The sequence below is a fragment of the Pseudomonas crudilactis genome (assembly GCF_013433315.1).
Lineage (GTDB): Bacteria > Pseudomonadota > Gammaproteobacteria > Pseudomonadales > Pseudomonadaceae > Aquipseudomonas > Aquipseudomonas crudilactis.
Map to the genome: position 1 here is coordinate 1 of NZ_WXVV01000037.1, position 50,032 is coordinate 50,032.

A 50,032-nucleotide genomic window follows, 5' to 3' on the forward strand; every position below is an offset into this window, starting at 1 on the left:
AAAGGAGGAGGGTGAAATCTCCCACGGTCTGTACTGCGCTAACAGTCAGAATCGAGCCTTGTCCCTCCTCCTCCCTTCAAGTCCTACCATACAAGCGAGCCTGCTCGCGAAAGCGGTGTATCTGATACGCAAATCTCGCCTGACCCACCGCCTTCGCGAGCAGGCTCGCTCCCACAGGGGGTATGCGCATATCACTCGAGATGTGTGTCATCTCCGGGTTGATTTACATATGGATATCCGTATATTCGAATTTCCGTATGTATCGAGCCCGTCCCATGATCACCCCCACCGAAGTCTTCAAAAGCCTCGCTGACGAAACCCGCGTCCGCGCCATGCTGCTCATCGCCGATCAAGGTGAACTCTGCGTCTGCGAGTTGATGTGCGCACTCGGCGACAGCCAGCCGAAGATCAGCCGCCACCTCGCGCAACTGCGCAGCAATGGCTTGCTGCTCGATCGCCGTCAGGGCCAGTGGGTCTATTACCGGCTCAATCCGGAGCTGCCGGCGTGGGTGCGCGAAATCCTGCAAGTCACCTCCAAAGCCAATGCCGATTGGCTCAAGGACAACGCCGCCCGTTTGCAGAATATGGACGGTCGTCCTGTCCGTGAAACCGCGTGCTGCTGAGGAAGGAGAACCATGCGAATCCTGTTTATGTGCACGGCCAACAGCTGCCGCAGCATCCTCTCTGAAGCCATGTTCAATCATCTGGCGCCGCCAGGTTTCGAAGCGGTGAGTGCCGGCAGCTTTCCCAAAGGCCAGGTCTTGCCGCGCAGCCTGTTGACCCTGCAAAAGCATGGCATCGCCATTGATGGTTTGCACAGCAAGGGCAACCACGCCTTCGAAAGCAACCCGCCAGACATCGTCATCACCGTATGTGACAAAGCCGCTGGCGAGACCTGCCCGGTGTACTTCGGCCCGGCGCTGAAATCCCACTGGGGGCTGGAAGATCCGTCCGAAGTGAAGGGCGACGAAGCCACTGTCGACGCGGCTTTTCACGCCACCCTTATGCGCATCGGCCAACGCTGTCAGGCCTTCCTCGATCTGCCTTTCCACTCGCTCAGCCGCGATCAACTCAAGGCTGAGCTCGACCGCATCGGCACGCTTTAAGGAGGATTTATGTCAGAACTGCCCAACCTCGATCTCAATCTGTTCGATAACGCCAAACCGTCGCAAGCGGACGCGCACAAACCGCGCATCCTGCTGCTCTACGGCTCGACCCGCGAACGCTCGTTCAGCCGTTTGCTGGTAGAGGAGGCCGCGCGCCTGCTCGAACACTTCGGCGCCGAAACGCGCATCTTCAACCCGTCCGGTCTGCCACTGCCCGACGACGTCCCTGTCGACCATCCCAAGGTGCAGGAACTGCGCGATCTGGTGCTGTGGTCGGAAGGCCAGGTCTGGTGCTCACCCGAACGTCATGGCGCGATGTCTGCGGTGTTCAAGGCGCAGATCGACTGGGTCCCGCTGGAACTCGGCGCGGTGCGCCCGACCCAGGGCAAAACCCTGGCCGTGATGCAAGTCTGCGGCGGTTCGCAGTCGTTCAACGTGGTCAACCAGTTGCGCGTGTTGGGGCGCTGGATGCGCATGTTCACCATCCCTAATCAATCCTCGGTGCCGAAGGCCTACATGGAGTTCGACGACACCGGGCGGATGAAACCGTCGCCGTTCTATGATCGTGTGGTGGATGTGATGGAAGAACTGGTGAAGTTCACCGTGCTGCTGCGCGATCAACAGGCGCATCTGGTCGACCGCTACTCCGAGCGCAAGGAAAGTGCCGAGCAATTGATGGCGCGGGTGAATCAGCGTTCGATTTAAGGCTGTCCCTCGACAAGGGAGGGCGGACTCAACTCTGCGGCGGCTCGCGGGTGCTGCGTTGCGATGCTGGGCGCGGTTGCCCGTCGGTAATCGACAAGGTCGCACGCGGGCCGCCCTCAGCGCGGTTGACCAAAGTGATCCGCCCGCCCAACTGCGTGGCGATGGTGTTGATGATCTTGGCTGACACGACGTCTTCGCGAGCAAGCCTGCTCCAACGGGCTTTTCTGAAGTTGTCGAGTAACCGACGCCCTCAGGTTTAGCGCCTGCCTGCCGATGAAATCTGCACGATTTCAACGGATGCCGTTCATGAACAAGGTTGTTGCTGTACTGACGCTTACTGCCCTCGTTGCTGGCTGCAAAAGCAGCAGTTCTTCTACCCAGACCGCAGATCTCTCCAATCTGCGCTGCTTCGCTTACTGGGACGATAAATCCATTAGCTCGCTGGAAGTCAGCTACATCCGCGATCTGAGTCAGAGCGGCAACCTGCCGTGCACGATCATGCTGGGCGACCTATACGAGAAGGGGCGCGGTGTGCCCCAGGACATTTCCAAAGCCAAAGCCCTCTATCAATCCGTAGCCGATAAAGACCCCGACGCCTACGGCCAACTTGGGCGCATGGCCGAAGAGGGCATCGGCGGGCCGGTCAATGACATCGATGCACGGCAGTATTACCAGCGAGCTGTGAGCAAGCCCGAACAGCGGCGCAGTGAAGCCAAACTGGCCAAATACATGGAGGAAGGGCGAGGCGGCCCGCAGGATCTGCAAGGCGCATTGACGCATTACTTCAACGCCACGCAATACCTCGGCGATGCCTCTTGGCAAGGCATTGAACGCCTGCGCGGCAAAGGCTTGGCTCTGACGATCGAGCAGCAACAGCGCTACAACAAAATTTTTGTCAGCAGTGTGCAGAGCGGCCTCAGAAAACGCGTTGAAGTCATAGAGAAATCTCTGGAGAACAACGTCAACTCGACATCTGCGAGCAAATCGGTGCAAGTGCAACTGGAGTACACCCCCGGCGCCTTGGCACCGGTGGTTTCGATACGACAAAGCTCGGGCGATATCGCCCTTGATCAGAGAGTCATGCAAGCCTTTAGCGACTATCGCTTTCCCGGCGACCCGATCCTGCCACCAGGCCAGAAGAGCTATCAGGCGATCCCGGTTGTCAGGACGGACGGTAAGAGCCCGCTGCAGAGGTTCAACGAGAGCAGAAACAAGTAAGCCTCCACCCTGCCAAAATCATTTCCAAGCGTGCCATTCAAGGACGAATTCCGGATGAATCACATGAATAAGGCGGTTGCTTTTCTGGCCATCGCGATCCTCGTTGCAGGCTGCAAGTCCACTCCACCCAATCCTCAGGAAGAAAGCCTCACCGGCACCCGCTGCATGGTGTTCTCGAGTGTGAAAGACCTTTCCACTGAACACCTCGACTATGTTCGCGAAGCCAGCAGCAACGGCAACCTCAAGTGCAAGATTGCGCTTGGCGTGTTGTATGAGTTTGGTCGTGGCGGCTTATCACCAGATGTGCGCAAGGCCCGGGCCCTGTATGAGTCTGTCGCTGTCGTGGATGGCGCCGGGTATGAGCAGCTGGCGCGCATGGCCGATGAGGGCAGCGGTCAGGCGCCCGATGCTGTCGAAGCGCGACGGCTTTATCAATTGGCGCTCACGCATCGTCAGAGCATCTACAGCGAGTTCGCGCTGGCAAGGTTGATGGAAGAGGGTCGAGGCGGCCCACAGGATCTGTCCGGGGCGCTGACGCATTACCTCAATGCCACTCAGCACATCGATGACAAGGCATGGGCCGGTGTGCAGCGGGTCCGCGCCCAGGTGTTGACGCTGACCACCGAGCAGACACAGCGCTACAACGAAAAATGGTACGACGGCGTCGGCAACAGCCTCGCAGCAGCGATACACGATACCGAGTTGCTGTTGAACAGACAGATCAAACCCGGCTCCGCGAGCAAGCCCGTCACGCTGGAGGCGAAAGGCAAACCCGGTTCGCTGGTGCCGCACATCACCTTGGTCGAAAGCTCCGGCAACAACGACGTGGACCAAGCGGTGGTCAAGGCCCTCAGCGAATACCGCTACCCGGCGCAGCCGATTTTGAAGGCCGGGCAGGAGTCCTGGTCGTCAGAGTTTCCGGTCAAGGTCGGAGTAAACTGAACTGGCCGGGCCACTTGCCGGAACAGTCTCTCGCGTCCACTCTATGACCTGCCGACAAGGAGTGTCCGCCGACCCTCCGTCGTGACCACAGGGAGCTTGCAGCATGAGCGAAGACAACAAGGTAAAAGGCCCGGCGTCGTACTTCCCCTCCATCGAGAAAAAATACGGCCAGACCATCGATCACTGGCTGATCCTGCTCGCCGGCAACACCGACAAGAAACACATGGAACTGGTGGCGTGGCTCAAGGAAGAACACGGCATGGGCCACGGCCATGCCAACGCCTTGGTTGCGCATCATCTGGCGGGTAAAAAGTGAGGGCAGGGCAGCGATGAATTTCTCCCACCGGCCAGTGACGGCCGACGACGTCAACACCCTGTGCAGCTTTCCCCAGGGCGAACAAGAGCTGTTCTTCATGTTCCCGAAAGCCAACTTCCCGCTGACGGAAGAGCAGATGCACAGCGCGATCAGCCAGCGCTTCGACTCCACGGCTTTTCTGGCTAACGGCGAGTTCGTCGGCTTCGCCAACTTCTACCGCGCTGAGCACGATGGCATCTGCTGCATCGGCAATGTCATCGTCGCGCCCTACGCCCGAGGCCAGGGGGTTGCGCGATACATCGTCGAGACCATGACCGCAGTAGGTTTCGAAAAATACCAGGCCAAGGAAGTGCAACTGTCCTGCTTCAACGAAAACACCGCAGGCCTGCTGCTCTACCCAAAACTCGGCTTCGTCCCGTTCTCCATTGAAGAGCGCCCGGCGCCAAATGGTGGACGCACAGCGCTGATCAACATGACACGCCGCCGACCCTAATCATCCCCCAATCCTTGTGGGAGCCGGGCTTGCCCGCGATGACGCCAGCCCGGCCGCCGCGAACCTCAAGCCCAACACAAAACCTGTGGGAGCGAGCCTGCTCGCGAAGACACCAGCCCAGCCACAGCAAGTCTCGCGCCGACCACAAATCCCCTGTGGGAGCGAGCTTGCTCGCGAAGACGCCCACCCAATCACCCCATCAACCACTGACCGAAATAAACAGTAAAAACCACCACTGTTTAAACGAAGCCTCAAGTAACCACCAAAACCCTACAACGCCTTGCGCCGTTACCTACGACTAAGCCAGAATCCGCCGGCTTGTGCGTCTAGGTCGCGGGTTCTATCGTCTGTCGGTCGCTGAAAAACAGTGATCGGGTTTGGTAGCCCTGAGTTTTCGTAGATTGCATAAGCATCATGATTCGCAGTGTCTGTTCGACACGGCTTTTATGGTGGTCATGCACAGGGCGTCTTCGGGCGCGCCGGTTTTCTACGTCCCGGTCTACCAACCTGCGCATGGCCGCCACCCTCGTTTGGTAGCGAGAGTGATGGCTCCTTTTTTTGACGTAGGAGCTTCATCAATGATCAAACCAACACCCAACCCACCAGAAACCGACCCCACATCCCCCTACGAATCCCCCGATTCCAAGCGATTCCACGAAGCCGCCGAACGCGCCCTCGACCACTACCTCAAACCCGCCAGCCAAATCATGGCCAGCACCCAGCAACCCGAACGCATGTACCTCGCCAACCCGAAGTACAACAGCGAATCCCTGCTCGCCAACGCCAGCGAAACCCTCGGCTCCGCCAGCGAAATGCTCCTCAACTTCGCCGCCATGCTCGACACCCCGCACCGCAAAACCGCACTGGGCATCGCCCAAGTCGTGATGCTCGGTGAAATCGCCGTCAACCAAGCGCTGGATAACGTCGAAATCGCCAGCTAACCCCCGCCCCGACGAGGGGAAACCCTCGTCGAACCCCGCTGTCACACCCTGGCTGGCACACGGCCACGGCTTGCGCCCCCCAGCCTCGGCTGTCAACCTTCGGGCCGTTCTCAAGGATCAGAACCAGGAATCACGGATGAGTGGCTACGTACCCAACCCCCCGAAAAACCACCGCTACGAAGAAGCCAAACCCGTCGATATTCACGCCCAGCGTTGGGCGGAATATGAGAAACACGGGAAAGAACCTGCGCGCGAACCTGAGAAAATCGGGATCGCGTTGAGGATTGGGGTTTTCTTTGATGGCACTGGGAATAATGCGAATAACACGGCGGCTGGATTGCTGTGTGGGGCGCAGCATCCGATTGCGCCGGAAGATATTCCTGCTAGTTGTCAGCCCTATATGAGGGATCCGGACAGCAGCTACGCCAATAGCACCACTAATGTTCAGAAATTGAGCGAACTGTACTTCGCACCTCAAAGGGCCGAAGGGGATAGTTCGCAGAAGCAAGCGTTCCGGATGATTTACATCGAGGGAATAGGAACTGAGTCAGGCAAAAAGGACAGTACGTTAGGTGGTGGTACTGGCCGAGGCGAAACAGGCGTGGCGGGCCGTGTTCAGTTGTCGTTCGCAGAGATCAAAACGCGTATCAAGGACGTGTTGGACAACAATCCCAATAGTGAAATTACGTCCCTGACCTTTGATGCGTTCGGCTTCAGTCGTGGTGCTGCTGCAGCAAGACACTTTGCCAACGAGGTCGTACGTGGAAAGCAGGGGCCACTCGGGGAAGTGTTGCGCAGCAACGCCAATGCCCTCAGCCGGACCTTCATCGAAGAGTACAAAAGCAGCATCAACATGGGTTTTATTGGCCTTTTTGATACGGTGCCATCCATTGCTGGCTGGTCGAATCTGGGGGATATCAAAAGTCCCATCGCAACAGGAATCAAACTTTACCTCGACCGCCGCTTCTTCACTGATGTCGTGCAGTTATCCGCGCGTGACGAATATCGGGCCAACTTCGCTCTGAGCCGCGTTAAAGCGGATCACTTGGAAATAACTCTGCCCGGGGTTCATTCCGACATCGGCGGTGGCTACCGCGATGAGGTCGAAGAGTGCGTGCTCGTCAGTCCGATGCAAACGCTTGAAGTGTCGCAATTTACCGATGTCTCCACTACGTCGATCTACCGTGATGCCGTGACGGTGAAGGGGCAGTGGCTCGCAAAAGGATGGCCAGCAGAGATGCTGGAGATCGTTACGCCTGAAGCGCTTCTACTGCCAGTTGATCTGCAGGATCGGCTTAGCCCACGCATGAAGCGCGTATATGCCGCAGTGCAACTGAAACGTCCTGTGAGTGGCTTGCTCTCCAGGGTATATCTACGAGTGATGCACCGATTGGCAAAAGAGAAGGGCGTTCGGTTTCAAGACATTCCCGATACGCCTGAGTTGGCAGTGCCCGCAGAGCTTCAAGCGCTGTGTGATCGATTTCTGGCGGGTAGTTACGACACCTCAATCCAAGAAGACCAATTGCTGAAGCTGAAGTACATGCACATGTCTGCAAATTGGAACCATCCTCTCGGGCGCAGAGATGGCAGTGGCGTCCGTGCCGTTTACATCAATGCCCCGACGCCGGACTCGATACGCGTACAACACCCTCATGTAGCTGACTGGAAACTTTGGTGATGAAAGTATTTTTTACCCTGCTATGCGCGCTGTTCATTACTGGGTGCCAGTCCGCGGATCCACTTTCAGCAAAAAATGACCCGAAATCCGAGTGGTGGGAGTTGGCGTTTACCGAGCCGGACTACATGAAGGTCTGGGTAGAGAACAGTTCTGTTCAAGACATTAACGGCAGGATTTTCTACAAAACCGGCGGCGGCACCGCTGCGGGGGGAGAGCCTGAAGATGGAACGGAGTCCGCCCGAGGTTGGACAGGTGGGGTAGGCGGCAGCGGAAGGAGAGTGGTGGGCGCAGATTTGCCTGTCCGCATCTGGGTCCGTTGGCAATCGATTGTCGAACAGAAAACGTGGCAGGCATGGGTAGAAATCCCAGAGGAAGCTAGGCAGTTGATGGTGGCGTCCGTCAATCAACGTTGCCCGCAGACGCCTGGTCAGGAAGCGAGATTTATGGCGTCGGTTTATTTAGGGTTGGCCCCCGGTGGTGTTGTGCAGGTTTGGGTAAGAGACTCTTGCCACCACCCGGTCAAAGTCGCTCGAGCGCAGGCAGAAATTGAGCCGCTAGGGCCGAGCCAAGGTAAGAACGAAGGGCGTTACGCTTATCCTGTGAGTGAAAAGGCAAAGCAGTACATTGAGAAGTACGGTATCCCTTACGGTAGTTGGTGAGCAGCGTGCTTCTGACCTCCAATCTCACCCTGGATGAAGCGCCTCACGAGGCTGTTCTCGTACGTCACCTGAACGTCGCAACACATTTGGTTGGCGCTAGTCGGATCATGGAAATTCATTTTGAGAATTGTAAACACTACACGCTTCGATGATGTCGACCACGACGCGGGATATGAGTACCGTGGTTTCAACTACGTGATTCGGAATGAAATGGATGAGTTTCACGTCAGAATTTACGATAGTGATCTTGGCAAGGTAACGGTAGTACGTCCGACCTCTATGTATGAAAACTGCAACCTCAGAATTCTTGTAGGCTTTTTACAATCCAAACTTGGTGCATCCTCGATATCCGTCTATAAGATGGAGGTAGGGGCTTATGAACAGATAGATCTCAATGGGTGATATTCAAAAAATAAATCTGTCCCGGTTTTCTGCCTGGCCAATCATTCCTGCGGAACGTGTGCACGAATGGCAGTGAATCACGCGCACGTTGTGCTAAATTCGGTCGATCTAACTCTTTGGAACCAGAAACGCGCACAGGCGCAGTACCGGAGCGATGTGAGCAAAGTTGTATCAATGGAGAGGCAGATTGCACGAGGTCTTTATCAGCAATGATGCTGAAGTTGAAATTGAAGAGCTGCTCGCACTGCTCAAGGCCCACTGTATTGTGGTTCTGAATGCCGTCATGCGGACTCAAGCAAGGGATATCAGAAAGGTAGCCAATGCAGCAATCAAGGATTATCGAGGTGAAGGCCCACATGTCCATCTGTTCGAATTCGATGTTCCTATCGACACCGAACGATGGAGCATGCCGACCTTCACCCACTCCACACGCAATCAGCTAGACATCACGCAGACACACCGCATCGTCGACAGAGCTACCCGAGCGTGGGTAGATCGAGGTATGGCGAATCACTTCCTCTATACCAATTGCGCAGAAGTTCAAAGCAAAAAGAGCAAAAAGGGAACTGAGCAAAAAGGGGGCTGATTTATTTCTCAGAAAATAAATCAGTCCCCTTTTTTATATAATATCTGGTAAGGATTCAACCGATTAAGGAGAAAAAGGAGACCCAGTTTAATAGCGCTCTATCCTTGGTTTAAGTCTATTGTTTATCGCGATTTGTGCGTTAGGTATGTTCTGATGTAAAGATCGATCAGTTTGCTTAGTTGTTTATTTGCTTCGTCGTGCTTTTGTAAGCTTCTCATTTTTGAAAGATGGCGCTCTAGAAATTTATGTGAAATTTTTATTATTATTTTGTTGTGATTGTCATAGATTTCTTTCGCCCATTGTAGCTCTCTGTGTTTTTCGAGGTTGTCGTTGAAATCTCGATTGATGATGAATGCTAATCGCCCGTAGTCTTTGTAAAGATAGCCGTTAACTTGGCGATAGTCCGATGATGTCAAATCTCGATAGTTTTTGACTTCGAAGATGACCTGCCGTGTTTGATAATCTGTAAGGATTCGAGACCAAACTCCTGAGTCAGCGAGATTGGTGGCGATAATATCCCTTTGCTGAAGTCCATTTTTATTGGCGTGCAATTCGATATTTGCAAGGTTTGTTGCGAAAAGTATTTTAATTGCCTTTAAAGACCATGCCTCAAAGTCGACAGCTCCGGCTTTTCCTTCAGGTATCTCGCTCAAATCTTTGAGTAGTGATCCAATTCGTTGTTTGCGCTGTTCTTCCGAAACAGAGCTAACTTCTATGTCGTACTCGTCATGAATGTCTTCGGCTGCATTGCTGTCAATATCAAATTCTTGGATGCTTAGTGCTAGCCAGTAGCAAGGGTGAATTAATATCTTAGAACTTTCTGAAAAATCTTTTTCAGGTTCTTTTCCGTCATGGCAAAATACGTACGAAGACGACTGTGTGTTGTAAAGTCCTAAAAACCCAATGCTGTAGAGACGCTGGATAACTTGAATGGGCCCTTCAAGGAGAAGGATATCCTGTTGCTTTATTTTGCTTTCAAGTACTGGGGATGCCATTGCAGTTGTGATTAATTTTGCGGTCTCTAAGACTTGGTAGTCTGGTTTCTTGTTTGAGAATAGCGATGTGAACACGTCCAGGGCTGGAAATACTGTCTCGTACTCCTTGAGCAAGTCATTTAGTCTGTTTTGTGAGATTGTATTTGCTGTTGCATTTATATCGTCGATTATAATTTTATCTCGATCTTGAACAAAAGCACGCAGGAAGGCGTCATTGAGCAAAACAAGTATGTCTCTAGGCCGATATAGAGTGAGTTTTAGTGCTTCACGGAAGCCAGTGCTGGACTGGAGGCTGTTTGCTGTATAGGCATTCCATAGTCGGGTGTTATTCTCTATCTTTGAATCAAAAGCTGATCGAATTCGATTGCAGACCAAGTTGAATAGATTGTACTCGTCCCAGTGTAGTCTGAGTACTTGTCCTTCAATATTTCTTGTAAAGTCTGGGTCCATTTTAGATATGGCGCGGTGTATGTTGTCTCGGACGAATGCGAAGGCTATTACTCGTTCTTTGAAGGTCTGTTTTATATCGATAACTGATTGAATGAAACCGTCTACAATAGCGACGCCTACATCATCTGGCGTGTAACCTTCATCTAATCTATCGGCAAAAATAACAAACTGAAATTTATTTCTTTCTAGCGCTTCGAGAATTGCGTCTTCCAATTCATCAAGTTCGAAGCCATCTGAGAGCTCTGATATTCGACGAGCCGGAGACTGGTCCTTTGTGTTTTCCAGTATGCTGAGTAGTTTTTTTCTTATTTTTCCACTGATGTTTTGCCGCTTTGCACCCCAGATGCTGAGGTGCTTTAATGCAGTAGGGTCCGTCAAGTTACCTTGCAGTTTATAGTGATCGCTTATCTCGGAAATGATCTCCATGTAGATTGCATAACGCCAGGCAAGTTTGCTTCCTGCCTTAATGTGTAGGTAGTTCTCGCCAAACAGTGAGACAATATCTCTTAATCCAATTATTTGCTCTTCTACTGGCGTTATGGTGATTGTGTGTGTTTTTGGTTTGCTGTGCCAGTGTTTAGAAAGCATGTAAACTAATGCGCTCTTTCCTGTCCCGCGGCGCCCAACTATAACGCATCTGTCGTTAGACTCTAATAAAGATTTGTAGTCCGTAGTCGGCCAGAAGGAGGTTTCGAGCATCTTTGCATCATGCTCTGCTCGGATGTCACCAAGTATATTTCCTTTCATTCTCTATTCCTTGCTGTTTTTTTTCTTAAGTGAGAGAGCTTATGCTGCCTTGGTGAATGCGATTTTTATAAGTGTCTAGTTTTCATGTTGTAGGTAAGGTTCGGAGTTGAGTTGTTTTTCAATCGAATTGATTTTTTCTATCAAGAATTCCCCAAACTCCTTTGTGATTTTGACCTTGTCACTTCCCATGTTAATGGTTCCTAAGCTAAAGCCGCCGGCATTGGTGATGGCTGTGTTTGGATGGATTTGTCTAAATTCGTCAAGTAGATCCTGCCGTTTTAAATCGTGTATCCACCACGACCCTCCAAATTTCGGTGAGTGATTACGCCCTTCCAGATACCAAGGCCATCTTTGGACCCAAGGTTCTATTTTTACTTGTGCATCAGCGACATATTGTAGGCCGCCGGTTATTCGGAAGTATGATAATATTGATCCCGCGCCTACAGCAGTAGTGATTATTATGTCGCCTTTTCTCAAGCCTTTTGGTTTTTTCTTAGAAAAGTGTAAGTTCTGGTGCAATCCTGAAAAGTCTTGTTGGTCATTAAGTGTTACAGGTCTTTCACTGTGACCGATCGGTTTAAGAAAATATTGGGTGGTTGTGTTGTTCGCGCTTGTATCGCTATAAATGCTTTTGAGAATATCGCACGATATATCTGGAAGGGTGACCCATTCAGGGTTGAGTTTTTTGTATTGCTCTGAAAACATGCACGCCTTCAGTAATTGGTGTAAGGTAAGCTCTTTGTATTCAATGTGGTGGAATAGTTCTGTGGCAGTCTTGTTGATGATGGTTTCATCTTTCGTAAGGAACCCCCACTCGTGATTGCTTACTAGTCCATTGTTGGTGAAGTTTGCTGATGTTAAAATCATTGTTTTTTGGCTTTTTGATAAATAAATCTTGCCGTGTAATTTGTTGCTGATGTGGATGTTTAATTTTATTTTAGGATGGTTTTGTGAAAAAAAATTATAGAAGGCTATGATTTGATATGGTTTCGTTAGCTGTTCTTCGCTATAAGGTCTTAGCGTTGTAATAAGTTCGATGGTGTTAAGGTTTGAGAAATTAAAATTTTTCAGGAACTCCGACATGTTGGAGGCTAAAAAAGGAGAAGCAATAATAAAGTGATCTTTACACTCTTCTAATAGCTTTTTGGTGTGGCTCATGTGATTGTTATTGCTATCAAAGTTGGAGATCAGCATTTCGTTGGGCCTGAGTTTTTCTCAAGGCTTCGCTTTTTGGGGTGATTGTCAAATTGTTTTTTTGTCAAGGTAAGTGCTCCTTCTCAGTCTTACCGTTTGCTTAAGGCACAAGTAAAAGGACTGCTTTTTAGGCTTGTTCAGCGCTAACTGCGAAAGATGAGTTCGCCAATTTAGCTCCATTTACCAGTACATGTACTAGGTGCTGCCCAAAATAGTGTTTTCGCGTCGTAAAATCCCTAATCACCTGGCGCCTCCCCACAACCTCACTCCCATACCCCGCCAACACCACCATCTTCAACTTAAAAACCTTAGCCGAAATCCCACCATTCGCCTTCACATAGTCAATCGCATAATCAATCACCAACCGCTGCTCATGCGCCACGGTCGACTTCACCACAAACGACAACGTAATCGCTTCCCCCAACCTAACCACCGCCGGTTCAACCCGCACATCCAACAACTCAACCTCAGCCTTCGCCCCTGCACCAATCACCGTCAGCGCCCTTAAATCCCCCTGCTTGATCAAACTCCTCAAAGCATGCGTAGCAATCCAGCCCGTATGCTTGTTCTCCAACGACCAACCTTCAATCGTGTCCAACACCCACTCCGGATGCACCTTCGTCACATCATTCAAATGATTCGCCACGGACTTGCGCACGTACAAACTCTCATCCGCCTTCAACCGATCCAGTATCCCGGCGGCCAACTGCGGATCGGCCTGAACCGCGTCCAACCGAAACGACCAAGGCAGGCGAGGGCGGCTGCCTTCGCTGGCGAGGCGTCGGACGTGGTGGTTTTCGTCTCGGGTCCAGTCGTGCATCAATTCCAGCGAGCGCTCGAGGTCGCTGCGCAGAAAGTGGCGGATGGCGAATTCGGAGGAGCCGAAGGTGGTGAAGTACTTCAGGGCGTCCATCGAGGTGTCGAACGCATGTCCGCCGTAGATGGCGACGTAGTGCGGCAAACACATGCTGACGAAGCCGCTGTTCAGCCTTGGTGCGAGTTCGAAAAGCACTTCGAGGGAATCTTCGTAGTCCAGCGGCAGCACGGCGTGCAGGCTTTCGCTGACACGGGCCATGCGTTGCATCACTGATAATTCAGCGAGTCCGTCCTGGGCGTGTTTGAGAAACGCCTTGGCCTTGAACGCCGGGTACACGGCGCTCATTTCGCTGGCGATGTGTTGCAAGCGCTCGGCGTTGAAGATTTCCTTTAACGCCGGGGCGGCGGTGTCGGTGGTGCTCATGGTCAGGTCATCGGGGTGCTGACGAACGCTTCGAGGGTTTCGGCGTAGGCGGTGTATTGGGCGATGTGAGGGTAGCGGCGGGTGTCGATCTGGTCGGGGACGACGAGGTCGGTGAAGCTCCAGGCGACGGCGAGGCTGATGCCGGCCTGGGTGAGGGTGCCGTCGGTGGGCAGGCCGGTTTTTTCCAGTTCTTGCTCGAGGGCGGTGAACGCGGCGGCGAGTTGGCCTTCGACGCGTTCGACCCACGGTTGGTATTGAATGTCGGCCGGGCGCAGGTTGCGTTCGTAGTAGAGCTGCACGGCTTTTTCGCAGGCGGCGAGGCTGAGGCCGATCAGGCGCAGGGCGTGGGCGCGTTGTTTCAGGTCGGTCGGCAGCAGGCTTTTGCCGGAGCTGGCTTCGAGGTAGTCGAGGATGAGGGTCGAGTCCATCAGGACCACGCCGTCGTCGAGGATCAGCGTGGGCGCTTTGACCACCGGGTTGATCTGCTGGAATTGCTCGAAGTGGCGGAACACCGAGACCGACTCGTGTTCGAGGTCGATGCCTAGGCGTTTGGCGGAGATCGCCACGCGGCGCACGTAAGGGGAGTCCAGCATGCCGATCAGTTTCATGACGCGTTCCTTCAAGTCAAACCGGTGGGAAGGCATAACCTAGCTGACGTTGAGGCAATTGTCAGTCGTCGAAGCCGGGTTGTTCGTGAATCTCATCAACATTCAGTTCCAGCCGATACGCCACCGCCACAAACAACGCCTGACACAAACACAACGTTGCACTCAGCGAACGAAAGGCGAGGGCGCTGCCTTCGTTTATCAGCAATACGCTGTCGGCGAGTTTTGCCAGTGGCGAGAGGTGGCTGTCGGTGAGGATCAAGGTGTTGGCCTGCTGCTGTCGGGCGAAGCGCAGGCAGTGCTGGGTTTCCTTGGCGTAGGGCACGAAGCTGATGGCGATGACCAGATCGTTCGCGCGCACGCTGCGCATTTGTTCTCGATAGCTACCGCCTAGCCCGGACACCAGGTGAATTTTTTTCTGAGTGTGTTGCAAGTTGTAAACGAGGTAGTCGGCGACGGCGAAGGAGCGGCGCACGCCGACGACATAAATGTTGTCGGCATTGACGATCAGGTCCACGGCTTTTTCAAACGCGGCGTCGTCGAGTTCACGGCCCAGGCGTTCGATACCGGAGCGCGTAGCGTCGATGCATTCGCGGGCGAGGTCGCCGGCGCTGGCTTGCTGCGACTGGTTGGCGATCATGCTGCGGATGCGTTGCTGGTAGTTTTGCACCGGCGAGGCTTTGTGCGTGTAGGCACTGCGGAACAGCGCCTGCATTTCGCTGAAGCCGCTGAAACCGAAGCGTTGCGAGAAGCGCACGATGGCGGACGGGTGCACTTCGCACTCGCGGGAGATGTCGCTGATGCGGTCGACCATGATCCGGTCGCTCTGTTGGCTGATGTAGCTGGCGATGCGTTTGAGCTGGCGCGGCAGGGCGTCGTATTCGTCGGTGATCTGTTGCAGCAGGCGCTCGGCATTGATCGGGGGGCTGGCGAGTGAAACCTCGTCGGTGGCCGGCAGATCGGGGCGGGGCATAAGTCATCCTTCAGGCTGTTTGATCACACGGTGGGCCTGATAGTAGGGGGGCTTTTGCGGTTCTGCTTTGCTGAAACGATGCAGTGCGTGGTAAAAAATTGCGTCTGGACGCTGGGTGGTTAGCCGTTTGTCTTCTATATACAGCCGCTCGACTGAATTTCTTGCTATAAACGCACTCCGATGGCCGTGTGAACGCTGTGTCAGAGCAGTTTCCGGACGTTGTCGGACAAATTCCCTGTATTTACAGTTGCTGAGGCCTCATTCGGGCCTTAGACTGCCGCCCCTCGTAAATTGAGTGCCGGGTGGCATTTGCAATAAACGATGCCTTTTCGCCGACCGCACGCGGTTCGCCGAAACGCTCCCTAATTCGCCTTAATGCACGTTTTTTTATAGAGATATCAATGACAAAGGACAAGTTGCTGGCCATGCCGGCAGATGACTACATGAATGCAGAGCAGCACGCTTTCTTCACTGAGCTGTTGCAGAACATGAAAGTCGAAACCCACGAGCGCATTGAGCAAAATCGTATCGCCATCGAAAGCCTGGACACCCCGGCTGACCCGGCGGACGCGGCTTCGGTTGAAGAAGAGCGCACTTGGCTGGTGAACGCGATCGATCGCGATCAGCGCATGCTGCCGCAACTGGAACAAGCCCTCGAGCGCATCAAGGAAGACAGCTTTGGCTGGTGCGACGACAGCGGCGAGGCCATTGGCCTGAAGCGTCTGCTGATCAGCCCGACCACCAAGTACTGCATCGAAGCTCAAGAGCGTCACGAGCAGATCGACAAGCACCAGCGTCAGGCCTGATTTTTTCGGCGCTGTGATCGCGGGCAAGTCCGCCCCACCAGGTTCAACACCGAACCAGTGGGAGCCGGGCTTGCCCGCGAAGCTTTTTATCGTCCGCAATATTTCCGCGCGATTTCATTGACCTGCCACAGACCCCGCGACTAACGGACCATGGATAATGGCGTTGTAGTGGCGTTTAATGCAGTCACAACAATGAGAACAAGCGTGGGGTGTTGATATGACGAGAGATGGATCTCTGGTTGGGTCTCTGCCTGCACCAGTGCTTTTGCCGAAAAACCGCTGGATCGCTCCGACCCTGCAAAGCATCGCCCTGATGCTGTTGCTGGCCGGCATGACGCTGGGTGGATGGTCGCTGTACATCGGCATGCCACTGGCGGTGCTGATTGTCTGGCTGCCGCGCCTGCGCTCCCGCGCCATCCCCGATACTCAGCCTGCCGACGCTGGCAGCGCCATGTCAGAACTGACCCGCGACCTTTCCTACACCACCAGCCATAACGCTTTGTCGGCGGCGGGCGTGGCGTTTTCGGTCAAGGAACTGGCGAGCAAACTCGAATCGCAACTCGATGCGGCGGCGCGGATCGTCAGCAACGCTGAGGTAATGATCGCAACCGAACACGCCACTTCACAACTCAGCCGTGCCGCGCTTGAAGCTGCGAGTCAGGCACATCACAGCAGCGCAGCGGGGCGCACGGAACTGGTGGATTCGATCGCGCGCATGCATCAGCTCAGTCAGCGCGCCAATGCCAGCCGTGAATTGATCGAAGCCTTGAGTGTGCGCAGCGATGATATTCAGCGTGTGACGCTGGTGATTCAGTCGATTGCCAGCCAGACCAATCTGCTCGCATTGAACGCGGCGATCGAAGCGGCGCGGGCCGGTGAGCATGGCCGCGGTTTTGCCGTGGTGGCGGACGAGGTTCGCGGGTTGGCGGCGCGCACGGCGTCGGCAACCGGTGAGGTCGGTGAGATGGTCGCGGACATTCAGCAGCGCACGGCGCAGGTGGTAGAGCAGATTCGCGAGTTGTCGAGTGATTTGCAGACCGGTGTCGAGCAGGTCGAACACACCGGTCAGCATCTGGAGAACATCGCGCGACTGGCCGCCGGAGTGGAAACTCAGGTCGGTGAAATCGCCCAGGGCGCGGAAACCAATCGCGAACAACTCGATAGCCTGTTCAAGGCCATCGAACAGATGCGCAGCGACCTGGCGATCAGCGATCAACAGACCCGCCGCCTCGCTGAAGCGGCGGTGCAGATGGAAGGGCAGGCGGAAACCATCAGCGAGCGTCTGGCCGAGGTCGGTCTGGATGACTATCACCAGCGCATCTACGATCTGGCCCGCGAAGGGGCGAGCCAGATTGCCGCGCGGTTCGAGGCGGATGTCGAGCAGGGGCGGATCAGCCTTGAGGACTTGTTCGACCGTCAGTATCAGCCGATCCCGAATACCCATCCGGCGAAGTTTCAAACCCGTTTTGACCGCTACACCGATCAGGTGCTGCCGGCGATTCAGGAGCCATTGTTACCGCGTCACGAAGGGTTGGTGTTCGCCATCGCCTGCACGCAGCAGGGTTATGTGCCGACGCACAATCAATTGTTCAGTCAGCCGTTGACCGGCGATGCGCAGGTCGACGCGGTGAACAATCGCACCAAACGCAAGTTCGCGGATCGCACCGGTATTCGCTGCGGCAGCCATCAGCAACCGGTGTTGTTGCAGACCTACACCCGCGACACCGGTGAGCTGATGCATGATCTGTCGGTGCCGATCATGATCAAGGGCCGGCACTGGGGGGGATTGCGTCTGGGCTATAAGCCGGAAAATCCGCGTTGAGGGATTGTTACTTCTGATGCAATGAATCTGTGCACGGAGCTTGCTGTTTCCGCCTGCAAGAAACCATTAATCTGACCGCTTAGTTAGGTTGCTAATGATTTTTGGAGGGCTGCATGCAGTGCAGAGTTGATGTCGCCGTGATGATCGGCAGTGGCGTGCCTGCCGGTTTGCGCGCAATGGGTCGAAGCGTCTGCTGGGTAGTATTGCTCAATGGCGAGCGTCGCGGCACCGCGTTTGCCAGCCGCGATGAGGCCGAGGAGTGCAAGGCTGCCTGGCTCGCACAGTTGCACGCCGAGCCGGGTGACAGCCTGCACTGATCAGGATTACTTGCCGCGATGCAGGCGCACATTCAGTTCATCGACCATCACCGCTTCTTCACCGTCGGCCCTCAACCATTCCTTGAGCAATTGCGCCTGTTGCGGCGACCAGAAGTCGGCGTCGATCAGTTTGGTCTCGGGGGCCAGTGGATGCGCTTCGATGAAATCGTCAATTGCGTTACCTTCTGAAGGCAGTCCCAGTTGATCGAACAGGGTTTTCAGATCGTATGCTGGCAGTTCCATCGTCTACTCCTTCGGTGGGCGCCGGTATGGCGCGGTCGATCTCTCTCTTTATCTGAGGCAGCCATTCGCCAGGAGTTCGATCTTCGACTCAAGTGAGCGGGCAAGGGCGCAGGCCTCGTTGTGATCTTCGCGGAAACCTCTTACGCGTCCGGTCGATGTTTCCTTTATGTGAAAGAACGCGTTGCCGGCGGGCACGACCTGAAAACGTGGGCAATGGCCGTTGAAGTCAGTGGCACTCAGTATCAGTGGTGATTTGATCCGGTCGTCAGCAGTCATGGCAAAGTGAGTCAGAGTGCACATATGAAGTCCTTTTCATCAGTCGGCCGGGATTTAAAGGCCGTTGCGGGTAGTCGTAATGAGCATCGCTGCTCTAGAATCGCCAGTACCTGTTGACGACAGGGCTTATCTAAAGCAATTTTTCGCTTGCGATATGTCGGAAAAGTGCTTTTTTTCGTGAGAATTTTCCCTAAAGTTCGTAGTCAGACTGCTCTCGCCGCTAACGAAGATTTTTCCTTCAAGCTTTGGCGACATCGGGATGAGTTTCGCGAGTGACAATCCAGTAGTCTTGGCAACCTCGCGTTGAATGAGCACTCTGCTCGATTCGGGCTTTATTGATTTATTTGCAGTGACATCGGCCTGGCCGTTTATTTGCCGTGCGCGTTTTCCGCGTGCGGTTTTTTCAGATGTGGGGATGTTTCTTTGGCAGTCAGTAATCTCGATATGCATGCTTTGTTCGTGTTGGGTGATTTGCGTGCAAAGCTGGTCAAGCTGTTTCAGTCGCGTTTTGTTTACATCACCGAGCAAAACGCCGAAGGCATTTACGTGGCCGAGATCGACACCGAAAGCGCATTGGTGGTCGATGACAAACCAGGGCTCAAGCTCAAGGTCGGCGACCATTTCAGTGCATCGGTCTTGCCCAGCCGTGAAGGTGGCAAGATGGATATCCGTTTTCGCGAAATCAAACTGACGGTCTATGGACTGGGCGATTACGCCTTTGTCGACACCGCCGACGGGCACGCGATCCTGTTCAAGGAAGGCCACAGCGTGGTGACCGTGTTCGCCGCCCATCAGCAATTGCAGGAAGGCCTGACCAAAACGCTGAAAGCCGTCACCGCCAAAGCCGCCAAGTGGCGCAAGGGTGAACTGGTGACCTTCAAGGCCAGCGAGTGAGCCGCGCGGATTTCCATGCGCAGAACCTCGACACTGCACGCGAGGAGGCTCGGCGTTTATTCGCCGCCAAGGCTGGACTGCAAGGCGCCTGGCTGAATTGGCTGGCTGCGCAGATCTATCAGTTGCGTCCCGCAGAATACGCCAGCATGGTCAGACGCGAGCTGCAAAGCCTGCAGGAAAAGTCTGATTCATAACCTCGTCCGCAGCATGACCCGGAAAAAGCAGGAACCTCGGCTACAGTCAGTTGACTGAGTATTCAGAGGCTTGCGGTCTTATGTCAGGCCATCCTGCCATTGCTGTGAACAGCACGAGGTGCAATGCATGAACGGATTTCGACGGTTATTGGCCGCCAGCGTGGCCACGTTTGGTTTGCTGGCTTCAGCGCCATCGGTGATGGCCGCCCAGGCGCCGATCCATTTTGCCGACCTGAACTGGGAAAGCGGCAGCCTGATTACTGATGTGTTGCGGATCATCGTCGAGAAGGGCTACGACTTGCCAACCGACACCTTGCCTGGCACCACCATCACGCTGGAAACCGCATTGGCCAACAATGATATTCAGGTCATTGGCGAAGAGTGGGCCGGGCGCAGTCCGGTATGGGTCAAGGCTGAGGCCGAAGGAAAGGTCGTCAGCCTCGGTGACACGGTCAAGGGCGCTACCGAAGGCTGGTGGGTGCCGGAGTACGTGATCAAGGGCGACCCGGCCAAAGGCATCAAGCCGCTGGCGCCGGACCTGCGCAGTGTCAGTGATCTCAAGAAGTACAAGGACGTGTTCAAGGATGCAGAAAATCCGAGCAAGGGGCGGTTTCTCAACAGCCCGATCGGCTGGACGTCGGAAGTGGTCAATAAGCAGAAGTTGACGGCTTATGGTCTGCAGGACGATTACACCAACTTCCGCAGTGGTTCGGGAGCGGCACTGGATGCCGAGATCAGCTCTTCGATTCGTCGTGGCAAACCTGTGCTGTTTTACTACTGGTCGCCGACGCCGCTGCTGGGCAAATTCAAATTGGTGCAACTGGAAGAGCCGCCGTTTGACGCCGAAGCGTGGAAGACGCTGACCGATGCCGATAATCCCAATCCGAAACCGACCCGGTCGCTGGCGTCGAAGCTGTCGATTGGTGTGTCGACGCCGTTTCAGAAGCAGTATCCGCAGATCGCCGATTTCTTCAGCAAGGTGGATTTCCCGATTGAGCCATTGAACAAGGCATTGGCGGAAATGAGTGAGAAGCACACGGCGCCACGGGAGGCGGCGGTGGCCTTCATGAAGGCGCACCCGGACGTGTGGCAGGCCTGGTTGCCGAAGGATGTGGCGGAGAAGGTTTCGGCTGATCTGAAATAGGGGTTGATGCGGTTGGCCTCATCGCGAGCAGGCTCACTCCCACAATGGATATGTGTCGTTCACAACACTGTGGGAGCGAGCTTGCTCGCGAAGCTCTTAAAATTTCGTCATCACCGCCAATTCGAAGGTACGTGGTGTTCCGAGGTAATACGCCGGCGAAACATGCGCAAACTCGGCATACACCTCATTGGTCAGGTTACGCACGCGCCCGGTGACGGTGGTGTGCGAATCGACCTTGTAGCTGAGGAAGCTGCCAAACAAGGTGTACGACGGCACGGTCATGGTGTTGGCCGTGTCCGCATACACCGACGCCACATATCGCGCATCTACTCCACCTTGCCACTGCGGCGAAAAATCATAAGTCAGCCACAGATTGCCAACGCGATCCGGCACGTTGGTCGGCGTGTTGCCTTTGCGTGACACCACCACGCCGGCAGCATTCTTTTCGGTGAAGTCATCGTACTGCGCATCGACCCAGGCGAAGTTGCCCTCGGCCAACAACTTGTCGGTGATCCGCAGCGAGCTGGCGATTTCTACGCCTTTCGATGTCTGCTGGCCGACCGGAATGCTGCTGGTCGGGTCCAGCGGATCGGTCACGGCGAAGTCCTTTCGCTCAATGGTATAGGCCGCAATCGTCGCCGAGCCGCGCCCGTTCAGATAATCAAATTTGCTGCCGATTTCCCATTGCTTGCCGGTAGAGACGTCGAAGTCCTGCGTACCATTCGGTTGCTCGGCGGCGGTGCTGTATTGCACGTAGACGTTGGCCGATGGAATGAACTGGTAGGTCAAACCAGCGCGGCCGGTGACTGGCTCCCAACTACGCTTGAGGTGCTTGGGATTGGCGGCGGTCACGGTGCGATGGTTGGTCGCGTCGAGGTCAATGTCGTCATAGCGCAGGCCGGTGAGCAGCGACAGTTTGTCGGTCAACGCCAGACGGTTCTCCACGAACAACGCCTTGGTGGTGACCTCGTTGGTTTTGTCGCTGACCAGTTTGGGGTTGGTGCCGGGAATGTCGTAGAAATGCCCCGGAGGGTAGTTGTTCGGGTCTACCGTGCTCGCACCTTTGATGTTCAGCGGCGAGTTGGTGGTCTGGTTGACCTTGTATTCGAAGCCCCCCGACAACGTCGTGTCGAGACCGAAAAGCGCGTTGTCGTGACGCAGTTCGAACTGGTTGCCGTTCTGCTCGCCCTGATGGCGTACCTGATAGGCGGTCGAACGGTTCACCGCCGTGTTGTCGGCGTTGTACTGGTAGGTTTCGAGGTTGCGGTAATCGCGCTGGCTGTCGAGGTGATACAGCGTGTTGCGCAGGGTGGTGCTGTTGTTGATCCGATAGTCGATGATCGAACGGACCCAGATCGTCCGCTGCTCGTACCGGCCGTCCTCGACGTTGTAGTTGTTGAAGCGGTTGTGTTTATCGATCTTCAACTCGCCACCCTTGGGATTGAGCACGGGCGTGCCCCAGTACGGACTGTCTTCATGTTCATCCTGATATTCCAGGGCCAACGTGTGCGACAGGTCGGGCGTCAGGTCGCTGAGCAGCGAGAACGCCACGCTCCAGGCATCGCGCTCCTGGCGGTCGATGTAGCCGTTGCTGGTGTTGTGGCTGACGTCGAGTCGCGCGTAGTGCTGCACGTCGGCGCTCGGCTCGGTCAGTGCATGATTGAGGCCGAAAGCGGTTTCGGTGGTGTCGTAGGAGCCGTAGCTGACCCGACCTTCAACGGCTTGTTCATCACGGGTGGCGAGTTTGGTCACGTAGTTCAGCGAGCCGCCGACGGAGCCTGCACCATTGATCAGCGATGACGGGCCGCCGACCAGTTCAACGCGGTCATAGATCCACGAATCGACGGGGCGGGCGAGGCCGCCGGATACGTTGATGCCGTTGAACATCTGGGTAATCTGACTGCTGGTAAAGCCACGATAGGAAACGAACCCGCCGAAACCCGGCGGCGCGCTGGCGTTGACACCGGGCAAGGTGTTGGCGGCGTCCTGGAAGTTCTGCGCGCCGTGGCGTTCGATATCGTTGCGATTGGCGATGGCCACCGAAGCCGGTGTGTCACGCACGCTCAAACCCAGACGCGAAGCCATGCCGCTGGATTGGTCGAGGCTCAGGCCCGGTTCCGCGCCGGACTCGCCGTCGATGGTGATCGGCGCCAGATCCACGGTGGATTGCGCCCAGACGTTGACGGACAGGCAGCCGCACAGGCTCGCCAGTAGAGTGAGTTGTTTCATCATTGAATCCTGAATGCTTGTCTAGGAGTCAGCGCACAGGCGAACGCCGCGCGTTGGCGCAGTGGGCTGACAAATCAAAAAGGCAGGGACATTCAGGCGAGCGGCGGGGCGCGAGGGTTGGCCGAAGGCCAGGTGAAGCGGGCAGGGAGGTCGGCGCTGACGATGGGCGCCAGCGGCGGGCTGTGTTGTTCCGGCAGGATCGCCAGCGTCAGGCTGGAGTTGAACGCCGGGCCCATGCCGCCGCCGACCGAGCACAGCGGGCAGCCGAAGGCCTTGGACAGGGTCGGCAGTTGTTCTTCGGTGGGGTTGCTGGCGAGCGGCGCTTGAGTGGCCGGGTCGACTGTACAGAACTGGCCGCCGATACCGTTCAGCTGCATACCGACCATTTGTCCGTGACCGATGCTGCAGGCGAACACGTTGAACAGGACGCAGCAATAGAGCATCCAGGCCAGCAGTGAGCGATCGGAACGGGAGAATTTCATGGGGCGGCACTTTACCGTACCGCTGATCGGTCGTGCACTTGAAAAAAATCCGACTAGGATGATTTGTTCAAATCCCTTTCCAAGGATTTCAACCATGACCTTTGTGTTGGCTCAATGGCTGGTGACTACTTTCGCGGTGATCGCCTTGATGCACGTGTATTGGGCGCTGGGTGGGCAGTGGGCGGCAGCGGTGGTGGTGCCGCAGGTGCCGGTGCGCGGTTTTGTCGCAACGGTGCGGCCGGCGTTCAAGCCGTCAGGCTGGCTTACGTTGATTGTGGCGGCGGCATTGTTGGTGATTGCGGCGTTGGTGTGTATGCGGGTGGGCTGGGGCATGCCGGCGGTGACGCACAAGGCGTTGCAATGGGTGATCAGCGCGATTGCGCTGTTGATGTTTGCCCGGGCGATTGGTGATTCGAATCTGGTCGGTTTTTTCAAGGAAGTGAAGGATTCGCGGTTTGCGCGGCTGGACACCTGGGTGTATTCGCCGTTGTGTGCGGTGTTGGGGGCGGGGTTGTTGGCGGTGGCTTGGGTTTGAAACTGATCTAAAATTTGTGATGACTTGGCTGGCCCCTTCGCGAGCAAGCTCGCTCCCACAGAGGAACGCATTCCAAATGTGGGAGCGAGCTTGCTCGCGAAAGGGCCAGTCCAGACACCGAAAACTCTGGACTAGCTACCGCTTTCAGTCCGCCGGCTACTGACTTCTGCCGGCACATCATCCCCAGCCATGCGCTTACGGAACAACGCCGCCCGCGCCAGCAGCAACGTGGTCACCGGCACAGTGATCGCCAGCAAAATCGGAATCAGCCAGGCATGTATGACCGGACCGGACTTCAACGCCGAAAAGCAGATGATCGACGCCAATGCCACGCACCATGCCCCCAGTGTCGAAGCCAGTGCCGGCGGGTGCATGCGCTGGAAGTAATCCTTCATGCGCAGTAACCCGATCGCACCGATCAACGCAAACAGACCGCTGAGCACCAGCAGGATCGCCACTGGAATCTCGACCCACAGCGACAATTCAGCATTCATTCGATCACCTCGCCACGCAGCAGGAATTTCGCCAGGGCAAACGAGCCGACGAAGCCGAACAGCGCAATCAGCAGCGCCGCTTCGAAGTAAGTGTCACTGGAATAACGAATGCCCAGGGTCAGCATCATCAGCATGGCGACGATGTACAGATAGTCCAGCGCCAATACCCGATCCTGCGCCGACGGGCCTTTGAACAGACGTACCAGCGTCAGCACCATCGCCAGCGAGAACAGGAACAGCGTCAGCAGGATTGCGTTCGACAGTAATGGGCTCATTCGAAAATCTCCATCAACGGCCGCTCGTAGGTGCTCTTGAAGTGCTCGATGAATTGCGTTTCATCATCCAGATCCCAGACGTGCAACAACAGAATGCTGCGATCCAGCGACAGCTCCGACCAAACCGTGCCGGGCACCACCGTGCAGATCATCGCCAGAGTCGCCAGGCCGTGGGCATCGCGCAAGTTCAGCGGGACTTTGACAAAGCCCGAGCGCGGCGGGCGGCGACCGGCGTTGAGCACGCCCCACGCGACGATCAGGTTGGACATCACCACGTCACGGCCCACGAGCAGGAACAGGCGCAGGATCGTTCCGGGGCGGCGAATGCGCACTTGTTTCGGACGCAGTTTGCGCATCATCAATGGCGCAGCAAAACCCAATATTGCGCCGAGCAGCAGATTGCCCGGGCTGACCGACAGGTTAAGGGTCAGCCACAAGGCGCACAGCGCCAGCGACAACAACGGTGCAGGAAACACACGCTTCATGGCTGCACCTCCAGCATCGCCGATTTGGCTTCCGGGCTCGGTACGGCACGGGTGCCGAGCACCGCCATCACGTATTGCTGCGGATTGTTCAGCGCCTCGGCGGTGGCCTGGGTATAACGCAACAGGGGTTCAGCCTTGAAAGTCAGGACGACGCTCAGCCCCAGCAACAGGAAGATCGGCGCGCATTCGAGTTTGCGCAGTAGCGGTGAAGGGCGCTCCTCTGGCGTCCAGAAGCGCTGGATGCCGAGACGCGAGAACGCCATCAGCGATGCCAGCCCGGTGAGAATCAGCAATGCCAGCAACGCCCATGCAGCGTTGGATATCGGCGCGTCGGTACCCAGGCCCAGCGGATTGAGCAAAGCACCGATCAGGCTGAATTTGCCGATGAACCCGGACAGCGGCGGCATGCCGATGATCAGCAGCGCGCAAGCAATGAAGCTCAGGCCGAGAAACGCCATGGTCCACGGGATGACCTGACCGACCACGGCTTTCTGCTCGTCATCGAGGTTGATGCCTTTGGGTGGCTGCAGGGACTCCTGCGGACGTGGCAGCAGTTCGCTTTCGTCTTCCAGCGGGATCTCGTTGGCCGAACGCGAGCGTTCGATCAACTCGGCCAGCAGGAACAGCGCGCTCAACGCCAGGGTCGAACTGACCAGATAGAACAGTGCCGCGCCGATCAGGTTCGGCTGGGCAAAGCCAACGGCGGACAGCAGAATCCCCGCCGAGACCAGAATGCTCAGACTGGCCATGCGCTCCAGGCGTTGCGCGGCGAGAATCGCCAGCGCCGCGCAGGCCATGGTCGCCATGCCGCCATAGATCAGCCAGTCGCCGCCGAAGAATGCCGACGCTCCGGCCTGCCCTGAGAACAACAGTGTCCACAGACGCAGCAGCGTGTAGACGCCAACCTTGGTCATGATCGCGAACATCGCGGCCACCGGTGCACTGGCCGATGAATAGGCCGGCACCAGCCAGAAGTTCAGCGGCCACATGCCGGCCTTGGCCAGAAACGCGACGGCAAGAATCCCGGCGCCGGCATGCAGCAAGCCACGGTCGGCTTCCGGCACCAGCGGAATCTTCAGCGCCAGATCGGCCATGTTCAGCGTGCCGGTGACGCCGTAGATCAGTGCCGCGCCAATCAGAAACAGCGACGAGGCCAGCAGGTTGATCGAGATGTAATGCAGCCCCGACGACACCCGCGCCCGACCCGAGCCGTGCAGCAACAGGCCGTAAGACGCGGCCAGCAGGACTTCGAAGAACACGAACAGGTTGAATAGATCCGCCGTCAGGAACGCGCCGTACAGGCCCATCAACTGAATCTGGAACAGCGCGTGGAAGCTTGAACCCGCACCGTCCCAACGGGCCATGGCAAACAGCAGGGCGCTGACGCCGATGATCCCGGTCAGCACTAGCATAAGCGCCGATAGACGATCGACTACCAGCACAATGCCGAACGGCGCCTGCCAGTTGCCCGGCAGGTACACACCGATGGAGCCGGGCACGCCGGTGGTTTGCGTCCATTGCAGCAGCATCACCGAAATGAACAGGCCGACGAGGCTGGAGAACAGGTTGATTTTTGCCTTCAGCGGCCGGTGCCGTTCACCGAGCATCAGCATGATGGCGGCGGTCAGCAGCGGCAGCAGAATCGGTGCGGCGATCAGGTGAGTCATCGCCATCATTCCTTAGGCTCCCGGCCGTCGACGTGGTCAGTACCGGTCAGGCCGCGTGAAGCGAGCAGAACGACGAGGAACAACGCGGTCATGGCGAAGCTGATGACGATCGCGGTGAGCACCAGTGCCTGTGGCAGCGGGTCGGTGTAGTGCAGCAAATCCTGGGTCACGCCATCCTTGATCACCGGCTCCTTGCCGATGAACAGGCTGCCCATGCTGAAGATGAACAGGTTGACGCCGTACGACAGCAGGCACAGGCCCATGACCACCTGGAACGTCCGTGGTCGCAGGATCAGCCAGACGCCGGACGCGGCGAGCACGCCGATGGCGATTGCGATGACTTCTTCCATCAGACGGCTCCTTTACTGGCGACGGACTTGGGCAGCGATGCGGTCTTGTGGCCCCGCACCGATTGGTGGGCGAGGGCGGTGAGGATCAACAGCGTCGAACCGACCACCACACCGTATACGCCAATGTCGAAGAACAACGCGCTGGCGATATGGATGTCACCCAACACCGGCAAGCTGAAATGCCAGGTGTGGGTGGTCAGGAACGGATAACCGACGACCATCGCCCCCAGGCCGGTGGCGGTGGCGAAGAGTAATCCGGTGCCCATCCAGCGCAGCGGCCGCAGACTCATTTGCGCCTCGACCCACTGTGTGCCGGCGACCATGTATTGCAGGATGAACGCCACCGACATCACCAGACCGGCGACGAAACCGCCGCCCGGTTGGTTGTGTCCGCGCATGAACAGGTAGAACGACACCACCAGCGCAATCGGCAGCAGCAGACGTACCAGCACCGCCGGCACCATCATGAAGCCGAGCGCGGTGTCGCTGGCCGAACGCGGGTTGACCAGGTCGGTGACCACGTCCGGTGCCAGCAAACGTTGCTGGGCGGGCAGTTGCAGGCTTTCTTTCGGCGGGCGGAAGCGCCGCAGCAATGCGAACACGGTCAGCGCCACGGCGACCAGCACGGTGATTTCGCCGAGGGTGTCGAAGCCACGGAAATCCACCAGCATCACGTTGACGACGTTGCTGCCACCGCCCTCGGGCATGGCGCGGCTGAGGTAGAACGAGGAGATGTCGTTCGGCGTCTGCCGCGTCAGCATCGCGTAGGACAGCAGCGCCATGCCACCGCCGACGGCAATCGACAGCAGCAAGTCGCGCAGACGCCGAATCCGAGCCTTGCGCAGGCTGCTTGGCAGTGGCGAGACTTCTTCGATACGACGTGGCAACCAGCGCAGGCCGAGCAGGATCAGCACGGTGGTGACCACTTCGACCGCTAGTTGTGTCAGGGCCAGATCGGGCGCGGAGAACCAGACGAAAGTTACGCAGGTCATCAGGCCGCAGACGCTGACCATGGTCAAAGCGGCGAGACGGTGATACTTGGCCTGCCACGCGGCGCCGAGGGCACAGGCAATCGCCAGCAGCCACAGGGTCACGAACACGATCGAGCCGGGAATCTTCGGCCGGTCGCCCCAACTCAAACTGCTGTGCAGCATCGGAATCAGGCCGGCGAGCACCGCCGCCAGTACCATCAGGAACAGCTGCATCTGCAGACGCTTGGTGCCGAGTCGCCGTTCCAGACGTCGGGCCAGGCGCATCATCACCACGAGGCTGCGTTCGAACAGGCGCTTGCCGTTGAAGCGCCCCACCAGCGGTGGGTACTTGAAGCGACCGCGTTTGAGCTGATTACGCAGCAACAGATAGACGACGATACCGCCGGACATGGCGATCAGGCTCATGATCATCGGCGCATTCAGGCCGTGCCAGATTGCCAGGCTGTATTCCGGCAGCGTGCCGCCAACCACGGGCAACGCGGCGGCGGTGAGCAACGGGCCGACAATCTGCGCAGGGAAAATCCCCACCAGCAAGCAAGTGAACACCAGCAACTCGACCGGCGCACGCATCCAGCGCGGTGGCTCGTGCGGGGTGTGCGGCAGGTCGGTGGCCGGTGGACCGAAGAACACATCGACGGTGAAACGCAGCGAGTAGGCAACGCTGAATGTACCGGCGATGGTCGCGACTATCGGCAGCGCCGCTTCGACCCACGCCGTGGCGTTGATGAACACGGTTTCGGCGAAGAACATTTCTTTCGACAGGAAACCGTTAAGCAATGGCACACCGGCCATCGAGGCGCTGGCAACCATGGCCAGCGTCGCGGTGAACGGAATCAGTTTGATCAGGCCGCTGAGTTTGCGGATATCGCGGGTGCCGCTTTCGTGGTCGATGATGCCGGCGGCCATGAACAGCGAAGCCTTGAACGTCGCGTGGTTGAGGATGTGGAATACCGCCGCCACAGCGGCCAACGGACTATTGAGACCCAACAACAGCGTGATCAGGCCGAGGTGGCTGATGGTCGAGTAGGCCAGCAGACCTTTGAGGTCGTTCTGGAACATCGCGCAATACGCGCCAAGCAACAACGTACACGCGCCGGCGCCACTGACGATGTAGAACCATTCTTCGCTGCCGGACAGCGACGGCCACAGCCGCGCAAGCAGGAACACTCCTGCCTTTACCATCGTGGCCGAGTGCAGATATGCGGAGACGGGGGTCGGCGCCGCCATTGCGTGGGGCAGCCAGAAGTGGAAAGGGAACTGTGCACTTTTGCTGAGTGCACCGATAAGAATCAGGGGTAAAAGAATAGGGTAGAGGGCGTGTGCACGAATCATGTCGCCGGCGGCCAGGACCTTGTCGAGGTCATAGCTGCCGACGACATGGCCGAGAATCATGACCCCCGCCAGCAGGCATAATCCGCCGGCGCCGGTGACCATCAGCGCCATGTAGGCGCCGCGGCGGGCGTCGGCGCGGTGGTGCCAATAGCCGATCAACAGGAACGAGAAGAGGCTGGTCAGTTCCCAGAAAAACACGATCTGAATCAGATTGCCGGAGATCACCAGGCCAAGCATGGCGCCCATGAACGCCAGGAAAAACGCGAAGAAACGCGGCACCGGATCGTCCGGCGACATGTAATAACGGGCATAAAGAGAAACGAGCGTGCCGATGCCCAGTACCAGCATCGAGAACAACCAGGCGAAGCCATCCATGCGCAGAACGAAGTTCAGCCCCAGGCTGGGCAGCCACATGAACTCTTCGCGGATCACACCGCCGTGGGCAATTTGCGGGTACAACAGCGCGACCTGGACGGTGCCGATCAAAGCGACCAGGCCTGCCAACAGGGATTCGGTATTACGCGCGTTGTGAGGCAGCACCGCTGCAAGACAGCTGCCAATGAATGGCAGAAGCAGTAGAACTATCAGGGACATAGGCTTCTAATCTGCGGAAGTTTGTGAAGCATCATACGTGCCAGCTCCCCGATCACCAAACGCCAGGATGTCTCAGAATCCTACAAAGTAGTCTCAAAATTTGTGTTTGGCGTTATTTCAGGCCAAGGGAAGGTGTGGCAGATGGCCCTTACGCGAGCAAGCTCGCTCCCACATTTTGAAATACATTCCAGTGTGGGAGCGAGCTTGCTCGCGAAAGCGTTGGCGCAGGCGCTGAAGGTATTGCCGATCAGCCCTGCGTTTCTCGCTGCAGCTCAACATCGGTTTCTGCGGCCTTACCCTTGGTCTTCAACTCACTGACAATCACTGCCGCGACAATCAACCCCGCGCCCACCATTGCAATTGCTGGCAACCGCTCCCCGGCAATCCGCCCGACAATCCCCGCCCACACCGGCTCCCCGGCATAGATCAACGTCGCCCGGGTTGGCGAAACACTCTTCTGCGCCCAGTTCATCGCCACCTGAATCGCCGCACTCGCTGCGCCCAACCCCAGCGCTGTCACCAGCAGGGTCCAGGAGAAATCCGGAATCAGTTCACCGGTCGGCACAACCATCAAAAAGGACAGTGCCGACGTCACCGCCAGTTGCACCACGGTCACCCGGCGCACATCGACTTGCCCGGCGTAGGTGCTGATCAGAATGATCTCGGCGGCTATGGCGATGGCGCTGATCAACGTGACAATTTCACCGGGACTGAAATTCAGCGCCGCCCCGGACGGACCCGACAGCAACATCAAACCGGTAAACGCCAGCATGATACCGATGCTCGGCATCAGTCCCGGCCGACGGCCGAGCACCAGCCATTGCAGCAACGGCACGAACGGCACGTACAGCGCGGTGATGAACGCCGATTGACTGCTCGGAATCGTTTGCAACCCGACCGTCTGCAAGCCGTAACCGAGCATGATCGCCACACCGATGAAGGCACCGGCCCTGAGTTCGAAAAGGGTCAGCTCACGTAGATGTCGCCAGGAAAACAACGCGACAATGCACGCCGCTGCGGCAAAACGCAGGCCGACAAAAAACATCGGGCCGCTGACGGTCATCGCGTGCTGAACCAGCAGGAAAGTGCCGCCCCAGACCATGGTGATCAGTACCAGCACGCACTCGGCTTTGCTGAAGCGAGAGAAACGGAGGGAGGCGGGGGAGTTGTTCTGCGACGTCATGACCTTGCGCACTATAAAAAGGAGGCCGCACAATGCGCCCAACGTTGCGCAGTATACTGCCCAACTTCACCGAGTGAGCAATATAGTGCACAAAGATTCAACGCAACGCGCCTCTGTTTTGCAACACGTCAGCCAGAACGTCCGGCGTCTGCGGCACGCCGCCGATATGAGCCAGACCGCGCTGGCAGAAAAGTCCGGGGTCAGCCGGCGCATGCTGGTGGCGATTGAGGCGGGTGACAAAAATGTCAGCCTGACCACCCTCGACCGCGTTGCCGAAGCGCTCGATGTGGCGTTCAGCGATCTGATCCAGGCACCGGATGCCCGCGACTCGAGCCGCATCAACGAGGTGGCATGGGCAGGAACCCACCCGGGCAGCAAAGCCGTGTTGCTCTCCAAAGCCACGGCGACTCGCGAAGTCGAGCAATGGGAATGGTGCCTGCAACCGGGCGAGGTCTATCCGTCGCAAGCGGATTCGGAAGGCTGGAGCGAGCAGATTTTCGTCTTTGAAGGTTGCCTGACGCTGATGCTCGGTGATCAGCCTCAGCACATTGGCACAGGTGAGTTTTTCATGTTTGCCAGCAACCAGCCGCATTCCTATCGCAACGATGGGGATATTGCGGCTCGGTTTATTCGCAATGTGGTGATTTGAATGAGTCAGAGCGCAGACATCCTGATTATCGGCGGCGGCCTCAGCGGCACGATGCTGGCTGTGCAATTGCTGCGTCTACCCGGCCGGCGCAAGATTCTGGTAATCGAGCCGCGTGCCGAACTGGGGCGGGGTGAAGCTTACAGCGCGGTCGAGCTGGGTCACACGCTCAACGGCAACGCTGCGCGCATGAGTGTTGATCCGGATAATCCTGATGAATTGACGCAATGGCTTACCGAGCACATTGCCGGCGGTGGCTGGCCTGAATCCGCCGAGCAGGATGTGCCGGTCAGCGAACTGTTTCCGCCGCGTGGATTGTTCGGCGTCTATGTGCAGCAGCGCCTGGCCGAGGCGCGCAGAGTCGGGGCACAAAATGGTTCAAGTGTTGAACACATTCGTGCGGAAGTCGTCGACCTGCAAGTCGATGCCGGTTCGGTGCAGCTGACGTTGAGCGATGGTCAGTCATTGCGCGGTGGCTACGCGGTACTGGCGACTGGAATGTTTCCGGCTGCGCGAACGCCGCAGAAAGCCTCCAGTGGCCTTAACGCGGCCGCTCTGGATCCTTGGAATGTCACGTCGATGCGTCAACTCGATCCGCAATCGACCGTACTGATCATCGGCTCCGGCCTGACCATGGTCGATGCCGTGGTGTCGCTGGAGCAAGCCGGGCATCGTGGCCCGATCGAAGTATTTTCCCGGCACGGCTTGTTGCCTCATGTACGCCGACAGCCGCCGGCCTGGGTGGATTTTCTTGGCGATGATCACAGCCTGCGCACACCACGACAGTTGTTAGGTGAATTGCGTCGGCAATGCCTGGCCGCCATCGCACAAGGCATCGATTGGCAGGCGCCGCTGGACACGGTTCGGGTGCACATCGCTCGTTTGTGGAGTCAGGCGACTGACCTGCAGCGGCGACAATTCGTACGGCATGTACGTCCGTGGTGGGAAAGTCATCATCACCGTTCGCCGCCGTTGAGTGCGCAGCTGGTTGAGCGATTGCACAACGAAGGGCGATTGCGGATTCAGGCAGCGTCGTTCAAAGGGCTTGAGTCAAGTCCGGAGGATGGTGTCCGGATTCGTATAAGGCGTCGCGGCGAGTCTGAATCTTGCGTGGTGCAGGGTGCTGCATTAATCAATTCCAGTGGCATCGAATACGACTGGCGCCGGGTGGCGCGACCGTTGCCGCAGCAGGTGCTGGCGCGTGGTCTGGTGCAACCGGGGCCATTGGCGTTGGGGATCGCGGCGGCCGGGGATGGCGCGGTGCTGGATGCCGAGGGACGCGCGGCTGGCCGACTGTTTGCCATGGGGCCACCGTTGCGCGGGATGTGGTGGGAGAGTACGGCGGTGACGGATGTGGCGTTGCAGGCCAAGGCGTTGGCTGCGCGGTTGGCGGACAGGTCAGAAATTTGAGGTGTGCTTGGCAGCCTCTTCGCGAGCAGGCTCGCTCCCACAGTTGATTGGGTGAATGCAGATTTTGTGTACACATCCAGACCTTGTGGGAGCGAGCTTGCTCGCGAAATCGGTGTGTCAGTCGAAATCAAAAGTGACTGATATACCGCTATCGCGAGCAGGCTTGCTCCTACATGTGTTGCGTAGTGGCCGGAGAAGTCACGCCACCACTCGATAACACGGCACATACGCCGCGCCACCCGGCAGTTTCATCCGGTGCTGGGCGACGAAGGCTTTGAGCAGGGCATCGAGCGGTTGCATGATCGCGGCGTCACCACGGATCTGGTACGGCCCGTGTTCTTCGATCAGGCGAATGCCCTTGTCCTTGACGTTGCCGGCGACGATCCCGGAGAACGCCCGGCGCAGATTGGCCGCCAGTTCGTGCGGTGGCTGGTCGCGGTGCAGTTTCAGGTTGGCCATGTTTTCGTGGGTCGGATCGAACGGGCGCTGGAAGCCCTCGTCGATTTTCAGCAGCCAGTTGAAGTGGAACGCATCGTTGCGCTCGCGGCGGAACTGCTTCACCGCTTTCAGGCCTTGGGTCATCTGCCGCGCCACTTCGGCCGGGTCGTCGATGATGATTTCGTAATGCTGCTTGGCCGCTTCACCGAGTGTGGCGGTGACGAAGGCGTCAAGTTGTTCCAGATACGGCGCGGCATGTTTCGGCCCGGTGAGGATCACCGGGAACGGCAGCCCTTTGTTGTCCGGGTGCATCAGGATGCCGAGCAGATAAAGGAACTCTTCTGCCGTACCGGCGCCGCCCGGGAAAATAATGATGCCGTGGCCAACGCGCACGAAGGCTTCCAGACGTTTCTCGATGTCCGGCAGAATCACCAGCTCGTTGACGATCGGGTTTGGCGCTTCAGCCGCAATAATCCCCGGCTCGGTCAAACCCAGATAACGCCCGCCATGAATACGCTGTTTGGCGTGGGCGATGGTCGCGCCTTTCATCGGGCCTTTCATCACGCCGGGGCCGCAGCCGGTGCAGATGTCGAGGCTGCGCAGGCCCAGTTCGTGGCCGACTTTCTTGGTGTATTTGTATTCTTCGGTGTTGATCGAGTGGCCACCCCAGCACACCACGATCTTCGGCTCGACGCCCGGACGCAGGGTGCGTGCGTTGCGCAGCAGGTGGAAGACGTAGTCGCTGATGCCTTGCGAGGTGGTCAGGTCGATGCGTTGGCTGTCGAGTTCGTTTTCGGTGTAGACGATGTCGCGCAGGGCGCTGAAGAGCATTTCGCGGGTGCTGGCGATCATTTCGCCGTCGACAAACGCGTCGGCCGGAGCGTTCAGCAGTTCCAGGCGTACGCCGCGATCCTGTTGGTGAATGCGGATTTCGAAGTCCTTGTAGGCTTCGAGGATGGTCTTGGCGTTATCGACATGGGCGCCGGTGTTGAGGATGGCCAGGGCGCACTGGCGGAAGAGGGTATAGGTACTGCCGGATCCGGCTTCGCTCAGTTGCTGAACTTCACGTTGAGAAAGGGTTTCCAGACTGCCTTTCGGGCTGACCGAGGCATTGATTACGTGTCGTTGGGTCATGCAATGATCCTTAAAACGATGTCATCTCAAGACTAGGCGATGGCATCCGAATAGTGTGTATCCATGAATGAAGATGGCACGATCTGCGCTGTACCGCCATGTCCCCGTTGGACGCTGAAAAGATGAAAAGGAGCCCCAGCATAGCTAAATCCGCGGTAGAGGCGATAATGTGCCGGCCGGTTTTTTCAGTTAGCCCTTTTGTCGCTCAAGGAAGTCATTTGTGATGTTCGAGATTCAGCCGATGGACGCCGCCACCTTTCGCCAGCAGACCCGACGCAGCACGGTCATCATCGCCGTGCTGTTCCTGGTGCTGGCGATGCTGTTTTCCAGCGTCGCGGTGGCGTTGTTCGGCGAGCCCGGCGGCGATAACCTGCGCTTCAATGTCGGCGGGGTGTTTGTCGCATTTTTGCTGACCGCCGCGTTATTGCGCGGGCGCTTCTGGAATCAGAGCTGGATGGCGCCGGCGGTGTACAGCTGGCGACTCAAGCGCAGTCTTATGAGCATCACCAATGTGATGCATAACGTGACTGCGGCGGTGGAGCAAAACGATCCGACGGCGATGAAGGTTTTGCGCTTCTATCATCTGGGTTTGATGCAAATGCACGAACTGGACGGCAACTCCAGCGATCACGGGCAGCTGTGGCGCGAAGCCGAAGCACACAAAGAGCGGATGCAGGCGCAGGGACTCGACACCGAGCAGACGCGCCTGGATCCGGCCTGGCTGGAGGCGTTGAAGCCGACGTCGCGCTGATCACAGCGCTCGACGCCGCTTCCACAAACGGATCAAGCGGCCATACACCAGCAGGTTGACCGCCAGCACCACGCTGCCGAGCGCCAGTTGGATCTGCGGGGTGAGCCCGGCCGGGTAGATGATCGGCCAGATGTAATGCTCGATGAAGCCGCCGGCATATTCGGTCTGCCCGGCGGCGTGGCGCATAAGGTTTTCCCAGTAGGTCAGCGGGCAGGTCAGGTGCAGCACCTCGACCGCCACGCCCCAGGCGGCGGCCGGTAAATGCAGCCACATCACCCGTGGCCATTTGAGCACCAGCAGCCCGCCGAACAGCACAAACAGAATGAAGCACAAATGAAACAGCACCAGCCCGTCGGCTGCGATTCGGTACAGCATGTCGTCTCCCTGACGCGGTTGTGAATGACGCTATGTTACGCCGCTCAGGGCATTGAAGGTCAGTGCGAAAGTCAGCGGATTACGCGCGCATCCGCCGATTCCCACAAGTGCGCAAGATTGTTCAAGCCAAAAAGGCGAAATGGCTGGCACAGTCTCCAACCGTTTTCCTGGTTGAAGAACGTTTATGTCTGATTCACTTATGCCGCGCAGTGCGTTCCTTCGCGGCGCTGCGGCGATCATGCCGTTGTCGCTGGCCACAGCGCCTTGGGGGCTGCTGGCCGGCTCCATGGCGATCGAGGCCAACCTCACACCGCTACAAGGGCAGGGCTTGTCGAGCATCGTGTTTGCCGGTGCGGCGCAATTGGTGGCGATCGGCATGCTCAAGGGCGGTGCGGGGATTTTCTCGATTCTGCTGACCACGCTGCTGCTGACGTCGCAGCACTTGCTCTATGGCATGAGCATGCGCTCGGTGATTTCGCCGCTGCCGGGGCGCTGGCGCATAGGACTGGGCTTTTTGCTCACCGATGAGTTGTTTGCGCTGACCAGTCAACATGATCGCCAGCAGTTTAACCGCTGGTATGCGCTGGGCGTTGGCCTGACGTTCTACATCGCCTGGAATCTGTTCACCCTCGCCGGCATTGTCCTCGGCAGCAGCATTCCGGGGCTTGAGCACCTGGGGCTGGATTTCTCGATTGCCGCCACGTTTATCGCGTTGATCACGCCGGTGGTGCGTAACGTACCAACCGTGGTGTGTGTGGCGGTGTCACTGTTTTGTTCGGTGCTGTTCAGTTACTGGCAATGGGGCTCGGCACTGGTGTTGTCCGGACTGGCAGGAATGACCGCCGGGTTTATCTGCAACAAGCTGTATCGGGAGCGCACATGATGGTTTGGGCGGTGATTTTTGGCATGGGGCTTCTGGTATTTCTCAACCGCTACGTGTTTCTCGAACCGCGCTTACCCTTGCGGCTGAGCAGCAACGCGCGGCAGTTTCTCGGTTTTGCGGTACCGGGGATGCTCACCGCGATCTGCGGGCCGATTGTCTTCATGCCCGACAAACAACTGAATCTGCAGTGGGATAATCCGTACCTGCTTAGTTCGCTGGTGGCGATCGCTCTTGTCATCTACACGCGCAATACTTTGCTCAGCATGCTGTTGAGCATGGCGTTCTTCTTTTTGCTGCGCTGGTGGCTGTGAGTTGTCTGTTCTACGCTTCAGGGATGAAGGGTTACTGATCACGGGAGGTGCACATGGCGACTGAGCAAAAGCATCCAGACACGGATGACGAAGACACGGACGAACCGACGCAAGAAGAAATAGAGCGTGAAAAGCACAAGGAACAGACCTGGAAGCACGATGATGGCCGAGAGCTTTCGGATCCTGACCGCAAATTTTGAGTGACTTCTACGAAAAAGCCCCGCAAGTGCGGGGCTTTTTTACGGTTTCAAAGATCGTCCAGCTGCGTGAAATCGGGGTGTGTGGCCCGATATCCCAAGGTTCGATCAATCCACGCATTCAGCTCGTTGACCATCACCGGCGCGTGGCCAGGATACCCTTCAAGAGTGGTGCGCAGGATATGGTCGATATCGGGTACGGCACGCAGGTTTCGGGTCTTGATGTAGTGGCCGATAAAACAGTCGAGTTCAAAGCGTTCTGTCATCGACAGATAAATACACTCCAGGCCGCTGACCTGTTTGATTGCAAAATCGTCGCGCAACTTATTTCTCTGCAAGGCTTGTAGACGTTAGGGGTTCCTGGTTTGTTGACTCTTTGGTCAACTGGTATACCAAATGGAAATGCGGCGCGCATGCTAGCCGTAGTGCATCTAAATGTATGTATGACGGTTGAAATGTCAGACAGGCGGTTAGTTCATTCGAACGTGTGTTTTATGTGCGCCGTCTCAAAAATGAAACAGGGTTTGTAACGGCAGTGATTCGCTTTATGAGTTGCTAAAGTTTGCAATAGTTTTATTCCTTATAACGCTGCGTCAAAAGATCGCAGCCTTCGGCAGCTTTTACATTGATAGACGCGTGAAGTCGGCAAATGTTTAAGTCTGCTCAATAATCAAACTGGCCCCCTGATTGCGTACGTTACCAACAGCTTTGCCGACTTTGTACCATTCGAATACTTCACTGCCTTCAGCTTCAAACAGCAGCATTTGTTCGGCGCGCTCAACCGGCGTCGCCGGATCCAGCCACTCAGGCACCAACTCTGCGCGGAACACTACTGGTCGGCGATCATGGATATCGAGCATGCCGCCGACGGCATCGGCGGTGACAATCACGAAACCGTCGTCATCCCGAGCCGGCGTTTCGGCTGTCGGAAATTGTCCGATGGCCGCGCAGAAAACTGCACCGTGGTCCGCCCGACGAATCAGCCAAGGTTGTCGGGTTTTATCCTCGCTATCGACCCATTCAAACCAGTTGTCCACGGGCACGATCAAACGATGTCGCCAGATCGCCCGGAAGAACGGGCCATGGGCGACTTTCTCGACCCGGGCATTGATCGGTGGCGGGCGATCCTTGGCCCAATGCGGACGCCAGCCCCAGCGCAGATTGTCGGCATGCAGGTGCTGCCCTTGTTGATGCAGGACGGCCAGCGCAGTGGTCGGCGCCGCGTTATAGCGATCAAGCGGCGCTGCGCCGACGTGATTGATCAACGCGTCGGGAATGCTCAGCACCGCGACGAAGTCGTGAATGCCACGGTACTGCGAAAGTCTTCCGCACATGGGCCGATCTCCGGTTGCAGATTTCAGCTTAGTCGCTGGCGCCCTGTCCGGTGAACGTGTCACGCCAGCTCAGCCAGCGGCGTTCGAGCATGGCCAGCAAGCCGTCGCTGAATTTACCGAGCAAGGCGAGCACGATGATCGCGGCCAGCACGATGTCCGGCCGCGAGGTTTCCCGGCCGTCACTGAGCAGATAGCCCAAACCCTTGGTGGCCGCGATCAACTCCGCTGCGACGAGAAACATCCACGCCAGGCTCATGCCACTTCGCAGCCCGGTGAACAGGCCGGGGAGGGCGGCCGGCAGCAATATTCGTCGCACCAGTTGCAAGCGGCTGAAGCCATAGATGCGGCCGACTTCCACCAGTTTGCGATCAATGTTGCGAATGGCCGCGACCACGTTGACGTACACCGGAAAGAACGCGCCGATGGCGATCAGGACGATTTTCGACGTCTCGTCGATGCCCAGCCACAACAGCAGCAGTGGCACCCAGGCCAGGCTCGGAATTGAACGCAGGGCGGCAAACGTCGGTTCCAGATAGGCCTCGGCTTCGCGGCTCAAGCCAACCCAGGCGGCAAACACCAGCGCCAGACTGGCGCCAATGGCAAACCCCAGCAACACGCGCATCAGGCTGGCGCCGATGTGTTTCCACAGTGCGCCTTCGGCAAGATCGGTGAGGGTCAGGGCGATTTCGCTCGGCGCCGGCATCTGGTAGGACGGCAGCCAGCCGATGCGGACGATAATTTCCAGCGCCACGATGATCAGCAACGGCAGGGCCAGGCCTTTGCAGCGGCGCTGCCACGTCGGATTTAAACGCGCAGGACGCTGGTGCGGTACGGCAAGTGGCGCGGGCAAGTCTTTGCTGCGAGTGGTCATGGTTTTGGCTCCGCTCACGACAAATCCGCGACGGGCGCGGATTTATCGTGAGGCTGATCGGTTACTGGTGGGCGACGGCTTGCTGCACACCGCTGTCGAGCAATTGATCGATGACTTGATCGACATTCACCCCACGGCGCACCAGTTCCTCGGAGACCAGAATCGGCGCTGCAGCCTTGGAGGCGCTGATGTCCTGTTGGCTCAGTTGCGGGCTGCTCAGGTCAGTGCGCGATAGTTGCAACTTGGCTACATCCAGCGGTAAGCCGGACTCCTTGGCGAGAAGGGCGGCGAACTCATCGGGATTTTTCAGCGCCCAGTCGCGGGCCTGTTCGTAAGCTTTGATGACGATGTCGATGGTTTGCGGATGTTCTTTGGCGTACTGCTCGGTGACGCTGACCACGCCGTAACTGTTGAACGCCGGGTTGCGATAGAGCAGGCGCGAACCGGCCTGCACCTGACTGGCAGCCATGTGCGGATCGAGTCCGGCCCAGGCGTCGACATCGCCTTTTTCCAGCGCCGTGCGGCCGTCCGGATGTTGCAGGTGAACCAGTTCCACATCTTCTTTTTTCAGCCCGGCCTGTTGCAGGCTGCGCAGGGTGAACAGATACGGATCAGTGCCCTTGGTGGCGGCGATCTTTTTGCCCTTGAGGTCGGCGACGGTCTGGTAAGGAGAATCCTTGCGCACCACCAGCGCTGTCCATTCGGCGCGGCTGTAGACGTAGACCGATTTGATCGGGCTGCCATTTGCCCGGCTCAATACCGCAGCAAGGCTGGCGCTGGAGGCGAAATCCACGCCGCCGCTGTTGAGGTATTCCAGCGAACGGTTGCTGCCCTGACTCAATACCCAACTGACTTTGGTTTGCGGCAAGGCTTTTTCGAGAAAGCCGAAATGCTTGAGCACCAGACTGACCGGCGAGTAGTAGGCGTAGTCGAGATGCACTTCCGCCGGTGCGTTTTCAGCCGCGTGGGCCAGTGGTTGCAGGCTCAGTGCCACTGCGCTGGCGGCCAGCAGGGTTTTTAGTCGAGGAAAGAACGATGTCATGGGGCGCTCCGGCAAAGGCACAGGTTTCTTATGTCCAAAAAGATATTTTTATCGAATGCTTCCTGCATGATTGGAATATTGCAGGCTCTGTGCCATGTGCTTGAGAGTGCCGGCTTATAAGGGGTTCAAGGCACGAAGGTGGGTTTCGACTGTTGATTGGGCAACACTGTGATTTGCCACTGTTGCTAAGCCAACAGTTGAAATCGACAGTGATGAGCTTATGCATTAATCGAATTTAAAAACCAAGAAACAAGAGCGTTATGGTCTATGTAATTTCCCTTTGCAGGACTCGCCATGAAGCTTTCTCGTTTCCTACGCGGTGCGTTAAGCGCAGCACTGTTTACTTCGCCACTTTCCTACGCAGCCGAGACTTTGGTCCTGCACGTCGGTGATCAGAACTATTACAACATCCGTGCCTCGGTAGAGGCGTCCGGTGTGTTGAAAGATGCGCCTTATACGGTCGACTGGAAGCACTTCCAGGCCGCCGCACCTTTGGCGGAAGCGTTGCAAACCGGTTCGCTGGACCTGGGCTTTTTGGGCGATTCCGGTTTTCTGTTTCTGGCCGCCAAGCAGGCGCCGGTGAAGCTGATCGGCGTGTCGCGGCAGAATCCGGACACCATCGCGTTGTTGGTACCCAAGGATTCGCCGGTGAAAACCATCGCCGATCTGAAAGGCAAAAAGGTCGCTTACTGGCCTGGCGCCTGGAGCCAGCAGTTGACCTTGCGTGCACTTGAGCAGGGCGGTCTGCCGGAAAACTACGTCGACTTCGTCAAACTGATGCCAATCGATGCCGCCGCAGCCCTGCCACAGGGCAGCATTGACGCTTTCCCGGTGTGGGAGCCGTACATTTCCCAGCAGATCGTGTTCTCCGGTGCGCGGCCGATCCTGACCGCAAAAAACCTGATGCCGGGGCTCAGTGCAATCGCGGCGTCAACGCCGTCGATCGACAGCAAGCGTGCAGCGATTGAGGATTTTCTCGGTCGTTTGAAACAGGCTCGGGCGTGGGTCGACAGCCACACGGACGAATACGCCGATCTGTGGGCGAAGAAAGCCAATCTCGATCAGCAGGTGTCGCGCCACTGGTTGCGTCAGGCGCACATGACGGTTGGGCCGGTAGATCAGCAGGCTGCGACGGATCTGCAAAGTACCGCTGATTTCCTGTTCAAAGTGAAGGCGCTGCCGGCACCGTTGGCCACCGCCGGGATTATCGACACGTCTTTTCAACAAGCATTGGCTCACTGAGCGAGCGCCGGAACCAAACCCTGTGTACCTTATCCAACCTCGGCTCGAATATCCGAGCGCAGGGATGGATAAGGGCGAGGGAGTTTTGCCAATCGATCACATGACGGCAGCCGCCGTGCTCAAGGCAAAACATGACATCCGGATTCAAACTTCTTTGTGCCGCGCTGATTGCTCTTGGGCTGACCGGTTGTATCGCCGCCCCGATCGAAATGACCGCGCAAACCGAAACGCGCCTGAAAACCCAGGCACCGGTGCGCTTTCTGTTGACGTTCGACGACGGCCCCAGCGCTTCGAGTTTGTGGAATCCGTCGGCCACGGTGCTCGACAGTCTCAAGGACAATCCGCTGATGCCGAATATCAAAGCGGTGTTCTTTGTGCAGACGCGCGCGCCGCGAGCGGGCAACAGTGACATCGGCCGCGGCATCATGCGGCGTGAGCATGAGGAAGGCCACATACTGGCGTTTCACACGGCCACCCACTGGCACACCAATCATCGCTTGCTCGATCCGCAAGAACTCGAAGAATCGCTGACCAACGGCACGGCTGATATCGCTGCCATCACTGGCGCGCCGCCGAAGTTGCTGCGCCCGCCGTTCTGGAATTACGACAAACGTACCTTTACCGCTTATCAACAGCATGATTTGCATGTGTTGCTCACGGATTTAAGTGCCAACGATGGCAAGATCTGGGGCTTCAATGCCAGCCCGAGGCGTCGGGCAAACATGCTGCGACAATTATCAGAAGTTCGTGAACGGATTGCCCTTGGCGAATTTCCGACCGTTGACGGGGTGATTCCGGTAGTAGTGACGTTTCATGATCTGAATCGCTATACCGCGCGGCACACGCGCGAATACCTGCAGATTCTGCTCGATAGCGCCGCCGCCACGGGCGTGAAGCTGGCGGACAAGCCTTTCTATGATGATCACGCCGCGCTGGAGAAAGCCGCACTGGCGCGCACCGTGGAGAGCAGCTCGGAGGCGGTGAATTTGCCGGGGATGTGGAACTGGATCTGGGATCATGACGCGCACTGAGGGCGTGGATGAAAGTTGTGATCCGGTTGGCATTTTTGTCTTGAGCAAGACAGATATTGCTCATCTATGCTCAACCGGTCGACCGACTCATCGCCTGTGAGGCGTTCACTCATGCTTGCCATTGACGATATCTGCCGGATTGTCGAATCCGGCTTTCCTGCGTTCAAGTGCGATTGCATACCAAGTACGCAGGGCCTGCTGCAAATCAAGGTTTATGAGCCAGACAGCGGGCGTGTCGAATTGCTACTCAATGGCGTTTCCCCGGAACACCTCGTCACGATCCGTGACATTTCCAACTTCATCGGTGAGTTGCGTACCGAAATGAGCGCGGGCCGCCGCGCGTTCGCTGGCTAACGCCTCATAAACGCCGTTGAAACGCTTGAACGATGCGTAACGTCGCTTCGCTGGTGTTCAGATTGCGCACTGCGTCCAGTGGATGCCAGATGCAATCGATGATCTCGTTCTGTGGACGCACTTGCTCGAAGTCCAGCACGGACGCCTCGTAGACATGATGCCGCGTGCTGCCGCTCTGTAATTCCATTAAGTACAACACATCGTCGGCGTCCAGGCCGGTTTCTTCTTGCAGTTCGCGCACGGCAGCCTCCGCTCGGGTTTCCCCGTGCTCGACCTTGCCGCCGGGCAATGTCCAGCGGCAGTGGGGTTTGCGTACCAGGAGAATGTGGCGATCCTGTTCGCATATAACGGTTGCACGTACTTTCATCTGTTACCTGTTTTTACTGCTTGTCACAAAATAGAAATAAAACTGCAATATTTGAGCCGAGCCTTGTGGCAAAGGTTCATGGGAGTTTGGAGCGTTCGCTGTTTTGAAAAGTGCCTGATCCTTGACTGTTGCGGCTGGCGACATCCGGTCGGCATTTCGGGCGGGTCAGGGTGTAAGGTAAAAGCGTGAAGCTGGATCTGACCGTTAGCAAAAAATGGAGGTGTCCATGAGCATGCCGATGTTGAACAAGATGCACATGAACGGCTATGACGTGCTGAGCGTGAACAATGGCCCATGGCGGGTTTGCACCCAGGGCGATCGGCTGGCGTCGTTTGGCAGCCGGGAGGAAGCGCTGGCCTATGCCGCCGCACTGCCTGGCTACAAAAAACGCTCGACGCGCGCGCAAAGTCACAAAACCCACTGACAGGCAGGCTGTAACGAAAGAACCCCGGCATGTGTCGGGGCTTTTGTTTGAGGTAGGCGGGTGGGTCTCAGTGGACCTTGGTTCGGCTGATGGCGCGGGCTTTCACTTCCTTGGCATAGAGTTGCAGCCGTTCTTCATCGCTTTGCAGCACCTCACAGGATCTCAGCACGCTTTGCGCATCTGCTTCATTGCCGGATTTGCGCAGTTGTTCTGCGATACGTTTCAGGTCGACCGCCGACCATCTCAAGTCCGATGCAACGCTTTGCAGGTCGCGTTGAAGTTCGTGTTCGTATTCATTGAGCCGCATGATCACCTCCAGAACATTCTCGGTAGAAAAGAGTAGTCGCATTTTTCGTCGATGGGCAAAGCCTGTTCGTCAGTACGCTGAACGGTTGTGAAAAGTTGTGCAGATTGCGCCAAGGGCGCGGTGCCACGATGGATGTGCACCCGGTTACGCGCTACATTCAGCTTTTTAAATCAGGAATACACCATGCGGATATGGATCGGGACTCTGGCGTTGACCCTGTTGGCGGGTTGCTCGTTGCCGGCATCGCTGGTGCCGGGTGAGCCGAATATCAGCAAGACCAGCGCCAAGTCGCCCAAGGACTATGCTGCGTGTTTATTACCGTTGTGGCAGAAGGATGTGGCCAAGACTTCGCAGACATCGATTTCCAACGGCTACCGCATCACGGCGCCAAGCATCATCACGGCGGACGAGATCCTCGACATCGTCAAGTACAAGGATGGCAGCCGGGTTTCGTTGTATCAGGGGCCGCCGTGGGCCAAGTCCGGGTCGTTGCGCCAATCGGTGCGTGACTGCCTGTAACGACGCCTGCAGAGACAAAAAAAGCAGAAGCCGTATCGTCGGTTTCTGCTTTTTTTTGCCTGCCTGGAGACTGATAAGGTGGGATCTGATTCGCGAAATGAGCGGTGACAGTTGCGCACGAAGGGTTTCCTCCGTGTGCACTAGGCTTTTGAGGGGCGGTCGATAGTCAGATCGGCCGGTCTTTCAAGGAGCCTCGGATCATGGATGATCTGGTCAAAGAAGTTATTCCGCTGTTGCAGTACCTGATTCCCGGTTTTTTGTCGGCGTGGATTTTTTATTCGCTGACGGCGTTCAAGCGACCGGATACGTTCGGGCAGATTGTGCAGGCGCTGATTTTCACATTTGTGATTCAAGGCGCGGTATTGGGGATTGGGGCAATTTGTCTGTGGGTGGGTTCGAAAGGCTTTTCTGTAGGGAAATGGGATGCTCGGGCAGAGGCATTGTGGGCATTTATTGTTTCAGTATGTCTCGCCGGGCTTTTCTGTTATCTGACTTCAAACGGGATGTTGCATGTGTGGCTACGCAAGCGACACCTGACACGCAAAAGCTCCCATCCTAGCGAGTGGTACAGCGCCTTTGAGCGACAGGATCGCCTTGTCACTTTGCAACTGAATGACGAGAGGCGATTGTTTGGCTGGCCTTTGGAGTGGCCCTCCGGTCCCTCGGAAGGGCAATTTATCTTGCTGAATCCACAATGGCTTGGCGATGGTGGCGAGGTGCTCACTTTTGGCGCCGAATTAATGGTGATAGATTCCTCAAAAGTTCAGTGGGTCGAATTCAATTCTGTCGAGGAGGTTGTTTCATGAGCGCAAAAGCACCCAATCCCATGCCACCTCACGTGGCGCGTCTCTTCGTGGGGCCAGACGGCAAGCCGTTGGCAAAACCGCTGGTTAAAGGGCCGAGTGCGCCTCCACCGCCAAAGCGCTGATCAGCGTCGCGAGCCACTTAGCCCCAACCCTCAGCAACCGCCCGGCGAATCGCTTCCAGCAGCATCGCAAACGCCGGGTTGTCGTTGTTCTCCCGCCAGATCAGATGCAGCTCGCTCTGCACCCCTTCGCCCAGATCGATATCGCGAAACACCACATTCTTGAACACCACACTGGTGGCGCAGCGCGGTACCAGCGCCAGGCCCATGCCCGCATTCACCAGTGCCAGAATCGTCAGCGACGAGCCCAGCCACTGCACATAATCCGGCGCAACCCGGGCCGAGCGCAGCATCCCCGTCAGCAGTTCGTTGAACGGCGGATACGCGGCGTGGGAATACATCAGGAACGGTTGTTTATCCAGATCACTGACCGCCACTTCAGTAGCTGTTGCCAAGGGATGACCGCTCGGCACTGCCAGTACAAACGGTTCACGCACCAGGCATTCAGTCGCATAGCCCGGCTCCAGTAATGGTGCGCGAGCAATGCCCAGATCAATGCGGCGGGCGCGCAGGGCTTCGTGCTGCTGGTAAGTGTTCATCTCCGACAGATCGATTTTCACCTGCGGTTGTTTCAGGCGTGCCTCGGCAATCACCTTGGGCAGAAACTCATACACCGCGCTGCCGACAAAACTGATGTTTACCGAACCGATATCGCCCTCGGCAAACCGCCGGGCGGTGACGGCCGCTTGCTGCGCACGCTCCAGCAGGTTCTGTGCTTCGATGAAAAACGCCCGGCCTGCAGCGGTCAGCGCGACGCTACGCGTGCTGCGGGTAAACAACTCGACACCGAGGTGATGCTCGAGCAACTGAATCTGCCGGCTCAGCGGCGGCTGCGTCATATTTAGCCGTTCGGCGGCGCGGCGAAAGTTGAGTTCGGTGGCGACGGTAGTAAAGCAGCGCAGCTGGGTCAGTTCGAACATTGATCTAATCCGGGTATCAATCGAATGCCAAGTTAGATTAGACGGGATCAATAGTCGCCGTCCATGATCGGTCCATCGCTTTACGCCATCCCTAAAAAAACAAGATCGGGAGTCGCCCCTTGAAAACCCTCCAGAGTTCGCTGGACGTCACGGTACTCGCTCGTGCCGCCGCCAAGGTCAAGCGCCATGTGCTGCCGCTGTTCGTGGTGATGTTCATCGTCAACTACATCGATCGGGTCAACATCGGTTTCGTGCGCAGTCACATGGAAACCGATCTGGGCATCGGCGCGGCGGCTTACGGCCTCGGTGCCGGTTTGTTTTTTGTGGGCTACGCGCTGTTCGAAGTGCCGTCCAACATGCTTCTGCAGCGTTATGGCGCACGGGCGTGGCTGACACGGATCATGTTCACTTGGGGCGCCGCCGCCATGGCCATGGCGTTCGTCCGAGGTGAAACCAGTTTCTATGTGCTGCGCTTTATTCTCGGCGCGGCCGAGGCGGGGTTCTTTCCGGGCATCATTTACTACTTCACCCAATGGCTACCGGCCTCCGAGCGCGGCAAGACCATGGCGGTGTTTCTCAGTGGCTCGGCGATTGCCTCGGTGATCTCCGGCCCGGTGTCCGGTGCGCTGCTGCACATCAGTGGTTTGGGGTTGCACGGCTGGCAGTGGATGTTCCTGATCGAGGGCGCGGCGTCGGTGGTGCTTTGTGGGTTTGTCTGGTTCTGGCTGCAATCGCACCCGCGTCAGGCCAAGTGGCTGAGCGAAGAAGAACGCGAAGCGCTGGTGGCGGCGATTGCTGAAGAGCAGCGCGCTCGTGAGTCCTCGCAGGTGGCCAAGCCGTCGATGTTCAAGCTGTTGGCGGACCGGCAGATTGCGCTGTTCTGCTTCATCTACTTCTCCATTGCCCTGACCATTTACGGCGCGACGTTCTGGCTGCCGAGCATGATCAAGAAGATGGGCAATCTCGGTGACTTCCAGGTCGGCCTGCTCAATTCGATTCCGTGGATCATTTCGATTGTTGCCATGTACGGCTTCGCAGCCATGGCCGGCAAGTGGAAATTCCAGCAAGCGTGGGTTGCCTTGACGCTGGTGATAGCAGCGATCGGCATGTTCATGTCGACCACTGGCGGGCCGATCTTCGCCTTCGTCGCCATCTGCTTCGCCGCTATCGGTTTCAAGGCTGCGTCGGCGTTGTTCTGGCCGATCCCGCAAAGCTATCTGGATGCGCGCATCGCCGCTGCGGTGATCGCTTTGATCAACTCCATCGGCAACCTCGGCGGTTTCGTTGCGCCGACGGCGTTCGGCATCCTCGAAGAAACCACCGGCTCCATCGAGGGCGGTCTTTATGGCCTGGCGGCGACGTCGCTGATCGCGGCGGTGGTGATCTTCTTCGCCCGCACGGCGCCGGGTGCCAAAGGCAAAACCCCGGCAAAGTCCGATGACGAGACCGCCGTTGTCGCGACGGCCAGCCCGGCCGCGAGCCATTGAATTGATTGTCGATCTGTCAGGAGCGTTATCTTGAAAATCACCCGCGTAACTGTGACTCCGATTGCCTTTCGCGATCCGCCGCTGCTCAACGCCAGCGGCATCCACGAACCCTTTGCCCTGCGTTCGATCATCGAGATCGAAAGCGACAACGGCTACATCGGCCTCGGCGAAAGCTATGGCGATGCCCCGGCGCTGGCGATTCAGCAGCAGTTGCAGGCGCAGTTGATCGGTCTCGATCCGTTCAACCTCAACCAGTTGCGCGCGATCGTGCAGGCCACCGTCGCTGCGAATAAACCTGCCAGTCTCGCCGGTGCTGAACTGGCACCCGGTTCCCACGCCAGTAAAGCGGTGAGCAATGCCTACTCGGCGTTCGAAGTGGCGTTTCTCGATCTGCAGGCGCATTACCTGAACGTGCCGCTGGTGGACCTGCTCGGCGGCGCGATTCGCGATGAAGTGCCGTTCAGCGCTTACCTGTTCTTCAAGTACGCGCAGCATGTCGATTCGCCGTACAAACCGGACAATTGGGGCGAGGCGCTCAGCGAGCAACAGATCGTTGCGCAGGCTGCGCGGATGATCGAGGCGTACGGGTTCAAAAGCATCAAACTCAAGGCCGGCACGTTGCCGCCGGAGCATGAAGTGGCATGCATCAAGGCCTTGAAAAAAGCCTTCCCGGGCTATCCGCTGCGCATCGACCCGAATGGCAACTGGTCATTGGAAACCTCGATTCGCATGGCTGAATTGCTCGGCGACGATCTGCAGTATTACGAAGATCCGACACCGGGTCTCGACGGCATGGCTGAGCTGCACAAACGCACCGGTCTGCCGCTGGCGACCAACATGGTGGTCACCGATTTCGACGAATTCCGCCGCAGCATCGCGCAAAACAGCGTGCAGATTGTTCTCGCCGACCACCATTACTGGGGCGGCCTGCGCGACACGCAGACGCTGGCGAAAATGTGCGATGTGTTCGGCGTTGGTGTGTCGATGCATTCCAACTCGCACCTGGGTATCAGCCTGATGGCGATGGCGCATGTCGCGGCGGCGGTGCCGAATCTGGATTACGCCTGCGATACGCATTACCCCTGGCAGGAGCCGGATGAAGAGGTGATCAAGGGCGGCAAGCTGCCAATAGTCGATGGCTGCGTGAAGATCACCCGGGCGCCGGGGCTTGGCCTTGAACTGGATCATGAGCAGTTGGGCAAGCTGCATGATCAGTACCTGACGTGCGGGATTCGTCAGCGCGATGATGTGCGGCAGATGCAGCGTTACAAGCCGGACTGGAGGGCGGTCAAGCCGAGATTTTGATGTCGTGCTCGCTGGCCTCTTCGCGAGCAAGCTCGCTCCCACATTTGATCTGTGGCGTTCACAAATCCTTTGTGGGAGCGAGCTTGCTCGCGAAGGGGGCGACTCATTCCTTCAGAGTGTATGCACCAGCCAATCCCGAAACGCTTTCAGTGACGGCAAATTCTCATTGCGCGGCGGATACACCAGGTAATAGCT

General features: G+C 57.2%; 59 protein-coding genes. 32 read left to right on the forward strand and 27 right to left on the reverse strand.

Translation table 11 applies throughout. From position 1 onward, the window contains the following. The first annotated feature begins 275 nt into the window (after positions 1-275). From GTU76_RS28705 to arsH, 3 genes are read left to right on the forward strand one after another with little or no spacing between them, the layout of a single operon-like run. The gene (locus GTU76_RS28705; RefSeq protein WP_110720477.1) at positions 276-623 is read left to right on the forward strand and encodes a metalloregulator ArsR/SmtB family transcription factor; all 348 of its coding nucleotides are present in this window, start codon (positions 276-278) and stop codon (positions 621-623) included. Positions 624-635: 12 nt separating this feature from the next. Next, complete coding sequence (locus GTU76_RS28710; RefSeq protein WP_175554649.1) at positions 636-1,106, forward strand: arsenate reductase ArsC; 471 nt, start codon at positions 636-638, stop codon at positions 1,104-1,106. A 9-nt stretch (positions 1,107-1,115) separates the two neighbouring features. After that, positions 1,116-1,811, forward strand: a complete 696-nt coding sequence (arsH, locus tag GTU76_RS28715; RefSeq protein ID WP_175554648.1) for an arsenical resistance protein ArsH — start codon at positions 1,116-1,118, stop codon at positions 1,809-1,811. Between the two features lie 28 nt (positions 1,812-1,839). Here arsH and GTU76_RS28720 read toward each other — a convergent pair whose 3' ends face one another. After that, positions 1,840-1,998: a hypothetical protein gene (locus tag GTU76_RS28720; protein ID WP_246376169.1), complete on the reverse strand. Its 159-nt coding sequence runs from the start codon at positions 1,996-1,998 to the stop codon at positions 1,840-1,842. A gap of 119 nt (positions 1,999-2,117) precedes the next feature. Here GTU76_RS28720 and GTU76_RS28725 point away from each other — a divergent pair, with 119 nt between their 5' ends. From GTU76_RS28725 to GTU76_RS28760, 8 genes are all read left to right on the forward strand, one after another. Then, positions 2,118-3,029, forward strand: a complete 912-nt coding sequence (locus GTU76_RS28725; protein WP_180700166.1) for a tetratricopeptide repeat protein — start codon at positions 2,118-2,120, stop codon at positions 3,027-3,029. 63 nt (positions 3,030-3,092) lie between these two features. Then, positions 3,093-3,971, forward strand: coding sequence for a tetratricopeptide repeat protein (locus GTU76_RS28730; protein ID WP_180700167.1), 879 nt, complete (start codon positions 3,093-3,095; stop codon positions 3,969-3,971). Positions 3,972-4,074: 103 nt separating this feature from the next. Continuing rightward, the gene (locus GTU76_RS28735; RefSeq protein ID WP_180700168.1) at positions 4,075-4,287 is read left to right on the forward strand and encodes a DUF4287 domain-containing protein; all 213 of its coding nucleotides are present in this window, start codon (positions 4,075-4,077) and stop codon (positions 4,285-4,287) included. 13 nt (positions 4,288-4,300) lie between these two features. Then, positions 4,301-4,780: a GNAT family N-acetyltransferase gene (locus tag GTU76_RS28740; protein ID WP_180700169.1), complete on the forward strand. Its 480-nt coding sequence runs from the start codon at positions 4,301-4,303 to the stop codon at positions 4,778-4,780. 578 nt (positions 4,781-5,358) lie between these two features. After that, positions 5,359-5,721, forward strand: coding sequence for a DUF6124 family protein (locus GTU76_RS28745; protein ID WP_016982978.1), 363 nt, complete (start codon positions 5,359-5,361; stop codon positions 5,719-5,721). Positions 5,722-5,857: 136 nt separating this feature from the next. Then, complete coding sequence (locus GTU76_RS28750) at positions 5,858-7,399, forward strand: DUF2235 domain-containing protein (RefSeq protein ID WP_180700170.1); 1,542 nt, start codon at positions 5,858-5,860, stop codon at positions 7,397-7,399. Beyond that, positions 7,399-8,058: a DUF2931 family protein gene (locus GTU76_RS28755; protein WP_180700171.1), complete on the forward strand. Its 660-nt coding sequence runs from the start codon at positions 7,399-7,401 to the stop codon at positions 8,056-8,058. The genes GTU76_RS28750 and GTU76_RS28755 overlap by 1 nt, the downstream gene beginning before the upstream one ends. Positions 8,059-8,647: 589 nt before the next feature. Beyond that, positions 8,648-9,046: a hypothetical protein gene (locus GTU76_RS28760; RefSeq protein WP_095047418.1), complete on the forward strand. Its 399-nt coding sequence runs from the start codon at positions 8,648-8,650 to the stop codon at positions 9,044-9,046. 122 nt (positions 9,047-9,168) lie between these two features. Here the strand turns inward: GTU76_RS28760 and GTU76_RS28765 are convergent, their stop codons facing one another. The 5 genes from GTU76_RS28765 to GTU76_RS28785 all read right to left on the reverse strand — a co-directional run bounded on the left by GTU76_RS28765 (position 9,169) and on the right by GTU76_RS28785 (position 15,250). Continuing rightward, positions 9,169-11,238 (reverse strand): P-loop ATPase, Sll1717 family, encoded by a 2,070-nt coding sequence (locus tag GTU76_RS28765; RefSeq protein ID WP_180700172.1) that lies wholly within the window; start codon positions 11,236-11,238, stop codon positions 9,169-9,171. A 75-nt stretch (positions 11,239-11,313) separates the two neighbouring features. Then, entirely contained in the window at positions 11,314-12,432 is a 1,119-nt protein-coding gene (locus GTU76_RS28770) for a phospholipase D-like domain-containing protein (protein ID WP_095049991.1), read from the reverse strand. 127 nt (positions 12,433-12,559) lie between these two features. Next, complete coding sequence (locus GTU76_RS28775) at positions 12,560-13,672, reverse strand: DNA alkylation repair protein (protein WP_180700173.1); 1,113 nt, start codon at positions 13,670-13,672, stop codon at positions 12,560-12,562. Between the two features lie 2 nt (positions 13,673-13,674). Further along, entirely contained in the window at positions 13,675-14,280 is a 606-nt protein-coding gene (locus GTU76_RS28780) for a glutathione S-transferase (RefSeq protein ID WP_016982987.1), read from the reverse strand. A 61-nt stretch (positions 14,281-14,341) separates the two neighbouring features. Further along, complete coding sequence (locus GTU76_RS28785) at positions 14,342-15,250, reverse strand: MurR/RpiR family transcriptional regulator (protein WP_180700174.1); 909 nt, start codon at positions 15,248-15,250, stop codon at positions 14,342-14,344. A gap of 401 nt (positions 15,251-15,651) precedes the next feature. Between GTU76_RS28785 and GTU76_RS28790 the strand changes: the two genes are divergently transcribed. From GTU76_RS28790 to GTU76_RS28800, 3 genes are all read left to right on the forward strand, one after another. After that, positions 15,652-16,056 (forward strand): TraR/DksA family transcriptional regulator, encoded by a 405-nt coding sequence (locus GTU76_RS28790; RefSeq protein WP_003225981.1) that lies wholly within the window; start codon positions 15,652-15,654, stop codon positions 16,054-16,056. 598 nt (positions 16,057-16,654) lie between these two features. Continuing rightward, positions 16,655-17,878 carry a methyl-accepting chemotaxis protein gene (locus GTU76_RS28795; protein ID WP_425503679.1) on the forward strand — a complete coding sequence of 408 codons (1,224 nt, stop codon included), beginning with the start codon at positions 16,655-16,657 and terminating at the stop codon, positions 17,876-17,878. 113 nt (positions 17,879-17,991) lie between these two features. Next, positions 17,992-18,195: a hypothetical protein gene (locus GTU76_RS28800; RefSeq protein WP_016982990.1), complete on the forward strand. Its 204-nt coding sequence runs from the start codon at positions 17,992-17,994 to the stop codon at positions 18,193-18,195. A 6-nt stretch (positions 18,196-18,201) separates the two neighbouring features. On the opposite strand, the gene GTU76_RS28805 is transcribed toward GTU76_RS28800, so the two are convergent. The 3 genes from GTU76_RS28805 to GTU76_RS28810 form a co-directional block, all read right to left on the reverse strand. Beyond that, positions 18,202-18,438, reverse strand: coding sequence for a DUF2789 family protein (locus tag GTU76_RS28805; RefSeq protein ID WP_016982991.1), 237 nt, complete (start codon positions 18,436-18,438; stop codon positions 18,202-18,204). A 48-nt stretch (positions 18,439-18,486) separates the two neighbouring features. Next, on the reverse strand, positions 18,487-18,738 hold the full coding sequence (locus tag GTU76_RS30180; protein WP_246376171.1) for a hypothetical protein: 252 nt from the start codon (positions 18,736-18,738) through the stop codon (positions 18,487-18,489). Positions 18,739-18,840: 102 nt separating this feature from the next. After that, positions 18,841-19,164 (reverse strand): hypothetical protein, encoded by a 324-nt coding sequence (locus tag GTU76_RS28810; RefSeq protein WP_175554634.1) that lies wholly within the window; start codon positions 19,162-19,164, stop codon positions 18,841-18,843. Here GTU76_RS28810 and GTU76_RS28815 point away from each other — a divergent pair. From GTU76_RS28815 to GTU76_RS28825, 3 genes are all read left to right on the forward strand, one after another. After that, positions 19,159-19,608 carry a hypothetical protein gene (locus GTU76_RS28815; protein ID WP_175554633.1) on the forward strand — a complete coding sequence of 150 codons (450 nt, stop codon included), beginning with the start codon at positions 19,159-19,161 and terminating at the stop codon, positions 19,606-19,608. The two genes, GTU76_RS28810 and GTU76_RS28815, sit on opposite strands and share 6 nt — an antisense overlap. Then, a complete protein-coding gene (locus GTU76_RS28820) occupies positions 19,605-19,802 on the forward strand; it encodes a hypothetical protein (protein WP_016982994.1) in 198 nt (65 codons plus the stop codon). Before GTU76_RS28815 ends, GTU76_RS28820 begins: the two co-directional genes overlap by 4 nt. A 127-nt stretch (positions 19,803-19,929) precedes the next feature. Next, the gene (locus tag GTU76_RS28825; RefSeq protein ID WP_016982995.1) at positions 19,930-20,946 is read left to right on the forward strand and encodes an ABC transporter substrate-binding protein; all 1,017 of its coding nucleotides are present in this window, start codon (positions 19,930-19,932) and stop codon (positions 20,944-20,946) included. A gap of 96 nt (positions 20,947-21,042) precedes the next feature. On the opposite strand, the gene GTU76_RS28830 is transcribed toward GTU76_RS28825, so the two are convergent. Together GTU76_RS28830 and GTU76_RS28835 are read right to left on the reverse strand one after the other, a co-directional pair. Then, positions 21,043-23,175: a TonB-dependent receptor gene (locus GTU76_RS28830; protein WP_180700176.1), complete on the reverse strand. Its 2,133-nt coding sequence runs from the start codon at positions 23,173-23,175 to the stop codon at positions 21,043-21,045. 92 nt (positions 23,176-23,267) lie between these two features. Further along, on the reverse strand, positions 23,268-23,657 hold the full coding sequence (locus GTU76_RS28835; protein ID WP_016982997.1) for a DUF2946 domain-containing protein: 390 nt from the start codon (positions 23,655-23,657) through the stop codon (positions 23,268-23,270). 94 nt (positions 23,658-23,751) lie between these two features. On the opposite strand from GTU76_RS28835, the gene GTU76_RS28840 reads away from it, so the two are divergent. Then, the gene (locus GTU76_RS28840) at positions 23,752-24,192 is read left to right on the forward strand and encodes a DUF3995 domain-containing protein (RefSeq protein WP_007910751.1); all 441 of its coding nucleotides are present in this window, start codon (positions 23,752-23,754) and stop codon (positions 24,190-24,192) included. A gap of 131 nt (positions 24,193-24,323) precedes the next feature. Here GTU76_RS28840 and GTU76_RS28845 read toward each other — a convergent pair whose 3' ends face one another. From GTU76_RS28845 to GTU76_RS28875, 7 genes are all read right to left on the reverse strand, one after another. Beyond that, the gene (locus GTU76_RS28845) at positions 24,324-24,686 is read right to left on the reverse strand and encodes a Na+/H+ antiporter subunit G (protein ID WP_016982998.1); all 363 of its coding nucleotides are present in this window, start codon (positions 24,684-24,686) and stop codon (positions 24,324-24,326) included. Then, on the reverse strand, positions 24,683-24,961 hold the full coding sequence (locus GTU76_RS28850; RefSeq protein ID WP_007910754.1) for a K+/H+ antiporter subunit F: 279 nt from the start codon (positions 24,959-24,961) through the stop codon (positions 24,683-24,685). Before GTU76_RS28850 ends, GTU76_RS28845 begins: the two co-directional genes overlap by 4 nt. Beyond that, a complete protein-coding gene (locus GTU76_RS28855) occupies positions 24,958-25,446 on the reverse strand; it encodes a Na+/H+ antiporter subunit E (RefSeq protein ID WP_180700177.1) in 489 nt (162 codons plus the stop codon). Before GTU76_RS28855 ends, GTU76_RS28850 begins: the two co-directional genes overlap by 4 nt. After that, positions 25,443-27,122, reverse strand: a complete 1,680-nt coding sequence (locus GTU76_RS28860; protein ID WP_180700178.1) for a monovalent cation/H+ antiporter subunit D — start codon at positions 27,120-27,122, stop codon at positions 25,443-25,445. The genes GTU76_RS28855 and GTU76_RS28860 overlap by 4 nt, the downstream gene beginning before the upstream one ends. Continuing rightward, positions 27,119-27,463, reverse strand: coding sequence for a Na+/H+ antiporter subunit C (locus GTU76_RS28865; RefSeq protein WP_007910763.1), 345 nt, complete (start codon positions 27,461-27,463; stop codon positions 27,119-27,121). Before GTU76_RS28865 ends, GTU76_RS28860 begins: the two co-directional genes overlap by 4 nt. Further along, positions 27,463-30,381: a monovalent cation/H+ antiporter subunit A gene (locus GTU76_RS28870; RefSeq protein WP_180700179.1), complete on the reverse strand. Its 2,919-nt coding sequence runs from the start codon at positions 30,379-30,381 to the stop codon at positions 27,463-27,465. Before GTU76_RS28870 ends, GTU76_RS28865 begins: the two co-directional genes overlap by 1 nt. A gap of 247 nt (positions 30,382-30,628) precedes the next feature. Further along, positions 30,629-31,564: a DMT family transporter gene (locus GTU76_RS28875; RefSeq protein ID WP_180700180.1), complete on the reverse strand. Its 936-nt coding sequence runs from the start codon at positions 31,562-31,564 to the stop codon at positions 30,629-30,631. A gap of 85 nt (positions 31,565-31,649) precedes the next feature. Here GTU76_RS28875 and GTU76_RS28880 point away from each other — a divergent pair, with 85 nt between their 5' ends. Both GTU76_RS28880 and GTU76_RS28885 read left to right on the forward strand, forming a co-directional pair. Next, a complete protein-coding gene (locus tag GTU76_RS28880; protein WP_016983003.1) occupies positions 31,650-32,213 on the forward strand; it encodes a helix-turn-helix domain-containing protein in 564 nt (187 codons plus the stop codon). Next, positions 32,214-33,620 carry an FAD/NAD(P)-binding protein gene (locus GTU76_RS28885; protein ID WP_180700181.1) on the forward strand — a complete coding sequence of 469 codons (1,407 nt, stop codon included), beginning with the start codon at positions 32,214-32,216 and terminating at the stop codon, positions 33,618-33,620. A 198-nt stretch (positions 33,621-33,818) separates the two neighbouring features. Here the strand turns inward: GTU76_RS28885 and ppnN are convergent, their stop codons facing one another. Continuing rightward, positions 33,819-35,192: a nucleotide 5'-monophosphate nucleosidase PpnN gene (gene ppnN / locus GTU76_RS28890; protein WP_008085844.1), complete on the reverse strand. Its 1,374-nt coding sequence runs from the start codon at positions 35,190-35,192 to the stop codon at positions 33,819-33,821. Positions 35,193-35,415: 223 nt separating this feature from the next. Between ppnN and GTU76_RS28895 the strand changes: the two genes are divergently transcribed. Then, the gene (locus GTU76_RS28895; RefSeq protein ID WP_175554624.1) at positions 35,416-35,943 is read left to right on the forward strand and encodes a DUF3087 domain-containing protein; all 528 of its coding nucleotides are present in this window, start codon (positions 35,416-35,418) and stop codon (positions 35,941-35,943) included. On the opposite strand, the gene GTU76_RS28900 is transcribed toward GTU76_RS28895, so the two are convergent. Continuing rightward, positions 35,944-36,318, reverse strand: a complete 375-nt coding sequence (locus GTU76_RS28900) for a DUF2784 domain-containing protein (RefSeq protein ID WP_016983006.1) — start codon at positions 36,316-36,318, stop codon at positions 35,944-35,946. It lies immediately after the preceding gene. Between the two features lie 184 nt (positions 36,319-36,502). Between GTU76_RS28900 and GTU76_RS28905 the strand changes: the two genes are divergently transcribed. The 3 genes from GTU76_RS28905 to GTU76_RS28915 are packed head-to-tail and all read left to right on the forward strand — an operon-like array spanning position 36,503 to position 37,712. Further along, complete coding sequence (locus GTU76_RS28905) at positions 36,503-37,201, forward strand: AzlC family ABC transporter permease (RefSeq protein ID WP_016983007.1); 699 nt, start codon at positions 36,503-36,505, stop codon at positions 37,199-37,201. Then, positions 37,201-37,512, forward strand: coding sequence for an AzlD domain-containing protein (locus GTU76_RS28910; protein WP_175555710.1), 312 nt, complete (start codon positions 37,201-37,203; stop codon positions 37,510-37,512). The genes GTU76_RS28905 and GTU76_RS28910 overlap by 1 nt, the downstream gene beginning before the upstream one ends. Before the next feature lie 53 nt (positions 37,513-37,565). After that, the gene (locus GTU76_RS28915) at positions 37,566-37,712 is read left to right on the forward strand and encodes a hypothetical protein (protein WP_174244442.1); all 147 of its coding nucleotides are present in this window, start codon (positions 37,566-37,568) and stop codon (positions 37,710-37,712) included. A 47-nt stretch (positions 37,713-37,759) separates the two neighbouring features. Here GTU76_RS28915 and GTU76_RS28920 read toward each other — a convergent pair whose 3' ends face one another. From GTU76_RS28920 to GTU76_RS28935, 4 genes are all read right to left on the reverse strand, one after another. After that, positions 37,760-38,032 (reverse strand): hypothetical protein, encoded by a 273-nt coding sequence (locus tag GTU76_RS28920; RefSeq protein WP_016983010.1) that lies wholly within the window; start codon positions 38,030-38,032, stop codon positions 37,760-37,762. 330 nt (positions 38,033-38,362) lie between these two features. Next, positions 38,363-39,043 (reverse strand): SOS response-associated peptidase, encoded by a 681-nt coding sequence (locus GTU76_RS28925; RefSeq protein ID WP_016983011.1) that lies wholly within the window; start codon positions 39,041-39,043, stop codon positions 38,363-38,365. Between the two features lie 28 nt (positions 39,044-39,071). After that, positions 39,072-39,914: an ABC transporter permease gene (locus tag GTU76_RS28930; RefSeq protein WP_016983012.1), complete on the reverse strand. Its 843-nt coding sequence runs from the start codon at positions 39,912-39,914 to the stop codon at positions 39,072-39,074. A gap of 61 nt (positions 39,915-39,975) precedes the next feature. Beyond that, positions 39,976-40,956, reverse strand: a complete 981-nt coding sequence (locus tag GTU76_RS28935) for an aliphatic sulfonate ABC transporter substrate-binding protein (RefSeq protein ID WP_180700182.1) — start codon at positions 40,954-40,956, stop codon at positions 39,976-39,978. Between the two features lie 294 nt (positions 40,957-41,250). Here GTU76_RS28935 and GTU76_RS28940 point away from each other — a divergent pair, with 294 nt between their 5' ends. The 3 genes from GTU76_RS28940 (at position 41,251) to GTU76_RS28950 (ending at position 43,583) form a co-directional block, all read left to right on the forward strand. Continuing rightward, a complete protein-coding gene (locus GTU76_RS28940) occupies positions 41,251-42,198 on the forward strand; it encodes an ABC transporter substrate-binding protein (protein WP_180700183.1) in 948 nt (315 codons plus the stop codon). Between the two features lie 131 nt (positions 42,199-42,329). Continuing rightward, on the forward strand, positions 42,330-43,229 hold the full coding sequence (locus tag GTU76_RS28945; protein WP_180700184.1) for a polysaccharide deacetylase family protein: 900 nt from the start codon (positions 42,330-42,332) through the stop codon (positions 43,227-43,229). 111 nt (positions 43,230-43,340) lie between these two features. Then, a complete protein-coding gene (locus tag GTU76_RS28950) occupies positions 43,341-43,583 on the forward strand; it encodes a DUF1652 domain-containing protein (RefSeq protein ID WP_016983016.1) in 243 nt (80 codons plus the stop codon). Positions 43,584-43,587: 4 nt separating this feature from the next. Here GTU76_RS28950 and GTU76_RS28955 read toward each other — a convergent pair whose 3' ends face one another. Beyond that, positions 43,588-43,950 (reverse strand): NUDIX hydrolase, encoded by a 363-nt coding sequence (locus tag GTU76_RS28955; RefSeq protein WP_016971919.1) that lies wholly within the window; start codon positions 43,948-43,950, stop codon positions 43,588-43,590. 226 nt (positions 43,951-44,176) lie between these two features. Here GTU76_RS28955 and GTU76_RS28960 point away from each other — a divergent pair, with 226 nt between their 5' ends. After that, positions 44,177-44,374: a hypothetical protein gene (locus GTU76_RS28960; RefSeq protein WP_034152400.1), complete on the forward strand. Its 198-nt coding sequence runs from the start codon at positions 44,177-44,179 to the stop codon at positions 44,372-44,374. A gap of 67 nt (positions 44,375-44,441) precedes the next feature. Here the strand turns inward: GTU76_RS28960 and GTU76_RS28965 are convergent, their stop codons facing one another. Next, positions 44,442-44,681, reverse strand: a complete 240-nt coding sequence (locus tag GTU76_RS28965; protein WP_016983018.1) for a hypothetical protein — start codon at positions 44,679-44,681, stop codon at positions 44,442-44,444. 183 nt (positions 44,682-44,864) lie between these two features. Between GTU76_RS28965 and GTU76_RS28970 the strand changes: the two genes are divergently transcribed. Together GTU76_RS28970 and GTU76_RS28975 are read left to right on the forward strand one after the other, a co-directional pair. After that, on the forward strand, positions 44,865-45,200 hold the full coding sequence (locus tag GTU76_RS28970) for a hypothetical protein (RefSeq protein WP_016983019.1): 336 nt from the start codon (positions 44,865-44,867) through the stop codon (positions 45,198-45,200). 200 nt (positions 45,201-45,400) lie between these two features. After that, the gene (locus tag GTU76_RS28975) at positions 45,401-46,006 is read left to right on the forward strand and encodes a DUF6338 family protein (RefSeq protein WP_180700185.1); all 606 of its coding nucleotides are present in this window, start codon (positions 45,401-45,403) and stop codon (positions 46,004-46,006) included. Positions 46,007-46,145: 139 nt separating this feature from the next. On the opposite strand, the gene GTU76_RS28980 is transcribed toward GTU76_RS28975, so the two are convergent. Continuing rightward, complete coding sequence (locus tag GTU76_RS28980) at positions 46,146-47,045, reverse strand: LysR family transcriptional regulator (RefSeq protein ID WP_175554617.1); 900 nt, start codon at positions 47,043-47,045, stop codon at positions 46,146-46,148. A gap of 119 nt (positions 47,046-47,164) precedes the next feature. Between GTU76_RS28980 and GTU76_RS28985 the strand changes: the two genes are divergently transcribed. Together GTU76_RS28985 and GTU76_RS28990 are read left to right on the forward strand one after the other, a co-directional pair. After that, positions 47,165-48,532: an MFS transporter gene (locus GTU76_RS28985; protein WP_180700186.1), complete on the forward strand. Its 1,368-nt coding sequence runs from the start codon at positions 47,165-47,167 to the stop codon at positions 48,530-48,532. A 30-nt stretch (positions 48,533-48,562) separates the two neighbouring features. After that, the gene (locus GTU76_RS28990) at positions 48,563-49,837 is read left to right on the forward strand and encodes a glucarate dehydratase family protein (RefSeq protein ID WP_016983023.1); all 1,275 of its coding nucleotides are present in this window, start codon (positions 48,563-48,565) and stop codon (positions 49,835-49,837) included. Positions 49,838-50,032 lie beyond the last annotated feature (195 nt).

Coding starts and splice junctions, on each gene's coding strand:
- GTU76_RS28705 (WP_110720477.1), top strand. CDS start 276: ATGATCACCCCCACCGAAGTCTTCAAAAGCCTCGCTGACGAAACCCGC.
- GTU76_RS28710 (WP_175554649.1), top strand. CDS start 636: ATGCGAATCCTGTTTATGTGCACGGCCAACAGCTGCCGCAGCATCCTC.
- arsH (WP_175554648.1), top strand. CDS start 1,116: ATGTCAGAACTGCCCAACCTCGATCTCAATCTGTTCGATAACGCCAAA.
- GTU76_RS28725 (WP_180700166.1), top strand. CDS start 2,118: ATGAACAAGGTTGTTGCTGTACTGACGCTTACTGCCCTCGTTGCTGGC.
- GTU76_RS28730 (WP_180700167.1), top strand. CDS start 3,093: ATGAATAAGGCGGTTGCTTTTCTGGCCATCGCGATCCTCGTTGCAGGC.
- GTU76_RS28735 (WP_180700168.1), top strand. CDS start 4,075: ATGAGCGAAGACAACAAGGTAAAAGGCCCGGCGTCGTACTTCCCCTCC.
- GTU76_RS28740 (WP_180700169.1), top strand. CDS start 4,301: ATGAATTTCTCCCACCGGCCAGTGACGGCCGACGACGTCAACACCCTG.
- GTU76_RS28745 (WP_016982978.1), top strand. CDS start 5,359: ATGATCAAACCAACACCCAACCCACCAGAAACCGACCCCACATCCCCC.
- GTU76_RS28750 (WP_180700170.1), top strand. CDS start 5,858: ATGAGTGGCTACGTACCCAACCCCCCGAAAAACCACCGCTACGAAGAA.
- GTU76_RS28755 (WP_180700171.1), top strand. CDS start 7,399: ATGAAAGTATTTTTTACCCTGCTATGCGCGCTGTTCATTACTGGGTGC.
- GTU76_RS28765 (WP_180700172.1), bottom strand. CDS start 11,238: ATGAAAGGAAATATACTTGGTGACATCCGAGCAGAGCATGATGCAAAG.
- GTU76_RS28770 (WP_095049991.1), bottom strand. CDS start 12,432: ATGCTGATCTCCAACTTTGATAGCAATAACAATCACATGAGCCACACC.
- GTU76_RS28775 (WP_180700173.1), bottom strand. CDS start 13,672: ATGAGCACCACCGACACCGCCGCCCCGGCGTTAAAGGAAATCTTCAAC.
- GTU76_RS28780 (WP_016982987.1), bottom strand. CDS start 14,280: ATGAAACTGATCGGCATGCTGGACTCCCCTTACGTGCGCCGCGTGGCG.
- GTU76_RS28785 (WP_180700174.1), bottom strand. CDS start 15,250: ATGCCCCGCCCCGATCTGCCGGCCACCGACGAGGTTTCACTCGCCAGC.
- GTU76_RS28790 (WP_003225981.1), top strand. CDS start 15,652: ATGACAAAGGACAAGTTGCTGGCCATGCCGGCAGATGACTACATGAAT.
- GTU76_RS28795 (WP_425503679.1), top strand. CDS start 16,655: ATGATCGCAACCGAACACGCCACTTCACAACTCAGCCGTGCCGCGCTT.
- GTU76_RS28800 (WP_016982990.1), top strand. CDS start 17,992: ATGCAGTGCAGAGTTGATGTCGCCGTGATGATCGGCAGTGGCGTGCCT.
- GTU76_RS28805 (WP_016982991.1), bottom strand. CDS start 18,438: ATGGAACTGCCAGCATACGATCTGAAAACCCTGTTCGATCAACTGGGA.
- GTU76_RS30180 (WP_246376171.1), bottom strand. CDS start 18,738: ATGTGCACTCTGACTCACTTTGCCATGACTGCTGACGACCGGATCAAA.
- GTU76_RS28815 (WP_175554633.1), top strand. CDS start 19,159: ATGCATGCTTTGTTCGTGTTGGGTGATTTGCGTGCAAAGCTGGTCAAG.
- GTU76_RS28810 (WP_175554634.1), bottom strand. CDS start 19,164: ATGCATATCGAGATTACTGACTGCCAAAGAAACATCCCCACATCTGAA.
- GTU76_RS28825 (WP_016982995.1), top strand. CDS start 19,930: ATGAACGGATTTCGACGGTTATTGGCCGCCAGCGTGGCCACGTTTGGT.
- GTU76_RS28830 (WP_180700176.1), bottom strand. CDS start 23,175: ATGAAACAACTCACTCTACTGGCGAGCCTGTGCGGCTGCCTGTCCGTC.
- GTU76_RS28835 (WP_016982997.1), bottom strand. CDS start 23,657: ATGAAATTCTCCCGTTCCGATCGCTCACTGCTGGCCTGGATGCTCTAT.
- GTU76_RS28840 (WP_007910751.1), top strand. CDS start 23,752: ATGACCTTTGTGTTGGCTCAATGGCTGGTGACTACTTTCGCGGTGATC.
- GTU76_RS28845 (WP_016982998.1), bottom strand. CDS start 24,686: ATGAATGCTGAATTGTCGCTGTGGGTCGAGATTCCAGTGGCGATCCTG.
- GTU76_RS28850 (WP_007910754.1), bottom strand. CDS start 24,961: ATGAGCCCATTACTGTCGAACGCAATCCTGCTGACGCTGTTCCTGTTC.
- GTU76_RS28855 (WP_180700177.1), bottom strand. CDS start 25,446: ATGAAGCGTGTGTTTCCTGCACCGTTGTTGTCGCTGGCGCTGTGCGCC.
- GTU76_RS28860 (WP_180700178.1), bottom strand. CDS start 27,122: ATGATGGCGATGACTCACCTGATCGCCGCACCGATTCTGCTGCCGCTG.
- GTU76_RS28865 (WP_007910763.1), bottom strand. CDS start 27,463: ATGGAAGAAGTCATCGCAATCGCCATCGGCGTGCTCGCCGCGTCCGGC.
- GTU76_RS28870 (WP_180700179.1), bottom strand. CDS start 30,381: ATGTCCCTGATAGTTCTACTGCTTCTGCCATTCATTGGCAGCTGTCTT.
- GTU76_RS28875 (WP_180700180.1), bottom strand. CDS start 31,564: ATGACGTCGCAGAACAACTCCCCCGCCTCCCTCCGTTTCTCTCGCTTC.
- GTU76_RS28885 (WP_180700181.1), top strand. CDS start 32,214: ATGAGTCAGAGCGCAGACATCCTGATTATCGGCGGCGGCCTCAGCGGC.
- ppnN (WP_008085844.1), bottom strand. CDS start 35,192: ATGACCCAACGACACGTAATCAATGCCTCGGTCAGCCCGAAAGGCAGT.
- GTU76_RS28895 (WP_175554624.1), top strand. CDS start 35,416: ATGTTCGAGATTCAGCCGATGGACGCCGCCACCTTTCGCCAGCAGACC.
- GTU76_RS28900 (WP_016983006.1), bottom strand. CDS start 36,318: ATGCTGTACCGAATCGCAGCCGACGGGCTGGTGCTGTTTCATTTGTGC.
- GTU76_RS28905 (WP_016983007.1), top strand. CDS start 36,503: ATGTCTGATTCACTTATGCCGCGCAGTGCGTTCCTTCGCGGCGCTGCG.
- GTU76_RS28910 (WP_175555710.1), top strand. CDS start 37,201: ATGGTTTGGGCGGTGATTTTTGGCATGGGGCTTCTGGTATTTCTCAAC.
- GTU76_RS28915 (WP_174244442.1), top strand. CDS start 37,566: ATGGCGACTGAGCAAAAGCATCCAGACACGGATGACGAAGACACGGAC.
- GTU76_RS28925 (WP_016983011.1), bottom strand. CDS start 39,043: ATGTGCGGAAGACTTTCGCAGTACCGTGGCATTCACGACTTCGTCGCG.
- GTU76_RS28930 (WP_016983012.1), bottom strand. CDS start 39,914: ATGACCACTCGCAGCAAAGACTTGCCCGCGCCACTTGCCGTACCGCAC.
- GTU76_RS28935 (WP_180700182.1), bottom strand. CDS start 40,956: ATGACATCGTTCTTTCCTCGACTAAAAACCCTGCTGGCCGCCAGCGCA.
- GTU76_RS28940 (WP_180700183.1), top strand. CDS start 41,251: ATGAAGCTTTCTCGTTTCCTACGCGGTGCGTTAAGCGCAGCACTGTTT.
- GTU76_RS28945 (WP_180700184.1), top strand. CDS start 42,330: ATGACATCCGGATTCAAACTTCTTTGTGCCGCGCTGATTGCTCTTGGG.
- GTU76_RS28950 (WP_016983016.1), top strand. CDS start 43,341: ATGCTTGCCATTGACGATATCTGCCGGATTGTCGAATCCGGCTTTCCT.
- GTU76_RS28955 (WP_016971919.1), bottom strand. CDS start 43,950: ATGAAAGTACGTGCAACCGTTATATGCGAACAGGATCGCCACATTCTC.
- GTU76_RS28960 (WP_034152400.1), top strand. CDS start 44,177: ATGAGCATGCCGATGTTGAACAAGATGCACATGAACGGCTATGACGTG.
- GTU76_RS28965 (WP_016983018.1), bottom strand. CDS start 44,681: ATGCGGCTCAATGAATACGAACACGAACTTCAACGCGACCTGCAAAGC.
- GTU76_RS28970 (WP_016983019.1), top strand. CDS start 44,865: ATGCGGATATGGATCGGGACTCTGGCGTTGACCCTGTTGGCGGGTTGC.
- GTU76_RS28975 (WP_180700185.1), top strand. CDS start 45,401: ATGGATGATCTGGTCAAAGAAGTTATTCCGCTGTTGCAGTACCTGATT.
- GTU76_RS28980 (WP_175554617.1), bottom strand. CDS start 47,045: ATGTTCGAACTGACCCAGCTGCGCTGCTTTACTACCGTCGCCACCGAA.